Annotated in this window: 50 protein-coding genes and 2 riboswitches (2 of these 52 running past the window's edge); of the genes, 22 read left to right on the top strand and 28 right to left on the bottom strand. The window is 61.7% G+C overall.

Annotated features, from left to right (window positions below; translation table 11 throughout):
* The 3 genes in view from zapE to BLR69_RS04190 are tightly spaced (at most 52 nt apart) and all read right to left on the bottom strand, a layout consistent with a single transcriptional unit that may run on beyond the window.
* A protein-coding gene (gene zapE / locus BLR69_RS04200) for a cell division protein ZapE (RefSeq protein WP_071496032.1) crosses the window boundary here: on the bottom strand, positions 1 to 302 show its 5' end (the start). Its footprint begins 802 nt before the window's first position; only the first 302 of its 1,104 coding nucleotides appear in the window; the start codon lies at positions 300 to 302; its stop codon lies beyond the left edge, outside the window.
* Between the two features lie 15 nt (positions 303 to 317).
* Complete coding sequence (locus BLR69_RS04195; RefSeq protein WP_071496033.1) at positions 318 to 653, bottom strand: nuclear transport factor 2 family protein; 336 nt, start codon at positions 651 to 653, stop codon at positions 318 to 320.
* Positions 654 to 705: 52 nt separating this feature from the next.
* Positions 706 to 1,422, bottom strand: coding sequence for a helix-turn-helix transcriptional regulator (locus BLR69_RS04190; protein WP_071496034.1), 717 nt, complete (start codon positions 1,420 to 1,422; stop codon positions 706 to 708).
* A 161-nt stretch (positions 1,423 to 1,583) separates the two neighbouring features.
* On the opposite strand from BLR69_RS04190, the gene BLR69_RS04185 reads away from it, so the two are divergent.
* Positions 1,584 to 2,630, top strand: coding sequence for an aldo/keto reductase (locus BLR69_RS04185; protein ID WP_071496035.1), 1,047 nt, complete (start codon positions 1,584 to 1,586; stop codon positions 2,628 to 2,630).
* Positions 2,631 to 2,665: 35 nt separating this feature from the next.
* Here the strand turns inward: BLR69_RS04185 and BLR69_RS04180 are convergent, their stop codons facing one another.
* The 9 genes from BLR69_RS04180 to BLR69_RS04140 all read right to left on the bottom strand — a co-directional run bounded on the left by BLR69_RS04180 (position 2,666) and on the right by BLR69_RS04140 (position 12,765).
* Positions 2,666 to 4,108 (bottom strand): serralysin family metalloprotease, encoded by a 1,443-nt coding sequence (locus BLR69_RS04180; protein WP_071496048.1) that lies wholly within the window; start codon positions 4,106 to 4,108, stop codon positions 2,666 to 2,668.
* A gap of 189 nt (positions 4,109 to 4,297) precedes the next feature.
* The gene (pepN, locus tag BLR69_RS04175) at positions 4,298 to 6,955 is read right to left on the bottom strand and encodes an aminopeptidase N (protein WP_071496036.1); all 2,658 of its coding nucleotides are present in this window, start codon (positions 6,953 to 6,955) and stop codon (positions 4,298 to 4,300) included.
* Positions 6,956 to 6,968: 13 nt separating this feature from the next.
* Positions 6,969 to 7,799 carry a DUF2797 domain-containing protein gene (locus tag BLR69_RS04170; RefSeq protein WP_071496037.1) on the bottom strand — a complete coding sequence of 277 codons (831 nt, stop codon included), beginning with the start codon at positions 7,797 to 7,799 and terminating at the stop codon, positions 6,969 to 6,971.
* The gene (locus tag BLR69_RS04165; protein WP_017528545.1) at positions 7,796 to 8,056 is read right to left on the bottom strand and encodes a YeaC family protein; all 261 of its coding nucleotides are present in this window, start codon (positions 8,054 to 8,056) and stop codon (positions 7,796 to 7,798) included. Before BLR69_RS04165 ends, BLR69_RS04170 begins: the two co-directional genes overlap by 4 nt.
* A 51-nt stretch (positions 8,057 to 8,107) precedes the next feature.
* Positions 8,108 to 9,031, bottom strand: a complete 924-nt coding sequence (locus BLR69_RS04160; protein WP_071496038.1) for a tetratricopeptide repeat protein — start codon at positions 9,029 to 9,031, stop codon at positions 8,108 to 8,110.
* Positions 9,031 to 9,516 (bottom strand): hypothetical protein, encoded by a 486-nt coding sequence (locus tag BLR69_RS04155; protein WP_071496039.1) that lies wholly within the window; start codon positions 9,514 to 9,516, stop codon positions 9,031 to 9,033. Before BLR69_RS04155 ends, BLR69_RS04160 begins: the two co-directional genes overlap by 1 nt.
* Positions 9,516 to 10,865, bottom strand: a complete 1,350-nt coding sequence (locus tag BLR69_RS04150; RefSeq protein WP_071496040.1) for an ATP-binding protein — start codon at positions 10,863 to 10,865, stop codon at positions 9,516 to 9,518. The genes BLR69_RS04155 and BLR69_RS04150 overlap by 1 nt, the downstream gene beginning before the upstream one ends.
* 38 nt (positions 10,866 to 10,903) lie before the next feature.
* The gene (locus tag BLR69_RS04145; protein WP_166794339.1) at positions 10,904 to 11,878 is read right to left on the bottom strand and encodes a metallophosphoesterase; all 975 of its coding nucleotides are present in this window, start codon (positions 11,876 to 11,878) and stop codon (positions 10,904 to 10,906) included.
* On the bottom strand, positions 11,875 to 12,765 hold the full coding sequence (locus BLR69_RS04140) for an NAD(+) kinase (protein WP_038845279.1): 891 nt from the start codon (positions 12,763 to 12,765) through the stop codon (positions 11,875 to 11,877). The genes BLR69_RS04145 and BLR69_RS04140 overlap by 4 nt, the downstream gene beginning before the upstream one ends.
* Positions 12,766 to 12,910: 145 nt before the next feature.
* Here BLR69_RS04140 and BLR69_RS04135 point away from each other — a divergent pair, with 145 nt between their 5' ends.
* Positions 12,911 to 13,858, top strand: coding sequence for a DUF1853 family protein (locus BLR69_RS04135; RefSeq protein ID WP_071496042.1), 948 nt, complete (start codon positions 12,911 to 12,913; stop codon positions 13,856 to 13,858).
* A 106-nt stretch (positions 13,859 to 13,964) separates the two neighbouring features.
* Here the strand turns inward: BLR69_RS04135 and BLR69_RS04130 are convergent, their stop codons facing one another.
* Genes BLR69_RS04130 through cobW form a run of 4 tightly spaced genes read right to left on the bottom strand, consistent with a single transcriptional unit; the run spans position 13,965 to position 20,445 of the window.
* Complete coding sequence (locus BLR69_RS04130; RefSeq protein ID WP_172832126.1) at positions 13,965 to 14,696, bottom strand: vWA domain-containing protein; 732 nt, start codon at positions 14,694 to 14,696, stop codon at positions 13,965 to 13,967.
* Positions 14,621 to 15,619, bottom strand: a complete 999-nt coding sequence (locus tag BLR69_RS04125; RefSeq protein WP_071496043.1) for an ATP-binding protein — start codon at positions 15,617 to 15,619, stop codon at positions 14,621 to 14,623. Before BLR69_RS04125 ends, BLR69_RS04130 begins: the two co-directional genes overlap by 76 nt.
* Complete coding sequence (cobN, locus tag BLR69_RS04120; RefSeq protein ID WP_071496044.1) at positions 15,619 to 19,380, bottom strand: cobaltochelatase subunit CobN; 3,762 nt, start codon at positions 19,378 to 19,380, stop codon at positions 15,619 to 15,621. The genes BLR69_RS04125 and cobN overlap by 1 nt, the downstream gene beginning before the upstream one ends.
* A gap of 3 nt (positions 19,381 to 19,383) precedes the next feature.
* Positions 19,384 to 20,445: a cobalamin biosynthesis protein CobW gene (gene cobW, locus BLR69_RS04115; protein ID WP_071496045.1), complete on the bottom strand. Its 1,062-nt coding sequence runs from the start codon at positions 20,443 to 20,445 to the stop codon at positions 19,384 to 19,386.
* A gap of 93 nt (positions 20,446 to 20,538) precedes the next feature.
* Positions 20,539 to 20,738: riboswitch (cobalamin riboswitch) on the bottom strand.
* Between the two features lie 730 nt (positions 20,739 to 21,468).
* Positions 21,469 to 21,672, top strand: a riboswitch (cobalamin riboswitch).
* Positions 21,673 to 21,769: 97 nt separating this feature from the next.
* Between cobW and BLR69_RS04105 the strand changes: the two genes are divergently transcribed.
* The 4 genes from BLR69_RS04105 (at position 21,770) to cobM (ending at position 23,876) form a co-directional block, all read left to right on the top strand.
* On the top strand, positions 21,770 to 21,958 hold the full coding sequence (locus tag BLR69_RS04105) for a CbtB domain-containing protein (protein ID WP_071496050.1): 189 nt from the start codon (positions 21,770 to 21,772) through the stop codon (positions 21,956 to 21,958).
* A gap of 11 nt (positions 21,959 to 21,969) precedes the next feature.
* Positions 21,970 to 22,671 carry a CbtA family protein gene (locus tag BLR69_RS04100; RefSeq protein WP_071496051.1) on the top strand — a complete coding sequence of 234 codons (702 nt, stop codon included), beginning with the start codon at positions 21,970 to 21,972 and terminating at the stop codon, positions 22,669 to 22,671.
* Entirely contained in the window at positions 22,668 to 23,060 is a 393-nt protein-coding gene (locus tag BLR69_RS04095) for a cobalamin biosynthesis protein (protein WP_071496052.1), read from the top strand. Before BLR69_RS04100 ends, BLR69_RS04095 begins: the two co-directional genes overlap by 4 nt.
* A 69-nt stretch (positions 23,061 to 23,129) precedes the next feature.
* Positions 23,130 to 23,876, top strand: coding sequence for a precorrin-4 C(11)-methyltransferase (gene cobM, locus BLR69_RS04090; RefSeq protein ID WP_071496053.1), 747 nt, complete (start codon positions 23,130 to 23,132; stop codon positions 23,874 to 23,876).
* A 259-nt stretch (positions 23,877 to 24,135) separates the two neighbouring features.
* Here cobM and nfuA read toward each other — a convergent pair whose 3' ends face one another.
* Positions 24,136 to 24,720 (bottom strand): Fe-S biogenesis protein NfuA, encoded by a 585-nt coding sequence (gene nfuA / locus BLR69_RS04085; RefSeq protein ID WP_003173594.1) that lies wholly within the window; start codon positions 24,718 to 24,720, stop codon positions 24,136 to 24,138.
* Between the two features lie 675 nt (positions 24,721 to 25,395).
* Positions 25,396 to 27,687 carry a fatty acid cis/trans isomerase gene (locus BLR69_RS04075; RefSeq protein ID WP_071496054.1) on the bottom strand — a complete coding sequence of 764 codons (2,292 nt, stop codon included), beginning with the start codon at positions 27,685 to 27,687 and terminating at the stop codon, positions 25,396 to 25,398.
* Between the two features lie 165 nt (positions 27,688 to 27,852).
* On the opposite strand from BLR69_RS04075, the gene metH reads away from it, so the two are divergent.
* A complete protein-coding gene (metH, locus tag BLR69_RS04070) occupies positions 27,853 to 31,563 on the top strand; it encodes a methionine synthase (protein ID WP_071496055.1) in 3,711 nt (1,236 codons plus the stop codon).
* Between the two features lie 214 nt (positions 31,564 to 31,777).
* Positions 31,778 to 31,996: a DUF2970 domain-containing protein gene (locus tag BLR69_RS04065; RefSeq protein WP_058426282.1), complete on the top strand. Its 219-nt coding sequence runs from the start codon at positions 31,778 to 31,780 to the stop codon at positions 31,994 to 31,996.
* Here the strand turns inward: BLR69_RS04065 and BLR69_RS04060 are convergent.
* On the bottom strand, positions 31,993 to 33,054 hold the full coding sequence (locus tag BLR69_RS04060) for an ABC transporter substrate-binding protein (protein WP_071496056.1): 1,062 nt from the start codon (positions 33,052 to 33,054) through the stop codon (positions 31,993 to 31,995). The genes BLR69_RS04065 and BLR69_RS04060 overlap by 4 nt on opposite strands.
* A gap of 411 nt (positions 33,055 to 33,465) precedes the next feature.
* Here BLR69_RS04060 and BLR69_RS04055 point away from each other — a divergent pair, with 411 nt between their 5' ends.
* Entirely contained in the window at positions 33,466 to 35,124 is a 1,659-nt protein-coding gene (locus tag BLR69_RS04055; protein WP_071496057.1) for a nitrite/sulfite reductase, read from the top strand.
* Entirely contained in the window at positions 35,108 to 35,602 is a 495-nt protein-coding gene (locus BLR69_RS04050; RefSeq protein ID WP_048727764.1) for a DUF934 domain-containing protein, read from the top strand. The genes BLR69_RS04055 and BLR69_RS04050 overlap by 17 nt, the downstream gene beginning before the upstream one ends.
* Before the next feature lie 44 nt (positions 35,603 to 35,646).
* Here the strand turns inward: BLR69_RS04050 and BLR69_RS04045 are convergent, their stop codons facing one another.
* The gene (locus BLR69_RS04045; protein ID WP_071496058.1) at positions 35,647 to 36,060 is read right to left on the bottom strand and encodes a MerR family transcriptional regulator; all 414 of its coding nucleotides are present in this window, start codon (positions 36,058 to 36,060) and stop codon (positions 35,647 to 35,649) included.
* A gap of 71 nt (positions 36,061 to 36,131) precedes the next feature.
* On the opposite strand from BLR69_RS04045, the gene BLR69_RS04040 reads away from it, so the two are divergent.
* Together BLR69_RS04040 and poxB are read left to right on the top strand one after the other, a co-directional pair.
* Entirely contained in the window at positions 36,132 to 37,364 is a 1,233-nt protein-coding gene (locus BLR69_RS04040; protein WP_071496059.1) for an NADH:flavin oxidoreductase/NADH oxidase family protein, read from the top strand.
* 77 nt (positions 37,365 to 37,441) lie between these two features.
* Complete coding sequence (poxB, locus tag BLR69_RS04035) at positions 37,442 to 39,166, top strand: ubiquinone-dependent pyruvate dehydrogenase (RefSeq protein ID WP_071496060.1); 1,725 nt, start codon at positions 37,442 to 37,444, stop codon at positions 39,164 to 39,166.
* A 6-nt stretch (positions 39,167 to 39,172) separates the two neighbouring features.
* On the opposite strand, the gene BLR69_RS04030 is transcribed toward poxB, so the two are convergent.
* Positions 39,173 to 40,024 (bottom strand): LysR family transcriptional regulator, encoded by an 852-nt coding sequence (locus tag BLR69_RS04030; RefSeq protein WP_071496061.1) that lies wholly within the window; start codon positions 40,022 to 40,024, stop codon positions 39,173 to 39,175.
* A 95-nt stretch (positions 40,025 to 40,119) separates the two neighbouring features.
* Between BLR69_RS04030 and BLR69_RS04025 the strand changes: the two genes are divergently transcribed.
* On the top strand, positions 40,120 to 40,749 hold the full coding sequence (locus BLR69_RS04025) for an FMN-dependent NADH-azoreductase (protein WP_071496062.1): 630 nt from the start codon (positions 40,120 to 40,122) through the stop codon (positions 40,747 to 40,749).
* A gap of 42 nt (positions 40,750 to 40,791) precedes the next feature.
* Here the strand turns inward: BLR69_RS04025 and BLR69_RS04020 are convergent, their stop codons facing one another.
* Positions 40,792 to 41,349 (bottom strand): NADPH-dependent FMN reductase, encoded by a 558-nt coding sequence (locus BLR69_RS04020; RefSeq protein WP_071496063.1) that lies wholly within the window; start codon positions 41,347 to 41,349, stop codon positions 40,792 to 40,794.
* Positions 41,350 to 41,577: 228 nt separating this feature from the next.
* Between BLR69_RS04020 and BLR69_RS04015 the strand changes: the two genes are divergently transcribed.
* Complete coding sequence (locus tag BLR69_RS04015) at positions 41,578 to 41,814, top strand: hypothetical protein (protein ID WP_071496064.1); 237 nt, start codon at positions 41,578 to 41,580, stop codon at positions 41,812 to 41,814.
* 61 nt (positions 41,815 to 41,875) lie between these two features.
* On the opposite strand, the gene BLR69_RS04010 is transcribed toward BLR69_RS04015, so the two are convergent.
* Complete coding sequence (locus tag BLR69_RS04010; RefSeq protein ID WP_071496065.1) at positions 41,876 to 42,220, bottom strand: hypothetical protein; 345 nt, start codon at positions 42,218 to 42,220, stop codon at positions 41,876 to 41,878.
* A 109-nt stretch (positions 42,221 to 42,329) separates the two neighbouring features.
* Here BLR69_RS04010 and BLR69_RS04005 point away from each other — a divergent pair, with 109 nt between their 5' ends.
* Positions 42,330 to 43,223: a LysR substrate-binding domain-containing protein gene (locus BLR69_RS04005; RefSeq protein ID WP_071496066.1), complete on the top strand. Its 894-nt coding sequence runs from the start codon at positions 42,330 to 42,332 to the stop codon at positions 43,221 to 43,223.
* On the opposite strand, the gene BLR69_RS04000 is transcribed toward BLR69_RS04005, so the two are convergent.
* The 5 genes from BLR69_RS04000 to BLR69_RS03980 all read right to left on the bottom strand — a co-directional run bounded on the left by BLR69_RS04000 (position 43,220) and on the right by BLR69_RS03980 (position 48,260).
* A complete protein-coding gene (locus BLR69_RS04000; protein WP_076955310.1) occupies positions 43,220 to 43,801 on the bottom strand; it encodes a GNAT family N-acetyltransferase in 582 nt (193 codons plus the stop codon). The genes BLR69_RS04005 and BLR69_RS04000 overlap by 4 nt on opposite strands.
* 8 nt (positions 43,802 to 43,809) lie before the next feature.
* Positions 43,810 to 46,065, bottom strand: coding sequence for an Orn/Lys/Arg family decarboxylase (locus BLR69_RS03995; protein WP_071496068.1), 2,256 nt, complete (start codon positions 46,063 to 46,065; stop codon positions 43,810 to 43,812).
* Between the two features lie 142 nt (positions 46,066 to 46,207).
* A complete protein-coding gene (gene dnaQ / locus BLR69_RS03990; RefSeq protein WP_162946153.1) occupies positions 46,208 to 46,948 on the bottom strand; it encodes a DNA polymerase III subunit epsilon in 741 nt (246 codons plus the stop codon).
* Positions 46,949 to 47,018: 70 nt separating this feature from the next.
* Positions 47,019 to 47,471, bottom strand: a complete 453-nt coding sequence (gene rnhA / locus BLR69_RS03985; RefSeq protein ID WP_003173571.1) for a ribonuclease HI — start codon at positions 47,469 to 47,471, stop codon at positions 47,019 to 47,021.
* Between the two features lie 30 nt (positions 47,472 to 47,501).
* Complete coding sequence (locus BLR69_RS03980; RefSeq protein WP_058426296.1) at positions 47,502 to 48,260, bottom strand: class I SAM-dependent methyltransferase; 759 nt, start codon at positions 48,258 to 48,260, stop codon at positions 47,502 to 47,504.
* A 65-nt stretch (positions 48,261 to 48,325) separates the two neighbouring features.
* On the opposite strand from BLR69_RS03980, the gene gloB reads away from it, so the two are divergent.
* From gloB to BLR69_RS03945, 7 genes are all read left to right on the top strand, one after another.
* Complete coding sequence (gloB, locus tag BLR69_RS03975; protein ID WP_071496070.1) at positions 48,326 to 49,093, top strand: hydroxyacylglutathione hydrolase; 768 nt, start codon at positions 48,326 to 48,328, stop codon at positions 49,091 to 49,093.
* Between the two features lie 98 nt (positions 49,094 to 49,191).
* Entirely contained in the window at positions 49,192 to 50,607 is a 1,416-nt protein-coding gene (locus BLR69_RS03970; protein WP_071496071.1) for a lytic transglycosylase domain-containing protein, read from the top strand.
* A 279-nt stretch (positions 50,608 to 50,886) separates the two neighbouring features.
* Positions 50,887 to 52,716: an extracellular solute-binding protein gene (locus tag BLR69_RS03965; RefSeq protein ID WP_071496072.1), complete on the top strand. Its 1,830-nt coding sequence runs from the start codon at positions 50,887 to 50,889 to the stop codon at positions 52,714 to 52,716.
* On the top strand, positions 52,713 to 54,551 hold the full coding sequence (locus BLR69_RS03960; RefSeq protein WP_071496073.1) for an extracellular solute-binding protein: 1,839 nt from the start codon (positions 52,713 to 52,715) through the stop codon (positions 54,549 to 54,551). Before BLR69_RS03965 ends, BLR69_RS03960 begins: the two co-directional genes overlap by 4 nt.
* The gene (locus BLR69_RS03955) at positions 54,552 to 55,628 is read left to right on the top strand and encodes a microcin C ABC transporter permease YejB (protein WP_033902277.1); all 1,077 of its coding nucleotides are present in this window, start codon (positions 54,552 to 54,554) and stop codon (positions 55,626 to 55,628) included.
* A gap of 1 nt (position 55,629) precedes the next feature.
* Positions 55,630 to 56,649: an ABC transporter permease gene (locus BLR69_RS03950; protein WP_012723835.1), complete on the top strand. Its 1,020-nt coding sequence runs from the start codon at positions 55,630 to 55,632 to the stop codon at positions 56,647 to 56,649.
* Between the two features lies 1 nt (position 56,650).
* Positions 56,651 to 57,671, top strand: partial view of an ABC transporter ATP-binding protein gene (locus BLR69_RS03945; RefSeq protein WP_071496074.1) — the 5' portion only. 593 nt of this gene lie beyond the right edge of the window; only the first 1,021 of its 1,614 coding nucleotides appear in the window; its start codon is at positions 56,651 to 56,653; the stop codon falls past the right edge of the window.

The raw sequence follows: 57,671 nt of genomic DNA, 5'->3' as shown, positions 1-57,671 counted from the left end.
TGCAAGGGGTCGTGGGTGCCGGTGAGTTGGAACAGACGCTGATGCACCCACTGCATGAAGTGATGGAAGTGCTGACGCCGCGCTGGCACCTGCAGGCTTTGGTAGAACTGGTCCATCAGCCAGGTCTTGCCCCGACCCACCGGGCCCCACAGGTACACGCCGGCGATCGCCGTATGGCTGTGGTGCAGGGCTTCGTGGCAGGTCTGCAGGGCGTCCACCGCGCGGCGCTGAGCGGCGTCGGCGACGAAACCCGGTTGAGCAACGGCGTATTGGTAGGCAGCGAGGGGCGAGTCGAAAGTCATGCCCGCCAGTATGAACTACAGCGAAATATCCAGCCGCGAAATCTTGCCCTGCTCGTTCAAGCGAAAGGTGTAGCGCAGCTCCAATGGGCTGCCCGGGAAATTGCCGGACACGATATTGCTGACCAGCACCTTGCCAGTACGGTGTTGCACCTTGAGCACTTCGACCCGCGACTGATAACGACGCCCGGTGTCTTCCATCCAGCGCGCAATGGCGGCAGCGCCGACCTGGTGCTGGCCCTCATCGAACACATTGGCATCCTCGGCAAAACACTGGGCGATAGCCGAGGTGTCACGGGTATTGGCCGCCGCGATATAGGCCACGATGGCCGGTGCCAACTCAGGGATAGACATGACACAGCTCCTTTCTTGGTGATTTGTAGTGCCATGCTAAGCCAGGGTTGTGTCAGTTTTTGTCAGGAGTAAACGGTCCGGATTCATTCTGCTCCATCAACTTGCGCCAGGCCCGCAGCCAATCGCTGCGCCGCCCTGGGTAACGTTCGCCAAGCACCTGTGCACTCGCCACGCGGTCGGTGCGAAAGGTGCGATAGGCGCCGCGCAGTTCACACCAGGCCACGATCACCCGCACTTCATTCAGAAAGCCCAGAGCCAGGGGCCAGATCAGGCGTTGGCTCTGGGTCTGGCTGGCGTCGGCGTAATCGATATTCAACTTGGCCTGGTTGCGAATCGCCTCGCGAAACACATTGAGCGGCACCCGGTTTTCCGGGTAACCGAACCCTGGCGGGCCAGGCAGCAGCGTCGGGTTGCGCAAGGCTTCCTGGGCGGCAGGGTCGAGTACATCGGCGATCTTTGCCAGGGCATTGGCAGCCGCACGGCTGAGCACGTCATCGCCGCGCTGGTCCACATATCTCAAGCCGAGCACGATAGCTTCGGTTTCCTCGGCGTTCAGCATCAAGGGCGGCAGAAACAAGCCACTGCGCAACACATACCCTACCCCCGCCTCACCAAAAATCGGCGCGCCCAAGGCCGTCAATTCGGCGATATCGCGATACAGCGTGCGCTCGGACACCTCCAACTGCGCCGCCAGCACCGCAGCGGTCACTGGACGTTTCTTACCCCGCAGGGCCTGGAGCAAAGTCAGTAGACGAGTGGTACGCGACACAGGGTTTCCCGCCAGAAAATGGAAAAGTGCAGCAGCATAGCAAAGCCCCCTGTCAGAAATCGTCAGCAGTAAACAAGTCGCTTGACCCGATAAATTATGCAGATCATATTGAATACATGTTGCCAAACATGTAAGACAATCACTGCCTCTGGAGTCCTTGTATGCGTAATAAAATCTTTGGTCGCCGCAGCGGCCTGCAGGTATCTGAACTGGCCTTGGGCACCGGTAATTTCGGTACGGGCTGGGGCCATGGCGCCGAGCGCGACGAAGCCAAGGCGATCTTTGATGGTTACCTCGAAGCCGGGGGCAACTTCCTCGATACCGCCAACGGTTACCAGTTCGGCCAGGCCGAAAAGCTGCTGGGGGAATTTATTGCCTCGGAGCGTGACAACCTGGTGGTGGCCACCAAGTACACCCTGCGCACCGAGCCGTCCGATGAAGGCACGATCCGCGTCGGCAACAACCGCAAGAACCTGGTGCGCTCGGTGGAAGAAAGCCTCAAGCGCTTGAACACCGAGCGCATCGACCTGCTCTGGGCACATATGAGCGACAACGTCACGCCCATGGAAGAGATCCTGCGCGGCCTCGATGACCTGGTGCGCGCCGGCAAGATCCACTATGCCGGCCTGTCCAACTTCCCCGCCTGGCGTATTGCCCGCGCCGACCTGCTGGCCGACGTGCGCAGCTTCGCACCGATCATCGGCGTCCAGGTGGAATACAGCCTGGTGGAACGCAGCGCCGACCGCGAACTGCTGCCGATGGCCGAAGCGCTGGGGCTGGGCGCCACGCTATGGTCACCCCTGGGCGGCGGTTTCCTGACCGGCAAGTACCGCAACACCCAGGACGATAACCGCGCCAACAAACTCGGGATCCTAGTGCACGCCGAACACAGTGCGCGTGAAACCGCTGTGCTCGATACACTGCTGGCGGTTGCCGGTGAAATCGACGCCACACCGACCCACGTCGCCATCGCCTGGCTGCGGGAAAAGGCCCGGAGCTCGACCACCGCGCTGGTGCCGATCCTGGGTTCGCGCACCCGCGCCCAGCTGGACAGCACCTTAGGCGCGCTGAATGTGCACCTGTCGGCCGAGCAACTCACCCGCCTCGACAGCGCCAGCGCCATCCCGCTCGGCGTGCCGCACGGGATCATTGCAGAGCGTTTCCCCGTCGCCAAAGGTCCGGACCAACAGCGACCGCCGGTAATCTGAACACCTGGGCAGCCCCACAAGGGCAGCCCATTTCATCAGGCGACGATATCACTGCGCGTCACCTGCCCCTTGACCAGCACTTTGAAGTCTGGCTTTGCGTTGCCAGTGGTATCGATTTTCAGCGTACTAAAGCGTGTCTTGGCGTCGTAAGTCAGTATTGCTTCACCTGGCCGCCCCGTGAATACCTCGACATGCTTCAATTCAGGCTGGCCGCTGGCGAACCGAACGCTGGACACATCGATTTTGTCCTCGCCACTGCGAAAATCCATGATGCGATCCGGCGCATCGGGCGTTGAATGGCTTGCGTCAGAAAACAAAAATACGTCCTTGCCGCTGCCGCCCCACAGCTCGTCCTGCCCGGCCCCACCATCAATGACATCATCACCGGGGCCACCCTTCAGACTGTTGGCAGCCGAGTTGCCGAGCATCCAATCATTACCCACACCACCGACGGCATCCTCGATGACCACACCCGGCGCAATGGATAAGTTGCCTTTCATCCCCCCAACGTCCGAATACGAACCCGCATTGAGGTTGATTTTCTGATCATCGCGATAACCGCTCAGGTTCAACGTATCATGCCCGCCGCCATCCCAGATCGAAGCCACCAGTGGGTCGCTGGCCGATTTGACGGTGTAATAATCCCGGCCAGTGTTGGAACCAAAGCCATAGACGGTGTCGCCTTTGCGGGTTTGCGTATTAGGCCCGTAGAGCTGCTGGGCAGCAACGATATCGTCCATTTGCGGGGCCGACGCGTAATACTGTTTTCCTTTTTTACTGAAATCCTGCCCCGTGTGAGTCTCCTCCCAATAACTCATGACCGAATGCCCCTGAGTATCCTGGCCGTACTCGGCCGCCTTCTCATATCCGGCTCTTGATCCATTATATTTTCCAGGATGGAATAAGCCGATTTGATGCCCAGCCTCATGGGTAAACGTATTGCGGCCCCTACTGTTCACTTTAGGTGCGCGGTTAGCGTCATAGCCGCCCACTCGAAACCAGGCTTGCTGCTCATGCCCCTCCGGATCGTATTGGGTAACCGCCTTTCCATCCGGAGCTTTCACACCCTCGATTTCCTGAAAGTTGCCAAACCGCAGATGCCCATCGCCCGTTCCGTCATTTTCCTTCTCGGTAAACTTGACATTGGCGACGTCTGACCAGGATTGTAGGGACAGTCGCATCTGAGCCTTTTGCTCAGGATTGAACTCACTGAAACCGATGAGCTTCAGCTGATTGAAGGTTGCGCCAGGGCGCTTGGCGAACGAATAGGAAAAGGTTGCCTTGCCGTCGCCGTCGCGGTCCGGCCAACGCTCTCTGCCCTTGAGATTTATTTGCTCCCCCGCCTGATCATGGGTGAGAGATGGTTTGCCATTGACGTCTTGACCCGGCACGCGCTCATGGCGACGGCCGAATGCCTGCATCTGTTCGAACGCAGTACTGGGTGGAGTTGGGGCAGGAGCCGACTGGGTAATAGCCATATCAATATTCTTCTTTACAATCATTGTGGTGATTGAAAAATCATGACATTGGCCAACGAGGTGCACCGTAGGCACTTTCCTCAACATCAGTGGATGAGTAGAAGCAGACGCAAGAAGGTTTTCGGTATCGATGTAGGAAATGGACCGAAAAAGGCCTGCCACCCAGTGGACAGGCCTTTGGATCAACGCTTAAGCCAAGCTCTTGCTGACCACCTCGAACACATCACTCGACAACTCACCGGACGCCAGAATGCGCTCCAGCTCCGCCTTCATCAGCGCTTGGCGCGCGCTGTCGTATTTGCGCCAGCGGGTCAGCGGCGCCAATTGGCGCGAAGCGATCTGCGGGTTGAAGCCATTCAACTGGATCACCAGGTCCGCCAGGAAGCGATAGCCCGAACCGTCCGCCGCGTGGAAGTTGATCAGGTTCTGCCCGGCAAAGGCGCCAATCAACGCACGTACCTTGTTCGGGTTCTTCATGGTGAACGCCGGATGCTCCATCAACGCCTTCACGCGCTCCAGCCCGCCCGGCAGGGTGCTGCCAGCCTGCACGCTGAACCACTGGTCCATGACCAACGGGTTGTCCTTGAAGTTCTCGGCAAACACCACCAGCGCCTTGGCCTTCTCTGCCTCGAACGGTGAATTCACCAGCACCGCCAGCGCGGTCAGGCGCTCGGTCATGTTGTCGCTGGTGTCGAACTGGTCCAGCGTCGCCGCCAACACTTGCGGCTTGCCACTGAGCATCAGGTAGGACAGCGCGATGTTCTGCAACGCGCGACGGGCAAAGTGCTCGGCGGCCGCCACGTACGGCGTTTGCTTGGACAGCTCGCGATTGGCCTGGTAACGCAGCCACAGCGCTTCGTGCAGGTTGTCCGCCAGTTGCTTGCGCGCAAACTCACGGGCGGCGTGGATGGCATCCACATCCGCCACGTCGCTGATTTCAGTCAGGTAGGCTTCACCCGGCAACGACAGCATTTCCGCGACCATCGCCTGGTCCAGGTTTTCGTCGCTCAACACGCTGCGCAGCGCAGTGATCAAGCGTTGATCCATCTTCAAGGCCTGGCCTTGCTGATGCTGTTCAATCAGCTCCTGCAGCACCTGCACCGACAACTGCTGGCCGGCATCCCAACGGTTAAAACCGTCGCTGTCATGCTGCATCAGGAACATCAACTGGTCGCGGCTGTACGGGAAGCTCAGCTTCACCGGCGCCGAGAACCCGCGCAGCAGCGAAGGCAACGGCTGTTCGGCGATATCAACGAAGGTAAACGTCTGCTCGGCCTCGGTCACCGAAATCACCCGCGACGTGCCACCCGCAGCCGCCTCACCGGCCAGGCGCAAGGCAACGCCAGCGCCCTGCCCGTCCAGCAAGCCCAGCTCCACCGGAATCACGAACGGCAGTTTTTCCACCTTGTCCGGGGTTTCCGGGCAGCTCTGGCGGAAGGTGAGGGTGTAGGTTTTCGCCGCAGCGTCGTAGGACTCGCTCACCGCAAGACGCGGCGTACCGGCCTGGCTGTACCAGCGTTTGAATTGCGTCAAATCGGCGCCGTTGGCGTCTTCCATGGCCTTGATGAAGTCGTCGCAGGTGACGGCCTGGCCGTCATGGCGTTCGAAGTACAGGTCGCTGCCTTTGCGGAAACCTTCGGCGCCGAGCAAGGTGTGGATCATGCCAACCACTTCCGAGCCCTTTTCGTACACGGTCAGGGTGTAGAAGTTGGAGATCTCGATAAAGCTGTCCGGACGCACCGCGTGGGCCATCGGGCCGGCGTCTTCGGCGAACTGGTGGGTACGCAGGTACGCCACGTCCTGGATGCGCTTGACCGTGGCCGAGTTCATGTCGGCGGAGAATTGCGAGTCACGGTAAACGGTGAAACCTTCCTTGAGCGACAGCTGGAACCAGTCGCGGCAGGTCACGCGGTTGCCCGACCAGTTGTGGAAGTATTCGTGGGCAACAATCGCCTCGACCCGCTGGTGCGCGGCATCGGTGGCGGTTTCGGCACGGGCCAGCACGGCGCTGGAGTTGAAGATGTTCAGGCCCTTGTTTTCCATGGCGCCCATGTTGAAGTCGTTCACCGCGACGATCATGAAGATGTCGAGGTCATACTCGCGACCATAGGTTTCTTCGTCCCAGCGCATGGATTTTTTCAGGCTGGTCATGGCGTGCTGGCACTTGTCGATGTTTTCCGGCTCGACGTAGATGCGCAGCGCCACGGTGCGGTCGGTCATGGTGGTGAAGGTATCTTCGACACACCACAGGTCACCGGCCACCAGGGCAAACAGGTACGCCGGCTTCTTGAACGGGTCTTCCCAGGTTGCCCAATGACGGCCATCTTCACCGGGGCCGCTGGCAATCGGGTTGCCGTTGGACAGCAGGATCGGGTAGCGGTGTTGCTCGGCGATCACCGTGGTGGTGAAGGTGCTCATCACATCTGGGCGGTCAAGGTAATAGGTGATCTTGCGAAAGCCTTCGGCCTCGCACTGGGTGCAGAACATGCTGCCGGACTTGTACAGGCCTTCCAGCGCAGTGTTGGTTTCCGGATGGATCTTTACCGTGGTGTCCAGGGTAAACATCGCGCTGTTCGGATGCACCGTCAGGTGGCTGTCGGTCAGTTGATAGTCATCAGCGGTCAGTGCCTGATCGGCCAGGTTTACGCTCAGCAGCTCAAGCTGCTGGCCGTCCAGCACCAGCGGCGGCAAACCTGCGCCACGCTCAGGATTGCGGCGCATCACCAGTTGCGCGTGGACCAGGCTGTGGTCCTCGAACAACTCGAAGGTCAGGTGGGTCTCTTCGATCAGGTAGTCCGGCGCCTGATAGTCCTTGAGGTAAATCATCTTCGGTTGTTCGGTGCGCATGGGTGGCATCCTTCTACTGATGCACGGCGAGCTGGTAGGCCGTGTACTTACGAATATTGATAACGCCGGTATCGAAGATCAGGTACTGGCCCTTGATCCCCAGCAGCGTGCCTTCGGCAATCGGGTTCTTGTCCAGGTTGAAGCTGACGATCTTGGCCGGATACTGCTCCACCGGGTAGCGGATTTCGAGCGGTTCGATGTCGGTCACCGGTTGGATGGCCTGCAGGCCAAAGCGTTCCTGCAAACCCAGCAGGCCGTCGGCGCAGGCGGCGAACAGTTCGTCACGCACCTGCTTGAGGTCGACGGACTGGGCGTCGCCCTTGACCAGCGCACGCCAGTTGGTCTTGTCGGCCACCTGGCTGCGGAACAGGTCTTCGACAAAACCGGACTGCTGGCGGGTCGCCACGCGCATGATCGGCAGCGCCTGGCTAGCGCCCTGGTCGAGCCAGCGCGTCGGCAGCTGGGTGGCGCGGGTGATGCCGACCTTGATCCCCGACGAGTTCGCCAGGTACACCACATGGTCGGTCATGCAGAATTTTTCGCCCCAGCCTGGATCGCGGCAGGTGCCGGCGTCGTAATGGCAACGCTCGGGGCTCATGATGCACAGGTCACACTGGGCCAGCTTGGTCATGCACGGGTAGCAATACCCCTGGCTGAAGCTGGTCTTGGTCTTGCGGCCGCAATGGCTGCAATGGATGGCACCGAGGTACTCCAGGCGCACGTGGGTGCCGATCAACGGGTTGACCGGCACCTCGGCGTCGCCTAGGCGAAACGCGTATTGAACGGTCGGCTCACCGAGTTGCGCCGACATCTTGCTGACTGCACCGCGACCAATTTCAATCAATGGATCGCATCCGACTTGAACAGGATGTTCGGCACGGTGGTCGATTTCGACTGGCATTCCTGCGGGCCCATGTAGCCGGTGCGCTGGTCTTCCGGCAGGTTCTGGATTTCCCAGGCGATCACCGCCTGCAACGACAGCTCGCGCTGCTCGGCGGTGAGCTTGCGGCCATCGGACCACTTGCCGATTTCCACGGCGAGCTTGAGGCTCTCGTAGATGTCCGGGGTGATGTTTTCGATCATTTCAGCAAAAGACGACATGTGAACAGCCTCTGAGGTTCAGCGAGTACGTGGGTGACGGGTCATGGCCCGTCAGAATTCCTTGGAGAGCTTGACCTGTACAAGCTCCTTGTCCAGCAGGCGCCGGAAAATCTGCGGCGCCGCGAAGGTGTAGGCGGCAAACGCCAGCCACAGCCAATTGACCAGCTCGGCCACTTGCGGATAGCCGTGGGCAGTCAACGTGATCACCACCACACGGTAGACCACAAACATGCACAGCAGCAGGATAATGGCGCGGGTGGCGCTGCGTTCGTTCATCCAACTATTGAAGCGCCACCAGGTGCCGAGGAACACATTGCTGCGGGCCTTGACCGCCGTGAGCAGGTGCAGTGCCGCAACGTTCGTGGCGTTCTCCTGCAAGGCCCAGATCGCATGGTCACGGGCGCCGTTGATATCGCCTTCGCGCAACAACAGGTGGCCGAGCACCACCACTGCCGCCGCATTCGACGGATCAGCCTGCAACGCCTGGCGCGCGAACTGATACGCCTGGTCCCACTGGCTGCTGGCGCGGTGGAACTGCGCCATGGCTACCAGGTTGGCGGGATCATCGGGGCCCAGCTGCAAGGCTTTTTCCAACGGTTCACGGCTTTGCGCCAGGCGACCGGTGAGCTGGTACAACTCGGCCTGGCAACGGTAGTACGCCGGGTTCAGCGGCTCCATGTCCAACAGTTGAGTAACATGTTCCTGGGCCAGCTTGAACTTGCGCAGGGCAATCGCCACCTGCGCGGCGGCGTAGTGGGACAGCGGCAACTGCGCATCGGCGGCAAGCGCCAACTGCACCTCGCGCTTGGCAGCATGCACGCGGCGCATGTTCATCAAGCAGATCGCCAGCAAGGCATGCGCCTCGGCCGACTGCGGGTCGCTGGCCAGCAACTGGCGCAATGCGTCGATGGCACCATCATTGTGGTCAGCCTGTAGGCGTTGGTAAGCCAGTTGCAGCAGATAGTCGGTATTCATCAGCTCACCACCAGGTACCACAGCGTGTACGGCAGCCATTTGACGACCATGCCTTTGAGCACGAAGCCACCAATCAACGCCAAGGGAAAACCAAAGCGGCTCAACTCGCCGCCGTAGTACTGGTAAATCTCAATGGTCGCGTTCTGCTGCATATACAGCAGGTAGCCCAGGGTGAGTTTCCACACCACCAACACCAACAAGGCGTACTGGATTTGCGCCTGGGTCTGCAAATACCCCGCGCCGACCAGTTGCAGCAACACGAAGCCGATGACGATGCTGCCCACCAGCGCCACGCCGGCCAGCACCCATTCGCGCACCCGCGTCGGGCTGCCGACGGCAATGGAGTTGAACACGAACCACGGCAAACCCAGCCAGGCACCACCGAGCATCAGGCCGAGCAGCGGCCAGAATGGCGAAACCGCCCACTTGGCCAGAGCGCCCGGGCGCGGTTCGTCTTCGATGCGATAACCACCGTACTGCGCCATCAGCGACCCTTCCCGTGCTTGTCGAGGAAGGCCAGCACTTCGTCGTACTGGTTGCCTTCATTGGCATACCGCGCGTAATTGCGTGCCGTGGTCAGCCATTCCAGGGTGGTCGCGCGCACCTCTTTCAAGGCTTGCTTGAAATGCCGGTCGCAAATCGACTGCTCGGCGCCACTGTCGATGGACGCTTCAATGGCTTCATCGGCGGCGGTTTCCACCAACTCGCTGAGGTCGGCACCGGAGAAGCCCGAGGTGTTCTTGGCCAGGAAGGCGAAGTCGATGTCGTCGGCCATCGGGCGGCCTTTCATCATCGCCTTGAGCATCGCCTCACGCGCCGGGCGATCCGGTGGCGGTACAAACAGCACGCGGTCAAAGCGGCCGGGGCGGCGGAACGCCGAGTCGACCGACCAGGGCACGTTGGTCGCGGCGAGGATCAGCACGCCGTGGTTGTCATTGGTAAAACCGTCCATCTCGGAGAGGAACTGGCTCACCAGCTTGGACGAGGTCGACTCGCGGGTATTCGCACGTTTGCCGCCCAGCGCCTCGACTTCATCGAAAAACATCACCGCCGGCGCCTGGGCCCGCGCCTGCTCGAACAGCGCGTGCAACTTGCGCTCGGATTCGCCGATGTACATGTCCAGCACATCGGAAATCGCCACGTTAAAGAAGGTGGCCTTGCACTCCCCGGCGGTGGCGCGGGCGAGCATGGTCTTGCCGCAACCCGGTGGGCCGTACAGCAGCACACCGCCGCCGACCTTCTTGCGAAAACGCTGGAACAGGCCCGGTTTCTGGTACGGCAGGATGATCTTTTTGTGGATGGTCTTTTTCAACTCATCCAGGCCGCCGATATCATCGAAGGTCAGGGTTTCGTTTTCCGGCACCAGCAGGCGCACGACTTCGCTCTTGTCGGTGTCGTCATTGGAGATCACACGCAGGCGCGGGCGGCCTTCGGCGCCAGGGAAGTCCACCACCGACACATTCAGGCGGCGCCACAGCGCCATGTCTTCCAGCGCCGGGTTGGCGTCCACCGCCGCACGGTATTCCACCTGGGCTTCCTTGAGACGCTCGAGTGCAGCCAGGGCACGGGCCTTGAGCAGGCGCGCCGTCGGGTCTTCACCCTCGATCAACAACAACGCCTTCTGCGCCTGGCCGTCGGCCAGCAGCAATTGCGCCGCCGCCAGCTTCAGCGCCGAAGCCTCTGGCCATTGCTCAAGGTCGGCGGGCAGCAGCTTCAGCCCACGCGCGTGTTCGCCACGCTCAAGGCTGGCACCCAGCAATACGGTCAGCAGTGCGACGTTACCGGGAGCCGCCGCCAGGGCAGCCTCCAGTTGGTCGAACGTCGAATCATCCATGGAGGTTCCTCAAGAGTGCATGTGCAGCGCGCAGGGGCTCATGTGAGCACCTCCGGCCGCTCGACATCGACCCACACGAACTTGCGCGGGTCGAGGCGGGTTTCCTGGTCCAGACGGTACGCCACCAGCTTGCCGTACAGCACCGCGCTGTAGTCCAGGCAGGCCAGGTTCGGGCGGATCGGCGCCGGTTTGCCGCTGCGCCAGTAATGCCCGACGAACAACAGCGGTTCGTCGACGCCGTAGCGCAGCAGGGAATTCTTTTCGGTGGACGACAACGGTGTACGCGCCACCGGCTCGGGCAGTGCATCGGGCTGGAACACGATGTCGCCGTAGGTCTTGGGGTCGTCTTCCCAGAACTTGGTGCGGAAGAACGAGCGCGTCAGGCCATCGCCACCGGTCAACGTGAGGCCGTCCGGCAAACGCATATCGGTGCCGCGCAGCAGGCGGTCGAACGCGTTGCAGGCAAAACTGCCCGGCACGGCGGCCGCCTGCAGGAAGTGCTGGTCAATGCAGCCGTCCGGGAAGGTGGCGCGCAGCGGCTGGATAAAGCCGTCATCCCAGCACGCATGCACCACGCGAAAGCGCCCGGCGTCGACAAACAGCGGCATGTCGTAGAACCAGCCGAGGAAGTCGTGCCAGTCGGCCGGGTGGTGTTCGAATTGGGTCAGAGTCTCGTGGATCAACCGCGCATGCCGTGGGTTGTGCTCGCGCACGAACTGCTTGCCACTGCCCGGCGGTGCCGGTGTGGTCCAGCCCAGGGCGTTGAACTCGTGGTTGCCCATGATGCACAGCGCCTGGCCGGCCTCGCTCATATCGTGGACGATATGCAGCGCCTCGCGGATGCGCGGGCCACGGTCGATGATATCGCCGAGGAACACCGCCATACGCGTGGGATGGCGCCAGGTGCCGCCCTGCTTGTGGTAGCCCAACAGGTCGAGCAAGTGCTCGAGGGTATGGGCGCAACCGTGCACGTCACCAATCAGGTCGTAGCTACGCGCGGGATCGAGCATCAGTCGCCTCCACCCCCCAAGCGGCTGCCCCAGCCCAGCTTGGTGCGGCACACTTCGTAGTAGTTGTGGTCCAGCGGGTGGATCAACCGCAACTTCTGTGCCTTCTTGCTCACGGTGATGGTGTCACCGGGGGCGCAGGTGAAATGGTTCTGCCCGTCACACGACACCTGCGGGTAGATCTGCATGTCTTTGGACACCACGATTTTCAGCTCACTGTTGCCGTCGACCACAATCGGCCGGCTCGACAACATATGGGGGTACATCGGCACGATCACAATGGCATCCAGCTTGGGATGCATGATCGGGCCACCCGCCGACAGCGCGTAGGCGGTGGAACCGGTAGGCGTGGCGACGATCAGGCCGTCGGCCTTCTGGCTGCACACGAACTGGCCGTCGATATACAGCTCGAACTCGATCATTCGCGTGGATTTGCCAGGGTGCAGCACCACGTCATTGAGCGCATCGCCCTGGCCGATGGCTTCGCCGTGGCGGCGCACTTCGGCTTGCAGCAGGAAGCGGTTCTCCACCAGGTAATGGCCGTCGAGCACCTTGGCCACTTCGACTTCCAGCTCATCCGGGCGGATATCAGTGAGGAACCCCAGGCTGCCCCGGTTGATCCCCAGCACCGGCACGTTATGCCGCGCCAGAGCCCGGGCCGCGCCGAGCAGGCTGCCGTCGCCGCCGACCACGATGACCATGTCGCAGACTTCGCCGAGCATCTTGCGCGACGAGGTCTGCAGGCCGTGGCCCGGCAGGATTTCAGCGATGGTGTCTTCGAGGATCACATGCAGGTGGCGGTCCAGCAGGAATTTTTTCAGCCGGCGGACGGTGTCCAACACCTGGGTACTGCCCAGGCGACCGATAATGCCGATATTGCGAAATTGCTCCATGGGGCTCCTGCGGGATGTGGAGTGTTGCAAAAAAGAACGATTATGGGCGAAAGGCCGTCTCAGGCAAAATCCTTTGTCGTCGTGAAGCCTTGATGACAACGGTTCTCAGCCACCTTCAGCGCAGTTAAAAGGCTATGCTCGGACCATGACTGTGTTCCCCGATCTGCACAACCTGCCCCGCCAGCTGCGCCACCCCGAGGTGCGCGACCTGGCGTGGGTGATGCTCGCCCCGCCGATGCTCGCGCAGACGCCCTGGCCGCAGCGCCACCCGCTGGCCGGCAGCGACTGGGTGCAGGCGCCGCATCTGCTGGAACACTGGCTGAGCGAACTGGACCGGAACAGCAGCACCTTGCAGCAGTGGCTGAGCCTGTCACGTACACGCCGCCTGGGCCTGTATTACGAACGCCTGTGGCAGTTTGCGGTGCAGCATGCGCCGGGCGTGGAGTTGCTGGCCGCCAACCTGCCGATCCGCCGTGCCGGGCATACCCTCGGCGAGCTGGACATGTTGCTGCGCGACCGCGATGGCGTGCACCACCTGGAACTGGCGATCAAGCTGTATCTGGGGCCGCAGGACGGTGATGGTCAGGACACGGCGCAATGGCTCGGCCCGGGCTGTCATGACCGACTGGACCGCAAGCTGGCGCATCTGGCCCAGCATCAGCTGCCGATATCGGCGCGGGAGGAAAGCCGTGAAGTGCTGGCCGCGTTGGATATCCAGCAGTTCGATGCGCATTTATGGTTGGGGGGCTACCTGCTCTACCCCTGGCCCGGCGAAGCCGAGGCCCCCAGTGGTGCCCATCCGCAGCATTTGCGTGGGCGCTGGTTGCATCAGCGTGATTGGCAAGCGTTTGTCAGCCGCAGCCAACCGGGCCGTTGGCAGCCCCTGCCACGGCATGCCTGGCTGGCGCCGGCGCATTACCCCGCGAATGAGGTGTGGAGCGAAGAGCAGATGCGCGGCTGGTTGGCCGACCTTGACCCGATGGCACCGGCGCAGTTGCTGGTGCGGCTGGTGCAGGTGGGGGAGGATTGGGAGGAAGCCGAGCGCTTGTTTCTGGTGGCGGATCTTTGGCCGAATGTGCCCGGGGCTGGCTGAGGTTTTGTCGTGAGCTTCAGGGCCTCATCGGGGGCAAGCCCCCTCCCACAGGGGAATGCATTCCAAATGTGGGAGGGCGCTTGCCCCGATAGCGGTTGCCCAGGCACTACAGCTGATCGATATGCCGATACTCCAACTGCAACCCTGCCGCCAGCTGCTGCGCGCGACCCAACCTGATCGGCCCACGCTCGATATCGACCAGCAAGCCCGGGCACTCCAACTGCGGTAGCCCATTAACTTCCTTGAGTCGCCCGTCAGTGATCACCAGTAACCGCTGCTGTTCAGCCGGGTAGCGCTTGCGCCGCAATGCCAGCCAGTTCCCGGCCTCGACAAGCGCCGCCAGCAATGGCGTACCGCCGCCCGCGCCCAACTGTTCCAGCCAACCCGCCAAGCCCTTGGCCGCTTTCAACCCTTGCACCTGCCACTTCGGCACTTGCCCGCTGGCCGTCAACAGCGCCATGCGCGCCCGCTGGCGATAGGCATCGTCAAACAACTGCGCCAACAAGCCCTTGGCGTCGGTGAGCGCTCGATGCCGTCGGGTGGATGCCGACGCATCGACAATCACCAACCACAGTTCATGGGCCGCACGACTGCGCAGGTGAAACAGCAAGTCCTCTCGTATTTGTGGCCGACCACCGAGCAAGGTGCCCGGCCAGTTGATCGCGCCCTGCCTCGCGCTGCGTGCCTTGCCTTGCCTGCCGTTGCCTAGTCGCCCTGCCTTGGGTCGCGCATCCGCCCCCGCGTCAGGTCGAGGGCGAATGCCTAGGGCTTTTTTGGCCAGGTGGGCACATCCCGGCGTGCACCCGTGGGCAGCGCCGGTGCGGGCATATCGCCCCATTGGCCTTGACCGGGCGAGGCGTCGGAGGATTTCGGCGACTGCCCTTCGCTCGGTGGGCTGGCCGGTGGGGACTGTTCATGACGGCGATGGCGCAGGGCGAATTCGGCAACCGCTTGAATATCTTCCTCGGCGATGGCGCTGGCTCCCCGCCACGCGGCATGGGCCCTGGCACCGCGCAACCAGACAAGGTCCGCACGCAGGCCATCAACCCCCGCCGCAAAGCAGCGCTCGGTGATCTGCGCCAGTGCCTGGTCATCCAGTGCAATGCTGTCGAGCTGCGCCCGTGCCTGGGTGCAACGCTCGCGCAATGCCGCTTGTGGCACGTCCCACTGCGCACAGAACGCCGCAGGGTCGCTGTCGAAATCCAGACGACGCCGGATGATCTGCCCACGTTCGGCCGGCAAGGTCTGCCCGCTCAAGGCCACGTTGAAACCGAAGCGGTCGAGCAACTGCGGACGCAACTCGCCCTCCTCCGGGTTCATGGTGCCGATCAGCACGAAGCGCGCCGAATGGCGATGGGAAATGCCATCGCGCTCGATCAGGTTGGTGCCGCTGGCGGCCACGTCCAGCAGCAAGTCCACCAGGTGATCGGGCAGCAAGTTGACTTCATCGACATACAAAACGCCGCCGTCAGCGTTGGCCAACACGCCGGGTGAAAATTGCGCACGCCCCTCGCCCAACGCGGCGTCCAGGTCCAACGTGCCGACAAGACGCTCTTCGGTAGCGCCCAACGGTAAGGTCACGAACTGACCACTGGCCAGCAGGTCGGCCAAACCCCGCGCCAGGGTGGACTTGGCCATGCCGCGCGGGCCTTCGATCAGCACACCGCCGATCTTCGGGTCGATGGCGGTCAGGCACAGCGCGAGCTTGAGGTCATCGGCGCCGACCACGGCGGACAGCGGGAAATGGGGAATATCAGTCATCAGCTGTCTTCTTCTATATCCAGCAACAGGTTTTCCAACGCCTCGCGGTACGCCCCCGGTTCCTGCCACAGGCCACGCTGCTGGGCTTCCAGCATGCGCTCGGTCATGTCGCGCAGTGCATCGGGGTTGTGCTGTTGCACAAATGCCCGGGTGTCGGGGTCGAGCAAGTAGGCGTCGGCCAACAGTGCGTATTGGTGATCGTCAATCAGTGCGGTGGTGGCGTCGAAGGCGAACAGGTTGTCCACCGTCGCGGCCATTTCAAACGCACCTTTATAGCCATGGCGCTTCACGCCTTCGATCCACTTGGGGTTGGCCGCACGGGAACGGATCACCCGGTTCAGCTCTTCCTTCAACGTGCGGATCTTCGGCAAGTCCGGCTGACTATGGTCGCCATGGTAGCTGGCGGCCTTGTCGCCGCTCAGGGTTTCCACGGCGGCGAGCATGCCGCCCTGGAATTGGTAGTAGTCATTGGAATCGAGCAAGTCGTGCTCACGGTTGTCCTGATTCTGCAACACCGCCTGCACCTGGCTCAGGCGCTGGGCGAACTGCGCGCGGGCGGCGGTGCCTTCGTCGGAACCGCCATAGGCGTAGCCGCCCCAGTTCAGGTAAACCTCGGCCAGGTCTTCGCGGCTTTGCCACAGGCGCCCGTCGATTGCGCCCTGCACACCGGCACCATACGCGCCGGGCTTGGCACCGAAGATGCGCCAGCCGGCCTGTTTTGCTGCTGCCTCTGCGTCCAGGCCATACGCCAGCAACGCCTCGCGCTCGCTGCGCGCCTTGGCGGCCAGGGGGTTCAGATCGTCCGGTTCGTCCAGCGCAGCCACCGCCTGCACCGCCGCATCGAACAGGCGGATCAGGTTGGCAAAGGCATCACGGAAGAAGCCGGATACACGCAACGTCACATCAACCCGTGGGCGGTCGAGCAGGCTGATCGGCAGGATTTCAAAGTCATCCACCCGCTGGCTGCCCGTCGCCCACACCGGACGCACGCCCATCAGCGCCATCGCCTGGGCGATGTCATCGCCGCCGGTGCGCATGGTCGCGGTGCCCCATACCGACAGGCCGAGTTGGCGCAGGTGATCGCCATGGTCTTGCAGGTGCCGCTCCAGAATCAGGTTGGCCGACTGGAAGCCGATGCGCCAGGCCGTGGTGGTGGGCAGGTTGCGCACATCCACGGTGAAAAAGTTACGCCCGGTGGGCAGCACATCCAAACGCCCGCGACTCGGCGCACCACTGGGGCCAGCAGGTACAAAACGGCCGCCCAGGGCATCCAGCAATCCGCGCATTTCCGCCGGGCCACAGGCATCCAGCCGAGGCGCCACAACAATACGCAGGCTTTCAATCACGGCTTTCACATCTTCCCAGCCGGGTTCCTCCAGCTGTTCAAGCGGCCCTTCCAGGGCTTGCTCGATCAAACGTGCGGCGTACAGCTCCAGGCGCTCGCGGGTATCGCCGGCGGTACGCCACAACTGCCCATCTATCTTTTGCAGCACCAGCGGCCGGCGTCCGGTCCAGGGTTCGGCCAGGGCGCAGTCCAGCGGGTCGAAACCCAGCTCGAAGGCCTTGGCCAACACGCGCAGCAAGCTCGACTGCGGGCCACGGCCATCGCCACGCGGGATGCGCAGCAGCGCCAACAAAGTGTCGATACGCAGGCGACCCTCGGGTGACTCGCCAAAAATATGCAGGCCGTCGCGGATCTGCGACTCTTTCAAGTCACACAGGTAAGTGTCCAGGCGTGGCAGCCACACGGCAGCATCGGCGTCGCTCTCCAGCTCAAGTTCCTGGTCGATGCGGGTTTCGCGCACCAGCTTGAGGATGTCCTTTTGCAGTTCCAAAGCACGACGTGGATCAAGCAACTGCGCTTCGTAATACTCGTCCGCGAGCAGTTCCAGGTTACGCAGCGGGCCGTAAGTTTCGGCACGGGTCAGCGGCGGCATCAGATGATCGATGATCACCGCCTGGGTGCGCCGCTTGGCCTGGGCGCCCTCGCCCGGGTCGTTGACGATAAACGGGTAGATATTCGGCAGCGGCCCCAGCAACGCGTCGGGCCAGCAGTTTTCCGACAGGCCGACGCCCTTGCCCGGCAGCCACTCCAGGTTGCCGTGCTTGCCCACGTGGATCACGCCGTGGGCGCCGTAGGTGTGGCGTAGCCAGAAGTAGAACGCCAGGTAAGCGTGGGGCGGCACCAGGTCCGGGTCGTGGTACACCGCGCTGGCGTCCACCTGATAACCCCGCGCCGGCTGGATGCCGATAAACGTCAGGCCCAGGCGCAGGCCGGCGATCATCAGGCGGCCGTCGCGGCACATCGGATCGTTCTGCGGCGTGCCCCAGCGTTCCAGCACCGCCTGGCGATTGGCTTCGGGCAGGCGCTGGAACATCGTCTCGTACTCGTCCAGGCCCAGGCTTTGATGGCAAGGGCGCAGGTCGAGGCTGTCCAGGTCGTTGGTGACGCCGCCGAGCAAATCATGGATCAGCGCCGTGCCGCTGTCCGGCAATACGTCCGGCAGCGGATAGCCTTCGGTTTGCAAGGCGCGCAGGATATTCAGCGCCGCCGCCGGCGTATCCAGGCCCACACCGTTACCGATGCGACCGTCGCGGGTCGGGTAGTTGGCGAGGATCAGCGCAATGCGTTTATCTGCATTCGGCACCCGCGCCAACTCGACCCAACGCCGCGCCAGCTCGGCGACAAAATCCATGCGTTCGGGCGCGGCGCGGTAGCACACCACGTCCGATTGGCTGCGCTCGCTGCGCCAGGCCAGGTCCTTGAAACTGATCGGCCGGCTGATGATGCGTCCGTCCAGCTCCGGCAACGCAATGTGCATCGCCAGGTCGCGGGGGCCGAGTCCCTGCTCGCTGGCCTCCCAGCCGGGCTGGTTATCCTGGGCACAAATGGCCTGGATCACCGGGATGTTGCGGCGAAACGGGCGCAAATGCGGCGCTTCGGGGCTGGATTGGGCGAAGCCAGTGGTGTTGAGGATCACCGCCACGCCCACCTCATCCAGCAAGTCCTCGACCACCGCCAGGCAGCCGGGCTCTTTCAAGCTGGCCACTGCCATCGGCAACGGGTTGAGCCCCGCCGCCTGCAAGCGCTGGCAGAACACATCGATAAAACCGGTGTTGGCTGCCTGCAAGTGGGAGCGGTAGAACAGCACCGTCGCCACCGGCCAGTCGGCGTTCCAGTCTGTCTGCCAATCGTTCAGGCGGGCGTTGGCATGCTGCGGATGATAGATCGCCGTGCGCGGCAGGGTTTGCGGCTCGCCCCAGGCATAGTCGCGACCCAGGTAAGCGCTGGCCAGGCAGCGATAGAAATCCAGGGCATTGCCCAGGCCGCCCTGACGCAGGAAGTGCCACAGCCGATCACGTTCTTCTGCACCGACGGTGCTCAGCCCGCTGAGTTCCGGGTCCGGGCGATCATCCCCCGGCACCAGGATCAGTTGCACACCACGTTCGGCCAGTTCCACCAGGCGCTCGATGCCGTAGCGCCAGTAACCGATGCCACCATGCAGCGAGATCAGGATGACCTTGGCGTGGCGCAGCACTTCATCGACGTACAGGTCGACCGAGGCATGGTTCTGCACCTGCATCGGGTTGGCCAGGCGCAAGCTCGGGTAGTCGTCGGGCAACTGCTGGGCCGCTTCGGCCAGCAGTGCCAGGCTGGAATCGCCGCTGCACAGGATCACCAGGTCAGCGGGGCTTTGGCCAAGGTCGGCAATATTGTCGTCCGAGACGAAACCACCGGGCTGGGTCCTGAGCAGGTGCATGGGTCAGACGCTGAGGGCGGCGCGCAGTTGCGCTTCGAGGCCCGCCGCGTCCAGTTCCTGGCCGATCAGCACCAGGCGCGTGGTGCGCGCTTCGTCGGCGCCCCAGGCACGGTCGAAATGCTTGTCGAACCGCGTGCCCACACCCTGGATCAACAGGCGCATCGGCTTGTTCGGGATGGCGGCGAAACCTTTGACGCGCAGGATGCCGTGTTGCACCACCAGCTGCGTCAAGGCGTCGAGCAGCAGCGCTTCGTCGGCTTGCGGCAGGTCGATGGAGATCGAGTCGAACGCATCGTGGTCGTGGTCGTCTTCACCTTCGTGGTGATGATCGTGGTGGCTGTGGCGGCCGTCGATATGCTCCTCGGAACCGGCGCCCAGGCCGATCAGTACATCCAGGGGCAAGCGACCGCTGCTGGCTTCGACGATCTTCACCGCCGGCGGCAACTCTTCGGCGACTTCCAGGCGCACGCGGGCCAGGTCTTCGGCGCTGATCAGGTCGGTCTTGTTGAGGATCACCAGGTCGGCACTGGCCAGTTGGTCGGCGAACAGCTCGTGCAGTGGCGATTCGTGGTCCAGGTTGGGGTCGAGCTTGCGCTGGGCGTCCACTTGGTCCGGGAATGCGGCGAAGGTGCCGGCGGCCACAGCCGGGCTGTCGACCACGGTGATCACCGCGTCAACGGTGCAGGCGCTGCGGATTTCCGGCCACTGGAAGGCTTGCACCAACGGCTTGGGCAATGCCAGGCCGGAAGTTTCAATGAGGATATGGTCGAGATCGCCGCGACGGGCGACCAATTCGCGCATCACCGGGAAGAACTCTTCCTGCACGGTGCAGCACAGGCAGCCGTTGGCCAGTTCGTAGACGCGGCCGTTGGCCTCTTCTTCCGTGCAACCGATGGAGCACTGCTTGAGGATTTCACCGTCAATGCCCAGCTCGCCGAATTCATTGACGATCACCGCGATGCGACGGCCCTGGGCGTTGTCGAGCATGTGGCGCAGCAAGGTGGTCTTGCCCGAGCCGAGGAAGCCGGTAACGATGGTGACGGGGAGTTTGGCCAGTGTTTTCATCGGATGCCCTTGGGGGCGGGCAGATGGGACGATAGGCCCTGCGACGGCGCGCAGCAGCGGATTTCGTCACCGGATCACCCCGCCCGGTTGAAGTAGAAAATCGGTTGCGAGGCAGGTCTCCTGGCTTGGGGCTTGCCGGTCTTGCGACCGGCGCTGGCTGCGCCTTCCCGCCTTGTCGGCAGTGGCGTGGCAGTCAGCTGAACCCTTTACAGTTGCGGGGGCAGCCGCGGCTTGGACCGCGTTCCCTTCTTAGCTTCGGCCTGGGCCGAAGAACCTCGAGGGTGCAAGGCTACGCAGTGCTTGGGGGATGGTCAATGATGGGGTTGGGTTGGGTTGGGTTGGCTTGTGTACATATCCGTTGCTGCGGTAACGGCTGATATTGGTTCCGCCCTTACGGCGGGTCACTTTTGGAAAAGAGCCCCAAAAGTAACCAAAAGGGCTCTTGCCCCAACACTCGGCACCTCGCCTAGGCTCGGTGTGCCCGTAATCCGACAGGGATTTGGGGGGCCGCCGCCACGCGCCATCCATGGCGCGGGGCGGCTAAACCGGCATCCCTGCCGGTTTACCCCCCAAATCCCTGCCGAATTCCGGCCAGCGTGTTTGACGGGGCGCCTAAGATCAAAATCAAAAACAGATCTAAAGCCAGAGCCAGAGCCAGAGCCAGAGCCAGAGCCAGAGCCAGAGCAAACCACCCTTCAACTGATACATGAAGATCAAACTGTGGGAGGGGGCTTGCCCCCGATGGCGGTATGTCAGCCAACTCATCAGTGACTGACCCACTGCCATCGGGGGCAAGCCCCCTCCCACACTTTGACCGAGTACCGGCCATACAATCCGGTCGGCTCTAAGGCCGCCGCGCTCTTGCTTTTGATCTGGGATCGCCCCGTCAAACACGCTGGCCGAACGCAGGCTTGAATACGTGGGCCGCCGTAAGGGCGGAGCCCTAAGCCGCCGTTACCGCAGCAACGGATATGCCCCCAGAAAGCACATCCCCAATTGACTCCCCTCCCACCCCCATGCTCTCCTACACATCTTGTTTCGGGTGCCCTGCAAAGGGTGAAACGGGAAACCGGTGACTCATGCACACGCATGACAGTCCGGTGCTGCCCCCGCAACGGTAAGCGAGCGAAACGTCATATCCACTGTGCCAGGCGGTATGGGAAGGCGACGTTTTCAGGCATTGAGCCCCTCGCAAGCCCGGAGACCGGCCCGAAAAAATCAGATAACAAACCCGCGGTGGGCGGGCGCTGTTCAAAGCCCTGCGTGCCCGGCTCGCGGGGTTTTCATGCGCTCGTTTCACCCTGACACCTGAAAGGGACGCGCCATGTCGATCATCAGCAGCACTTCGCACGCCACCAGCAGCACCTCTACCCTGAGCCAACGCCTGACCGCCGCCATCGGTGCGTCGATCCTCGGTGCGTGCCTGGTGTACTTCGCCGGTTTCTCGCACATCGAGGCAGTACACAACGCTGCCCACGATACCCGCCACAGCGCCGCGTTCCCGTGCCACTGAGACCTGCCGACATGATCAAGCGTATTGCGCAAACCGCAGGTTTCACCGGCCTTCTGGCTGCCCTGCTGCTGACCCTGCTGCAAAGCTTCTGGGTCGCCCCGCTGATTCTGCAGGCGGAAACCTTTGAAAAAGCCCCGGCAGCGACCGAGTTGCACGAGCACGCCGAAGGTGCGGCTGCTCACACCCACGACGCCGAAGCCTGGGAGCCGGAAGACGGCTGGCAGCGCGTGCTGTCCACCACAGGCGGCAACCTGGTGGTCGCCGTTGGCTTCGCGTTGATGCTGGCCGGCCTGTACACCCTGCGTGCACCGACCCGTACCGCTCAAGGCTTGCTCTGGGGACTGGCGGGTTATGCGACCTTTGTATTGGCGCCGACCCTGGGCCTGCCGCCCGAACTTCCGGGCACCGCCGCCGCTGACCTGGCACAACGGCAGATCTGGTGGATCGGTACCGCCGCGTCTACCGCTGCCGGTATCGCACTGATCGTGTTCGGTCGCAACTGGCTGCTCAAGGCACTGGGCGCGGCGATCCTGGCAGTGCCACATGTGATCGGCGCGCCGCAGCCGGAAGTGCATTCGATGCTGGCCCCGGAAGCACTGGAAGCGCAGTTCAAGATTGCTTCGCAGCTGACCAACGTGGCGTTCTGGCTGGCCTTGGGCCTGATCAGCGCCTGGCTGTTCCGCCGCAACCGTGACGATCAATACTCGGCGTGAAACTGGTAGTAGGCATGGGCTGCCAGCGGGGTTGTGATGTTCACACCCTGCTGGCCCTGTTTGATGCTGCCCTCATCGAGGGCGGTATCGAGCGCCACCGCGTCAGCGCGCTGGCCAGCATCGATCACAAACAGGAAGAACCCGGGCTGCTGGCCTTGGCCGCGCTGCTGAATCTGCCGTTGCAGTGCTTCAACGCTGAACAACTGGCGATTTATGCAGACCGCTTGAGCCATCAATCGGACGTGGCTTTTGCCCACACCGGCTGTTACGGCATCGCCGAAAGCGCCGCCCTGGCCCTGGCCGAAGACCTCGCCAACGCCCCTGCGCGCCTGCTGATCACCCGCCAGAAAACCGCCCAGGCCACCTTTGCATTGGCGTGCGCTGGCTGAAAACCCGATAATCGCCGCTTTCGATCATGAGCAGATTTCATGCTCGCCCGTTTTTCATCAGGATTCCCCATGACCGTTTACTTCATCGGCGCAGGCCCCGGCGACCCGGAATTGATCACCGTCAAGGGCCAGCGGCTGATCCGCAGTTGCCCAGTGATCATCTATGCCGGCTCGCTGGTGCCGGCGGCGGTACTGGAAGGTCATCAGGCAGAAACGCTGGTCAACAGTGCGCAACTGCACTTGGAACAGATCATCGACCTGATCAAGGCCGCCCATGCCAAGGGCCAGGATGTGGCGCGCGTGCATTCCGGCGACCCCAGCCTGTATGGCGCGATTGGCGAACAGATCCGCCATTTGCGCGAATTGGGTATCCCATTCCAGATCATTCCTGGCGTCACGGCGGTGGCCGCTTGCGCGGCGTTGCTGGAAACCGAGCTGACCCTGCCCGACATCGCCCAAAGCGTGATCCTGACCCGCTACGCGGATAAAACCAGCATGCCGGCCGGTGAGGACTTCGACAGCCTGGCACGACATGGCACCACCATGGCGATTCACCTGGGGGTCAACCACCTGGACAAGATCGTCGCCGAACTGCTGCCGCACTATGGGGCGGACTGTCCGATTGCCGTGGTGCACCGGGCGACGTGGCCGGATCAGGATTGGGCGGTCGGCACTCTCAGTGACATTGTCGGGAAAGTGGTCGCCAAAGGGTTCCGGCGCACGGCGCTGATTGTGGTGGGTCGAGTGTTGGCGAGTGACAGTTTCAGTGAGTCATCGTTGTATCGAGCGGGGCATGCGCACCTTTATCGACCTTGATAATAAACTTCACAAAAAGCCAATAAGACGATGATTTAATTCAATAAATACATTCTGTAGAAGCTGGCTTGCCAGCGAAGGTCGTCAACGATGACGCGAGAAACCAGAAAAACCGCGGCGCGCTCACGCTTTTCGCTGGCAAGCCAGCTCCTACAGTTAATCTTCAGCGTTAAATAAATATCATAAACTTATAATTTTTAAGCAAAAAAAAACGGCGCTCACGGGGCGCCGTTTTTTCTGTCCGCAGTGAACGCCTTACTCAGTAGTAGGCGTTTTCTTTCTGCGTGTGGTCGGTCACGTCACGTACGCCCTTGAGCTCCGGGATACGCTCGAGCAGGGTGCGCTCGATACCTTCACGCAAGGTTACGTCCGCCTGGCCACAACCCTGGCAGCCGCCGCCGAACTTGAGCACGGCAATGCCATCTTCAACCACGTCGATCAGGCTGACCTGGCCGCCGTGGCTGGCCAGACCCGGGTTGATCTCGGTCTGCAGGTAATAGTTGATACGCTCGTTGACCGGGCTGTCGGCATTGACGTTCGGCACCTTGGCGTTAGGCGCCTTGATGGTCAACTGGCCGCCCATGCGATCGGTGGCGTAGTCGACCACGGCATCGTCAAGGAACGCTTCGCTGAAGGCGTCGATGTACGCGGTGAAGCTTTTCAGCCCCAGGGCGGTGTCTTCAGGCTTCTCTTCGCCGGGCTTGCAGTAGGCAATGCACGTCTCGGCGTATTGGGTGCCGGGCTGGGTGATAAAGACGCGGATACCGATACCCGGGGTGTTCTGCTTGGACAGCAGGTCGGCCAGGTAATCGTGGGCGGCGTCGGTAATGGTTATGGCAGTCATGGAAACTCCTCACAGGCTTGCCGGCAGTTTACGCCAAAATATTACGTAGGTACAAAGTCCTAGTGTTTTTGTCGGGATAGGTTTTTTTGCGGGGACGGTGTACATATCCGTTATTTGGGTAACGGCGGCTATTGGTTCCGCCCTTACGGCGGCTCACTTTCGAAAAGCCGGAATGCCGGCCCAGTCGAAAGTAACCAAAGCGCTCTTGCCCCAACACTCGGTACCTCGCCTAGGCTCGGCATGCCCGTAATCCGACAGTGATTTGGGGGGCCGCCTTAGATCAAAATCAAAAGCCAGAGCCAGAGCCAGAGCCAGAGCCAGAGCCAGAGCCAGAGCCAGAGCAAACCACCCTTCAACTGATACATGAAGATCAAACTGTGGGAGGGGGCTTGCCCCCGATGGCGGTGTGTCAGCCAACTCATCAGTGACTGACCCACTGCCATCGGGGGGCAAGCCCCCTCCCACACTTTGACCCAGTACCGGCCATACAATCCGGTCGGCTCTAAGGCCGCCGCGCTCTTGCTTTTGATCTGGGATCGCCCCGTCAAACACGCTGGCCGAACGCAGGCTTGAATCCGTGGGTAACCCGGCAGGACGCCGGGTTAGCCGCCGTAAGGGCGGAACCATAAGCCGCCGTTACCCAAACAACGGATATGCCCACCCCAACAAAAAACCTCACAAATTCTCATACCGATTCATGTCCAACACCCCTTCCTCCACCGGCGTAGTCTCACGAATGTACTGCGACAAATCATGGAAATACTGCCAGAACAGCGGATGACTGCGCCGCACCCCCCACCGATCCACAATCTTCTCGAAACCCTTGGCATCCTTGGCCTGCTCCATTTCCGCCACGAACTCAGGCACTTGCTGGGCCGGAATATTGAACATGAAATTCGGGTAGCTGCTCAGCACGCCCGGATAAATCGTCAGCGTATCCAGCCCCGGCTGGTAGCGATAAGCCTCCCCCAGCAAAAACGCAACATTACTGTGGGCACGATTGCGCAGCAGGCTATAGACCACACGCTTGCCGCTGGCAGTTTCCACCCGCAGCATCGTCGCTTCAGGCAATTGATCAATCACCTTGAGCCCCGCAGCCGGGCGTGAGGTCAAGCGGCTCAGTGCCTGCTCCGCATCCTGCAAGGCCGGGTCGATCCCATCGCGGGAGCAATAGGCGCCGCTGCAACGGTTGATCGGGTCCGGGCTGGCATTCAAATCGCCGTAACGGGTGAGCAACTGGTTGGCAAAGTCGCGCTTCGGATCCTTTTCGTTCAGGTGCAGGCCGGTGGGTTTGTCGTCATCAATGGCCTCGTAATCCAGCCACAGCTTGAGTTTGCCGCTGTTCTGGTACCAATCGTCGAGGAAATCATCGCGCGAATCGGCTGGCATCAGACGCAGGAAGTTCTGCTCGGCACCATTGCGAATCAGGTCGAAGTACAGCCGGGTCTGGGCCTGGTGCGACACATTGCCGAACACGTCGAAATTCACCGCCAGTTGGTAATAGGTGCGCTCCAGCAGTGGATAATCGAACAGCCACATCGTCTGCGGCACTTCACCGATCAGGCCTTTGCTGACCGATGCGCTGTCGAAGTGACGGAAGATGCTCAGCAAGGCATTGTCATTGCCCGCCCACAGGCTCGACCAGCTTGGCGGCGGCAGGTCAGCGTAGCTGTCACGGCGCAGGGCTTCGTATTCGTTGCGTTTATCGCGGTAGGCCAGCCACAGGCTGAGCACGCTGCCCACGTCATCGTTCTGCCCCGGCATGGCCAGCAGCGGCGTGGCCTGGCCGCGATAACGTGCATCGGTGATGTACAGGTCGTGGTCCGGGTCCTGGAACAGCGTCCAGAAATTGTCGCGGATCACATCCGTGGCGATCTGCCCACGGCACACCGGCCCACGGATAAAGGTACGTACGAAGTACTCGGCGTTATCCAGCATGAACTGGTAACGCGCCTTGGCCGGGATGGCCTCGAAGGTTTCAAAAGGGTTGGCACGGCGGCCCGGACCATAGCCCGGCAATGCGTTGACCTGCCAGTTGCCGGCGTAGAACAGCTCTTTGATGCGTGCCATCTTCTCGGCACTGAACGGGTACGTGATGTGGGTTTTATGCACGATCACGCCCTGCACCGGCCACAGGCGGTAATACACACGGGTGCCGGGGTCATCATTGGGGCGGCGCGTGGCGATCAGGTCAATCGGCTGGCCACTCGGCGTGCGCGAACGCACCCACTGGAAGAAATGCCCCGACTCGCCATTCTCGAAATAGATGTGGGCAAGGAACAAATGCTCGAACAACCAGCGCGCCACCAGGCTTTCGCGGGCGCCGGGCTGGTTGAACAGGTTTTCCCACTGCTGCACTTGCAGGGCTTCTTTCGCGCTGGGCGCCAGGCCTTGTTCATCAATCGGCGCGCCGGAGGCGAGCCAGCGTTGCAGGGTCTGGTATTGCTGGTCGGTAAGGCCGGTGACCGCCAGCGGCATGCCTTCCTTGGGGTGCGCACCGGCGTAGGCATTGAACTCGCCGGGCATGGCGCACATGTTTTCGCGGTTCAGGCCCAGCACGATGTCCTCGGGCAGCTTGGCGTTGGGTTGCAGCGGCGCGTTATGGCCCAGCTCCAACATGCGCGCCATCAGCGCGGCCTGGCTGCCCTGGGCGTCCAGCACTGAATAGAAGCCCTTCTGCTGCCAGGCCTGTTTGCCAAAGGCGTCATAGAACAAGCGGGTGGTCGGCGTGGCCTGGCTGCGCTCGCCATCGTAGACCGGTACTTTGCTGGCACCGCGTGCCGCGCCCTCGGCACTGCCCAAGTTGAGCTGGCAGGCGGAGTCGTAGCAGGCGTGGCAGGCCACACATTTCTCGGTGAAGATCGGTTGGATATCGCGCGTGTAGGAAATCGCTGGGGCGACTCCGTCGGCCTGGGCGATACAGGCAACCAGTGCCAGGACGGCGCTGGTGATGAGGCGAAGTGACATGTATCCGGTCCCGATTCAATGCGTGCGCTGGAAATTGTCGGTGATTCTACCGGGCCATACGCCCCTGCAACATGAGCGATATTCATCTAAAAGCCGGGCATGCTGCAAAACCACGCAGGTTTGTTATGATCCACGCCCTCCGTAATGCCTGACCAGAGTAGTCCCATGTCCGATCGTAGCGTTCGTCTGCAAGCCCTTCATCAAGCCCTCAAGGAACGTATCCTGATCCTCGACGGCGGTATGGGCACGATGATCCAGAGCTACAAACTCGAAGAAGAAGACTACCGTGGCAAACGCTTCGCCGACTGGCCAAGCGACGTCAAGGGTAACAACGACCTGCTGGTAATCACGCGCCCGGACGTGATCGGCGGTATTGAAAAAGCCTACCTGGATGCCGGTGCCGACATCCTCGAAACCAACACCTTCAACGCCACCCGCATCTCCATGGCCGACTACGGCATGGAAGAACTGGCCTACGAGCTGAACGTAGAAGGCGCACGCCTGGCGCGCAAGATCGCCGACGCCAAGACCGCCGAGAACCCGGCCAAGCCGCGCTTCGTCGCCGGCGTGCTCGGCCCGACCAGCCGTACCTGCTCGTTGTCGCCGGACGTGAACAACCCCGGCTACCGCAACGTGACCTTCGATGAACTGGTGGAAAACTACACCGAGGCCACCAAGGGCTTGATCGAAGGCGGCGCCGACCTGATCCTGATCGAAACCATCTTCGACACCCTCAACGCCAAGGCCGCGATTTTCGCCGTGCAAGGTGTGTTCGAGGAGCTCAATACCGAACTGCCGATCATGATCTCCGGCACCATCACCGACGCCTCCGGTCGCACCCTGTCGGGCCAGACCACCGAAGCGTTCTGGAACTCGGTCGCCCACGCCAAGCCGATTTCAGTGGGCCTGAACTGCGCCCTGGGCGCCAGCGAACTGCGTCCGTACCTGGAAGAGTTGTCGAACAAGGCCAACACCCACGTGTCCGCGCACCCCAACGCCGGCCTACCCAACGAATTCGGCGAGTACGACGAACTGCCGTCGGAAACCGCCAAGGTCATCGAAGAGTTCGCCCAGAGCGGCTTCCTCAATATTGTCGGCGGCTGCTGCGGCACCACGCCAGGCCATATCGAGGCCATCGCCAAAGCCGTGGCCGGTTACGCGCCACGCGTGATCCCGGACATCCCCAAGGCGTGCCGCCTGTCGGGCCTGGAGCCGTTCACGATTGATCGCAGTTCGCTGTTCGTCAACGTCGGCGAGCGCACCAACATCACCGGCTCCGCCAAATTTGCCCGGCTGATCCGTGAAGACAACTACACCGAAGCCCTCGAAGTCGCCCTGCAGCAGGTGGAAGCCGGCGCCCAGGTGATCGACATCAACATGGACGAGGGCATGCTCGATTCGAAGAAGGCCATGGTGACCTTCCTCAATCTGATCGCCGGCGAGCCGGACATCTCCCGCGTGCCGATCATGATCGACTCCTCCAAGTGGGACGTGATCGAGGCTGGCCTCAAGTGCATCCAGGGCAAGGGCATCGTCAACTCCATCAGCATGAAGGAAGGCGTCGAGCAGTTCATCCACCACGCCAAGCTGTGCAAGCGCTACGGCGCGGCCGTGGTGGTGATGGCCTTCGACGAAGCCGGCCAGGCCGACACCGAAGCGCGCAAGAAAGAGATCTGCAAACGTTCCTACGACATCCTGGTGAATGAAGTCGGCTTCCCGCCGGAAGACATCATTTTCGACCCGAACATCTTCGCGGTCGCCACCGGTATCGAAGAGCACAACAACTACGCCGTCGACTTCATCAATGCCTGTGCCTACATCCGTGACGAGCTGCCGTATGCGCTGACCTCCGGCGGCGTGTCCAACGTGTCGTTCTCGTTCCGGGGCAACAACCCGGTGCGCGAGGCGATCCACTCGGTGTTCCTGCTGTATGCGATCCGCAATGGCCTGACCATGGGCATCGTCAACGCCGGCCAATTGGAGATCTACGACCAGATCCCGGCGGAGTTGCGCGACGCCGTGGAAGACGTGGTGCTCAACCGCACCCCGGAGGGAACCGACGCCCTCCTCGCCATTGCCGACAAATACAAGGGCGACGGTAGCGTCAAGGAAGCCGAGACCGAGGAATGGCGTGGCTGGGATGTGAACAAGCGCCTGGAGCACGCACTGGTCAAGGGCATCACCACGCATATCGTTGAAGACACCGAAGAGTCCCGGCTGTCGTTCGCGCGCCCGATCGAAGTGATCGAAGGCCCGCTGATGTCCGGTATGAACATCGTTGGCGACCTGTTCGGCGCCGGCAAAATGTTCCTGCCCCAGGTGGTGAAGTCCGCCCGGGTGATGAAACAGGCCGTGGCCCATTTGATCCCGTTCATCGAGCTGGAAAAAGGCGACAAGCCGGAAGCCAAGGGCAAGATCCTGATGGCCACGGTGAAGGGCGACGTGCACGACATCGGCAAGAACATCGTCGGCGTGGTGCTGGGTTGCAACGGCTATGACATCGTCGACCTCGGCGTGATGGTGCCGGCGGAGAAGATCCTGCAGGTGGCCAAGGAGCAGAAGTGCGACATTATCGGGCTGTCCGGCCTGATCACCCCGTCCCTGGACGAGATGGTGCACGTCGCCCGCGAAATGCAGCGCCAGGACTTCCACCTGCCGCTGATGATCGGCGGTGCGACCACCTCCAAAGCGCACACGGCGGTGAAGATCGAGCCCAAGTACAGCAATGATGCGGTGGTGTACGTGACCGACGCTTCGCGTGCGGTGGGCGTGGCCACGCAGCTGCTGTCCAAGGAACTCAAGGCCGGTTTTGTCGAGCGTACCCGCGAGGAGTACGTGGAAGTGCGTGAGCGCACCTCCAACCGCAGCGCCCGCACCGAACGCCTGAGCTACCCGGCCGCCATCGCCAAGAAGCCGCAGTTCGACTGGAGCAGCTACACGCCAGTGGTGCCGACCTTTACCGGCGCCAAGGTGCTGGACAATATCGACCTCAAGGTGCTGGCCGAGTACATCGACTGGACGCCGTTCTTTATCTCCTGGGACCTGGCCGGCAAGTTCCCGCGCATCCTCGACGATGAAGTGGTCGGCGAGGCCGCCACTGCGCTGTACGCCGATGCCCAGGAAATGCTCAAGAAGCTGATCGATGAAAAACTCATCAGCGCCCGTGCGGTGTTCGGCTTCTGGCCGACCAACCAGGTGCAGGACGATGACCTGGAAGTCTATGGCGATGACGGCCAGCCGATTGCCCGGTTGCACCACCTGCGCCAGCAGATCATCAAGACCGACGGCAAGCCGAACTTCTCCCTGGCCGACTTCGTGGCGCCCAAGGACAGCGGCGTGACCGACTACATCGGTGGCTTCATCACCACCGCCGGCATCGGCGCCGAAGAAGTCGCCAAGGCGTATCAGGACGCGGGCGACGATTACAACTCGATCATGGTCAAGGCCCTGGCCGACCGCCTGGCCGAGGCCTGCGCCGAATGGTTGCACCAGCAGGTGCGTAAAGAGCACTGGGGGTATGCCAAGGACGAGCAACTGGACAACGAGGCGCTGATCAAGGAGCAATACAGCGGCATCCGCCCTGCCCCCGGCTACCCGGCGTGCCCGGATCACACCGAAAAGGCCCAGTTGTTCCAACTGCTCGACCCCGAGGCCCGCGAGATGCAAGCTGGTCGCAGCGGTGTGTTCCTCACCGAGCACTACGCGATGTTCCCCGCGGCAGCGGTCAGCGGCTGGTACTTCGCCCATCCGCAGGCGCAGTACTTTGCCGTGGGCAAGGTCGACAAGGACCAGGTGACCAGCTACACGGCGCGTAAAGGCCAGGACCTGAGCGTGACCGAGCGTTGGCTGGCGCCGAACCTGGGTTACGACAACTGATCGGCCCATCTGCGGGCGTTGGCTTATGTGGTGAGCGGGCTTGCCCCGCGCTGGGTGGCGTAGCCGCCCCAATAAACAACGCCGCATTCTGTCAGGCAGAATGCGGCAGCTGATTTGGGGCGGCTTCGCCACCCAGCGCGGGGCAAGCCCGCTCACTACAGATTGAAAAATCGTCGGCTATGCTCTCCCTCACACACCTTGTGTCGAGGGATGTATGGACGATCCAGTCAACAACAAGCCCCCTACCTTCTGGCAGATGCTGCACAGCGTGGTGGCGGCCGCATTTGGCGTGCAGAGCGGCAAGAACCGCGCCCGCGACTTCACCCACGGCAAGCCCAGCCATTTTGTGGTGCTGGGCATTCTGTTCACGGCAGTGTTTGCGTTGACGCTGTTCGGCATCGTCAAGCTGGTGCTGCACCTGGCGGGCGTCTAGCGCAGCAGCAGTTGCAGGCTGAAGGGGTATCGGTAGGACGCCGGCTTGCCGACGGCTGACAGTGCGCGGAAATCCACCGGCGCCATGGGGCCGAGCAGGCGTTGCGCCTGGGTCGTATCGATCAGTTGGAATAACGCCTCCTGCCGGTCACGCCCACCATGGGCGTCGATATCCACGCCTTTGGCATCATCGTTGATCAGTACCATCGCCCAACCGCCCAGGGTGAAATGCCCCGCGACCAGCGTACTCAAGCGACCGTCAAGCCGTGCCCGCAGGATATCCGGCGAGCTGTTCGCCGCACCGAACAACGCATCCTTGCCCGGCACACGCCCGCTGTCCTGCAATGCCTGCATGGCCCCCAGCGCCATCTCATCGTTGGCCGACCACACCAACGCAGCCTGCGGGTAGCGTTTGAACAGCAGCGTGGCTTGTTCGTAGGCGCGCTGGCGGCTCCATTCGCCATAGACCAACTGGCGCAGGCGCACCTCGGGGTGTTCGGCCAAGGCCCGGCGCAGGCCCTGTTCACGCAACTGCGCAGCCGGGGTGGTCTTGGTGCCGGAGAACGCCAGCAGGTCGATGAATGCACCCGGGGCTACCGGGCCATGCTGGCGCAGCAAGTCGCTGAGCATCAGGTAGCCGGCCTGCTCGTCGTTGGCCACCAGGCTGCCAAGCCAGTCAACACCCTTGCCCAGCAACTGCACCTGGTCGGCGGTCAGCGCGTTGTTCACCATCAGCAGCTTCACGCCGCTGCCCTGGGCCATGCGCAGGATCTGCGGCGCGACGTATTGCTCGTTCACCAGTACCAGGTAATCCGGCCGCTCGCTGCCATGCAGCGCCTCACGAGCCTGCCTCAGCGTGTTATCGGCGTCGCGCTCTGAATAGCGCACACGCAGATGCAGCCCGAGGTCCTTGGCCCCGGCCTGCATGAATTGCGCGTAGCTGACCCAGAAGGTTTCCGTCGACATGCCCGGGTTGAGAAACACCACCGACGTGGCATGGGCGAATGCCCCGTACGCCGAGCCCAGCAACCACACACACGTAATCAGCACCTTCGACATGGTTATTCAAGCCTGGAATAGTGACCGCCATGATAGTGGCAACACGACAGTCAATCGAGGCTCTTTACTGGTGGCTCACCCAGAATACGGCGGTTCCCACCACCAGGATGATCAGGAACAGAATGGCCCAGGCGTCCACGGTACTGTCGGGCTTACGGGCTTTTGTCGGATTGCTCATCGCATCGCCTCTTGTCGGTTTTATAGGAGATAACGCTTAAACACGCTCACAGTAAAGTTGACGATTGCCCGCATGACAAATGTGGGTATGGCGATAACGGTTCTCATTAGTCAATTTGGTTATTTGCATATACTCAAACATCACTTTTGCGCATAAACGCAAACTGGTATCGTGCGCCGGCTCCGTTGGGAGTGCGCGGCCGTGCGCGCAGATTTGCCGAGAACAGGACCTATATGTACGTATACGACGAATACGATCAGCGCATCATCGAGGACCGCGTCAAGCAGTTCCGTGATCAGACCCGACGCTATCTGGCAGGTGAACTGAGCGAAGAAGAGTTCCGCCCTCTGCGCCTGCAAAATGGCCTTTATGTTCAGCGCTTTGCGCCGATGCTGCGGGTGGCCGTGCCCTACGGCCAGCTGACATCGCGCCAGACGCGCATGATGGCCAAGATTGCCCGTGACTTCGACAAAGGCTACGCCCACATCAGTACCCGCCAGAACGTGCAGTTCAACTGGCCGGCGCTGGAAGACGTGCCGGACATCCTGGCTGAACTGGCCACCGTGCAGATGCACGCCATTCAGACCAGCGGGAACTGCCTGCGCAACGTGACCACCGACCAATTCGCCGGGGTGGCCGCCGACGAGCTGATCGACCCACGCCCGTGGTGTGAAATCGTCCGTCAGTGGACCACCTTCCACCCCGAATTCGCCTACCTGCCGCGCAAGTTCAAGATCGCCATCAATGGCTCGACCTCGGACCGCGCTGCCATCGAAGTGCACGATATCGGCCTGGAGCCGGTGCACAACGCGGCCGGCGAGCTTGGCTTCCGTGTCCTGGTGGGGGGCGGCCTGGGCCGTACACCGGTGGTCGGCGCCTTTATCAATGAGTTCCTGCCGTGGCAGGACCTGTTGAGCTACCTCGACGCGATCCTGCGGGTCTACAACCGCTACGGCCGGCGCGACAACAAGTACAAGGCCCGGATCAAGATCCTGGTCAAGGCCCTGACCCCTGAGGTCTTCGCCCAGAAAGTCGATGCCGAGATGGAACACCTGCGCGGCGGCCAGACCACCCTGACCGAAGCCGAAGTGCACCGCGTCGCCAAACACTTCGTCGACCCCGAGTACAAGACCCTGAGCAATCAGGACGCCGAACTCGCAGCGCTGGACAAAGAACACCCAGGCTTTGCCCGCTGGCGTGTGCGCAATACCCTGGCGCACAAGAAGCCGGGCTATGTGGCGGTGACCCTGTCGTTGAAACCTACCGGCGTCGCGCCGGGCGATATCACCGACAAGCAGCTGGACGCCGTCGCCGACCTGGCCGAGCGCTACAGCTTCGGCCAACTGCGCACCTCCCACGAGCAGAACATCATTCTCGCGGACGTTGAGCAGAGCCAACTGTTCACCCTGTGGGGCGAGTTGCGCGAAGGCGGTTTCGCCACGCCGAACATCGGCCTGCTGACCGACATCATCTGCTGCCCGGGCGGCGATTTCTGCTCCCTGGCCAACGCCAAGTCGATCCCGATCGCCGAATCGATCCAGCGCCGTTTCGACGACCTGGACTACCTGTTCGACATCGGCGAGCTGGACCTGAACATCTCCGGCTGCATGAACGCCTGTGGTCACCACCACGTCGGCCACATCGGCATCCTGGGCGTGGACAAGAAAGGCGAAGAATTCTACCAAGTGTCCCTGGGTGGCAGCGCCAGCCGCGATGCGAGCCTGGGCAAGATCCTTGGCCCATCCTTCGCCCAGGAAGCCATGCCCGAGGTGATCGGCAAGCTGATCGACGTCTACATCGAACAGCGCACCGAAGATGAGCGTTTCATCGACACCTACCAGCGCATCGGCATCGACCTGTTCAAGGAGCGCGTCTATGCAGCGAATCATTAAGAACAACGAAGTCCTCGACGAAACCTGGCACCTGCTGCCCAAGGACGCGAGCTTCGACGGCATCTCCAACTGCGACGACCTGATCGTGCCGTTGGCCCTGTGGCGCGAACACGGCCATGCCCTCAAGGCCCGCGACGGCGGCCTGGGCGTGTGGCTGGACGCCGATGAAGAAGCCGAGGAAATCGGTGATGACGTGGAGCACTTCCAGGTCATCGCCCTGAACTTCCCGGCCTTCACCGACGGTCGCAACTACTCCAACGCGCGCCTGCTGCGTGACCGCTACGGTTACAAGGGTGAGTTGCGTGCGATTGGCGACGTGCTGCGCGACCAGCTGTTCTACCTGCGCCGCTGCGGGTTCGATGCCTTCGCCCTGCGCGCCGACAAAGACCCGTACGAAGCACTGGAAAGCCTCAAGGACTTCTCGGTGACGTACCAGGCGGCAACGGATGAGCCGCTGCCGTTGTTCCGCCGGCGCTGAGCCTCAAATGTGGGAGGGGGGCAAGCCCCCTCCCACATTGGCATCTACTTGCTCTGTAGATCGGTCTTGATCGACGCCAGCACCTGCTTCTGCCCCATCGAACACGGCACCCCTTCCGGCTGCGCACGCACTGCCTCGAGCACACCCCGTAGTTGCGCCTTGCTGTGGGCCAGTTGCGCCTGCATTTCTTCGATCTGCATCACCTTGCGTTCCAGTGCTTCGATCAGCTCCTCACGCTTGTGCTCCCCTGGCGCGGGCATCAACGCCTTGAGCTCCTGCAAGGTGAACCCGGCCTGCTGCGCGCTCTGGATCAGTTGCAGGGTCTGCAGTGCTTCCGGTGCATAGCGTCGATAACCGTTGGCCTGGCGCCCGACCTGACTGATCAGGCCTTGCGACTCATAGAACCGGATACGCGACGCCGCCAGCCCACTCTGTTTTGCCAGTTCGCCAATATTCATCGAAATGCCTGCTTGACCTTAAAGTTACCTTTAAGCTTAGCCTGGGGCCTCCCCTGCTCAGGAGTCAACCCATGTCACCCTTTGAAGCCCTGCAACTGCCCAATAGCCAAGTCCTTTCCAACCGTATCGCCAAGGCGGCGATGGAAGAGAACATGGCGGATGCCCGCCAAGCGCCCTCCCCTGAGTTGAAACAGCTCTACGCGGCCTGGGCCGACGGCGAGCCGGGCCTGTTGATCAGCGGCAACGTGATGGTCGACCGCCGTGCCATGACCGGCCCCGGCGGCGTCGCCCTTGAAGACGAGCAACAACTGCAGCGCTTTCGCGAATGGGCAGACGTGGCGCGGCGCAAGAACGTGCACTTCTGGTTGCAACTCAGCCACCCAGGACGCCAGACACCCGCCAATCTGCGCCAGCAGGCCGTTGCACCGTCCGCCGTGGCGCTCGACCTGGGCGGTTTCTCAAAGATGTTTGCCACCCCCAAGGCCATGACCGAGGCCGACATCCAGGACGTGATCCAGCGCTTCGCCACCAGCGCACGCCTGGCCGAAAAAGCCGGCTTCACCGGCGTGCAGATCCACGGTGCGCATGGCTACTTGCTTAGCCAGTTCCTGTCGCCATTGAGCAACCAACGTACGGATCGCTGGGGCGGTTCACTGGAGAACCGTGCACGCCTGCTACTGGACGTGATCCGTGCGGTGCGTGCCTGTGTCAGCCCGTCGTTTTGTGTGTCGGTCAAACTCAACTCCGCTGATTTCCAGCGTGGTGGGTTCGAAGAAGCGGATGCACGCGCCGTGGTCGAGATGCTCAACCCGCTGTCCATCGACCTGCTGGAATTGTCCGGCGGCAGCTATGAAGCACCGGCCATGCAAGGCGAAGCGCGGGACGGCCGGACCCTGGCCCGTGAGGCGTATTTTCTTGAATTCGCCAGCGAAGTCGCGGCCATTGCCCAGATGCCAGTAATGGTCACCGGCGGCATCCGTCGCCTGCCCATCGTGCAACAAGTGCTTGACAGCGGCATCGCCATGGCCGGCATCGCCACCGCCCTGACGCTGGAGCCGCAACTGATCCAGCACTGGCGCGAAGGCCGCGACCCCAACCCGCAACTCAAACCCATCGACTGGAAACGCAAGCCCCTGGCATCCCTGGCCATTCTCGCCGTGGTGCGCTACCAGATGCGCCGCCTCAGCCGCGGCCATTTGCCCAAGGCCAACGTCGCGCCCTGCATGGCGCTGGTGCGTGACCAATGGTTTCTGGCCCGGCGCACCCGACAATACCGTGCGGCCATGACGCAATCTTCACATTAAAGGCGGAGCATTCGCCGTGATCGAACTGTCCCCTATTGATCAGCAGTTTTTAACCTCACTGACGATTGGAGTTCTTCATGGCGAAAATCAACCTGGCCCAGCAACTGGCGACCACCCTTGAACAGGCGGGCATCAAGCGCATCTGGGGCCTGACCGGCGACAGCCTCAACGGTCTCACCGACGCGCTGCGCACCATGGACAGCATCGAATGGATGCACGTGCGTCACGAGGAAGTGGCGGCCTTTGCTGCCGGTGCCGAAGCGGCGGCTACTGGCGAGCTGACGGTGTGCGCCGGCAGTTGCGGGCCGGGCAACCTGCATTTGATCAACGGGCTGTTCGATTGCCATCGCAACCATGTGCCAGTGCTGGCGATTGCCGCACAAATTCCATCCTCAGAGATTGGCCTGAACTACTTCCAGGAAACCCATCCGCAAGAACTGTTCAAGGAGTGCAGCCACTTTATCGAACTGGTCACCAACCCCGAGCAGATGCCCCAGGTGCTGCATCGCGCCATGCGCTCAGCGATCCTCAATCGCGGCGTGGCGGTGGTGGTAATACCGGGCGATGTATCGCTGCTGGAGGTCGAGGACAAACTCAAGCCGTGGCCCGCCCTGCATGCACCGCGTACGCTGCCGGCGGAACAGGACCTGCAACGCCTCACCGATATCCTGGAAAGCAGCCGCAAGGTTACCCTGCTGTGCGGCAGCGGGTGCGCCGGTGCCCATGATCAAGTGGTCGCCCTCGCCGACGCACTGGGCGCTCCCGTGGTGCACGCCCTGCGTGGCAAGGAGCATGTGGAGTGGGATAACCCGTTCGATGTGGGCATGACCGGCCTGATCGGTTTCAGCTCCGGCTACCACGCCATGCTCGACTGCGACACGCTGATCATGCTCGGCACTGATTTCCCTTACCGTCAGTTCTACCCCACCGACGCCAAGATCATCCAGGTCGACCGCAACCCGCAGGCGCTCGGTCGCCGTGCCACGCTGGACCTGGGCATCGCCGCCGACGTCAGCGAAACCATCGTTGCGCTGCTGCCACGCTTGAACCGCAAGACTGATCGCAGCTTTCTCGACACGTCCCTTAAGCATTATGAAAAAGCCCGCCAAGGGCTGGATGACTTGGCTCAACCGTCGAAAGCCAATCGGCCGATTCACCCACAGTACGTGGCGCGCCTGCTCAGTGAGTTGGCGGATGACGATGCGATCTTCACCGCGGACGTCGGTTCACCCACCGTGTGGGCAGCGCGCTATTTGAAGATGAACGGCAAGCGCCGCCTGATCGGTTCGTTCAACCATGGCTCGATGGCCAATGCCATGCCCCAGGCCATCGGCGCGCAGGCTGCGTTCCCAGGTCGCCAGGTGATCTCGATGTCGGGTGACGGTGGTTTCGCCATGCTGATGGGCGACTTCATCTCGCTGGCGCAACTGAACCTGCCAGTCAAAGTCATCGTGTTCGATAACTCGTCCCTGGGCTTTGTCGCCATGGAAATGAAGGCAGCGGGCTACCTGGACGCCGGCACCGAGCTGAAAAACCCGGACTTCGCCGCCATGTCCAACGCCATGGGCATCCTCGGCATCCGCGTGGAGCAATCCGAGGACCTGGAACCGGCTCTGCGCCGCGCCCTGGCCCATGACGGCCCGGTGCTGGTGGATGTGGTCACCGCCACTCAGGAACTGGTGATGCCGCCGACCATCAAGCTGGAACAGGCCAAGGGCTTCAGCCTGTACATGCTCAAGGCGGTGATGAGCGGCCGCGGTGATGAAGTCATCGAACTGGCCCGCACCAACTGGCTGCGCTGAGCCGCGCTAGCGCAAGGAAGCGCCGTAGCGGACCACCACCTGGGTGATCACCTCGACCAGGCGAGGGTCGGCGTCCGGCGTACTGAACAGGCGGAATTCGGCATCGGGCAGCGTGGGTAACCCGTGTTCGGCGCCGAGCACCGTCAAGCCCGGCACCAGTTGGCTACGGGCGATGGGGGCGATGGCAAACCCGGCCAATGCAGCGGCATGCAGCGCGGCGTAGCTCGTACAGAGCATGGCGGTGCGCTGGGCGATGCCGGCCTGGGCCAGGCGTGACAGCGCCGCCTCGCGGTAAGGGCATGGTTCGGGAAACAACGCCAGGGGCAAGGGCGCAGGCAATGTCGTCATCGGCTGCGCGGACCAGGCCCACACCAGCGGTTCCTGCCACAACGCCAGGCCGGGCTCGCTGGATTCACACAACGACCCCACCACCACATCCAACTCGCCCTGCTTCATCAACACCAGTAGCGAACCGGGAATGCCAACTTGCACGGTGATTTGCAGACCGGGGTATTGCGCAGCGACCTCCTGCAACTCACGCAACAGGCGTGCATCCGCAAACTCTTCCGACACGCCTACGCGCAGGTTTCCCTGGAACGCCGAGCGCGTCAGCTCGGCCCAGGCATTGCGATTCAGCGCCAGGATACCCCGCGCATACGCCATCAAGCGTTCGCCGTCTGGTGTCAGCTGTTGAGAACGCGTGGTGCGCGTGAGCAATGGCTTGCCCACTTGTTCCTCCAGGCGCCGCAAGTGCCCGCTGACCGCTGATTGCGTGAGGTGTAAACGCTCGGCGGCGCGACTGAAGCCGCCCTCGTCCACGACGCAGACGAAGGTTTTAAGCAATACGCTATCGAACATATTCTGATATGAGCTTAATCGGCCAATAAAACACGATTTATATTTCAAAGAGCGTTATGTTGCAATGCTCGGGTCATCTTTATCCGAGGCCTGCCATGACTACGCTCTTGCACATCGAATGCTCACCGCGCAAACAACGCTCCGCATCATTGGAAATCGCTCGGCAGTTTATTGCCCGCTATCAACAAAACGCGCCGGACACTCAAGTGAATACGCTGGACCTGTGGGCACTGGAGCTGCCCGAATTCGACGGCCCGGTGATGGACGCCAAGTACGCCGGGCTCAGCGGTACGCCGTTGACTGAGGAACAAGCCATCGCCTGGTCCGCACTTAAAACACTTGCCGCCCAGCTGCATCAGGCTGACGTGCTGGTGTTCTCGGTGCCGCTGTGGAATTTCGCGGTGCCTTACAAGCTCAAGCACTTTATCGATGTGGTGTCGCAGAAAGATGTGTTGTTCGAGTTCAGCCCGGAGCATGGCCTGCGCGGGTTATTGCGCAACAAGACAGCGGTGAATGTGTACGCGCGGGGTATGGATTTTTCGGCGCCGGACGCCCAGGCGATGGATTTCCAGAAGCCCTATATGGACGCCTGGCTGGGCTTTATCGGGGTGAAGGACGTGCATTCGTTGTACGTGGAAAAGACCATCCTGGGGCCGAAGGTCGATCAGGCATCGCGCCTGAACAGCACGGCGCTCGCTCTGTTGTTGGCAGATCAGCTGGCCTGACCCGCAAAAAAGCCCGGCTATTGCGGCCAGGCTTCCTTGTAATCAACCGTGCTGTTTGGCCACCCACTTGCCATAGGCGTCAATGAAGGCCTGCAGGAACGGCTTGGTCTTCTCGGACACCTTGCCCGCTTCATCGAACGCACTGCCTGCGCCGCCCAGGTAGGCCTCCGGCTGCTGCATGCAGGGCACATCGAGGAACACCAGGGACTGGCGCAGATGATGATTGGCGCCGAACCCGCCAATCGCACCCGGCGACACGCTGATGATCGCGCCCGGCTTGCCACTCCAGGCGCTCTGCCCGTATGGCCGGGAACCGACGTCGATGGCATTCTTCAACGGGGCCGGGACGGAGCGATTGTATTCCGGGGTCACGAACAACACCGCGTCGGATGAGCTCACCTGTTTGCGGAAAGTACTGTAGGCTGCCGGCGGTGATGCAGCGTCGATGTCTTCGTTGTAGAGCGGCAAATCGCCAATTTCCACAATGTTCAACTTCAGGTTGGCAGGGGCCAGTTCGGCCAATGCGAGCGCAACCTTGCGGTTGATCGAGTCTTTTCTCAAGCTGCCGACCACGACGGCGACGGTGTAGACCTTGCTCATTGGGGTTTCCCGACGTCTGACTAAAGGAGCTTGTAGTTATAGAGTCTTCGCGACGGGTTCACCAGAAGGTTTTCGATAATCCTGCAGCCGTTTGCATTGCCTAACGTTACGTAGGACGCATCTGAAAACATCAGCGAATAGTATTTTTATTTCGTAAGTAAACTACCCCGCTCCATGACGGTCTACAGAACCGCAAATCGAGTGTTTATCTCCAGAGGTTCTAAACAGATGGCAGCAGTACTAGTCGGACAGTTTCATGCCAGAGACGCGGAAGGACGCGTGTATTCGGTGCATGAGTTCCAGGAATCCAACCCGGCGCAAGGCGACCTGGCTGGCTCGGCACCTACCATTACCTACAAGCTGGCCATTGGCGACCGTGTAGAGAAACTGGAAGGCGACGAATTCAAGCTGATCCAATCGGGCACCATTCTCGTGCGCGAATCGCAACCCCCCCTCGCGTCATAAGATCCCGCCTTATCCACCTGCTCAGTCCTGGCCATTGACGGCGTTGACTGGGCTGGGGTGATCACGGGCGGCGTATCTCCGTCACTTCAATGCCCTGCTCGCCTTCGATCTTCTTTACGGTCACCACCAATCGCCCCCGCTCCCCCTCCACCGCGAACATGGAACGCTGGTAGCCCGCCGTGTTGTAGCCTGGGTGCGCCACTACCTGCCTGACCAGTTCAATACCCAGCACCGCCCCCACCTGTTCGACGACCTGTTCCTGGGAACGGATAAACGCTTCAAGTGCCAGGTTTTCCGGCGCGGTTTCGTTTTGACTGTTGAAGAAGTAAGCAGCCACGCACCCTACGGTCACCAGGACCAACAGTTGCTTGGCCGTTACCCCGAGAAATATCGAGGGTAGAGGCATGTGAGACCAGACCTGTTTTTGTTGTTAATGCCGGCAGCCGGCTTTGGTCGTTGATGATCAGCGCAGCCATTCTATTGAATACCCGGCCCGCTGCACATAGACTCCGGCGATGCGTTTACGTCATATCGAAGTGATTCAGGCCATCTTGCAGACCGGACACCTCGGCGCGGCCGCCGAATGGTTGCAACTTTCCGTGGGCGAGGTGGACGCGGCGCTCAAGGACGCCGAGCAGCAATTGGGCTTCATGCTGTTCGCCAGCGTACGCGGGCGCTTGCAGGCCACCCGGGAAACCCTGGAACTGCAGGCGGAAATTGCCCATGTGTATGAGGCCCTGGAGCCGGTGCAACGCCTGGCCAGCCGCCTGAAAAACCATCACGCCCCTACCCTGCGCGCGCTCTGCACACCGCCCCTGGCCAATCAGCTGTTGCCGCAGAGCATTGCGGTGTTGCGCCGCCGCTTCCAGGACACGCCCTGCAACCTGTCGAGCCAACCCACCCGCGAGATCGTCAGGAGCCTGCTGCTGCACGAAGCCGATGTGGGCTTGAGCCTGCATGACCCGGAACACCCGCAGGTCCAGTGCACCGTACTCGCCCAGGGCAAGCTGCAACTGCTGGCGCCCCATGGCTGGCTGAAACCAAAGCAGAAGTACATTGCGCTGCAGGACCTCGCCGGGCAGTCGATGATCGGCCTGGAGGGCCAGGACCCGCTCAGCCGCCTGCTGGACGCCAAGCTGCAAGCCTTGCGCCCGCTGCCGGTGGTGCAGACGCGGGTGCAGACCTACCAAATGATGCGCAGCATGGTGGAAGCAGGCGAAGGTCTGGCAGTGGTCGACCCGTTCACCGCGTTCGGCGCACGCGAGGCCGGGCTGGATGCGTGCCCGGTGTCGCCGCCGATCATGGTCAGCCTGTATGCGCTGACGCTCAAGGATGGCCCGACCTCCCCGGCACTGAATGCGCTGCTGGAGATCGTGACGCAGAAGGCCGAGGGTTTGCTGGCGGGTTAAGCGTTGTCGGCTTCGCTCTTGAACAACCGATACCAGAATATCGCCACTTCGCGGGTCTGCGGGTCGATACCGCGATAGCGCAGGTGGTCGATGCCGCCCATCACATAACCGCAACGCTCATACAAACGGCAGGCACCGAGGTTGTTGTTCTGGGTTTCGAGCATCATGCCGGGCAGGCTTTTCTTGCGGCTCCAGAACTGCGCCACATCCAGCAGTGCCTTGGCCACCCCATGGCGTCGCGCAGGCAGGGCCACCGCCAACTCGTCGACATGGGCAAAGCCGTTCCAATTGGTGCTGACCACGATGTGCCCCACCGCACGGTCGTCCAGGTAAGCCATGAAGATCGCACTGTCGGGCGCGTCACGGAAACTGGCGAACTCCTCAGGGTCAATGCCGTAGCACTTGCGGTACGGCAAGATACGCTCCACGGGCCACTGGTCGACCCGCCTGCCCATTTGCGGCTCACCGTAGGCGCTGACTTCAAAGCTGAAGTCATTACCCCACACGTAGGCATCAAAGCCCTCGTCGGCGACCCGTACACTGAGCCCCGGATACTTCGGGTTCATTACAGCTTGCATAACCATCCTCAACCCTTGATGCAATCGACGGTGTAACAACGACCACTGCCGTCATCTTCGTGTTGCAACCCATGAACATCGGCGACAAAACCGGGGAAACTGCTATCGAACGTCCGGGCAAACGCCAGGTAGTCGATGATCGAGCGCGTCGACTCGGTAAAGCGCTCGCCCGGCATGATCAATGGAATGCCGGGCGGATAAGGCACCAGCATCACGGCTGCGATGCGTCCTGGCAAGGCGTCGATGGAAACCGCCTCCACTTCGCCCCTCACCAATTGGTCGTAGGCATCGGCAGGCTTCATCGCGATTTCCGGCAATACGGTGTACATGCGCTTCAGATGCTTGGCCGTGGCGTTGCTGCGATAACAGCCATGCAATTGGTCACACAGGTCGCGCAGGCCCAGGCCTTGATAGCGCGTCGGCCCTTGAGCAAACACCGATGGCAAACAACTGGCCAGGCTGATATTGGCGTCGTAACTACGCTTGAATTCCAGCAGCTCGGTGAGCAAGGTACTCCATTTACCTTTGGTAATGCCCATGGAGAACAGCACAAGGAAGGAATACAGCCCGGTCTTCTCCACCACCAGGCCACGCTCCCAGAGGAATTTGCTCACCACCGCCGCCGGGATCCCGCAATCGCTCAAGGCACCACCGGCATTGAGACCGGGCATCACCAGCGTCACCTTGATCGGGTCCAGCAGCACGTAGTCTTCGGCTACATCACCGAAGCCATGCCAGTCATCCTGGGGATGCAATAACCAATCAGCGGTGACGACCTTGTCGATCCCCGCAACCGAAGGTGGCTGCCAGATGGAAAACCACCAGTCCTCGGCGGCGATATGCTGGCGCAGGTTGGCCAGGGCGCGACGAAAGCTCAGGGCTTCGTCGAACATTTCCTGCAACAGTGAACGCCCGGCCGGGCCTTCCATCATCGCCGATGCCACGTCCAGGGAGGCAATGATGCTGTATTGAGGCGACGTGGAGATATGCATCATGAAGGCTTCGTTGAAACGGTCACGGTCGAGCTGGCGTGCGCCACCGTCCTGCACATGGATCATCGAAGCCTGGCTGAAGGCTGCCAGCAGTTTATGGGTCGAGTGAGTGGTGAACACCAGTGGGCTGTCCGGCGTGCGCGAGGTGCCCATGCCGTAGCGCCCGGCGAAGAACTCATGAAACGCCGCGTAGGCATACCACGCTTCGTCAAAATGCAGCACCTCGACACTGTTGCCCAATTGCTGCTTGATCAACTCGGCGTTGTAGCACAGGCCGTCATAGGTGGAATTGGTGACCACCGCCATCTTCACATTCGGCGGACGGCCACGGGTCAAGGGGCTGGCGTCGATCTTGGCGCGGATCGACTCGGGACTGAACTCGCTCAGGGGAATCGGGCCGATGATCCCCAGTTCGTTGCGCTCCGGGCACAAGTACAGCGGGATGGCGCCGGTCATGATGATCGAATGCAGCACCGACTTGTGACAATTACGGTCCACCAGCACCAGGTCATCGCGCCCAACCATGGAATGCCAGACGATCTTGTTGGCGGTGGAGGTGCCATTGATCACGAAGAAGGTGTGGTCGGCGCCAAAGTTGCGCGCGGCACGGGCTTCAGCTTCGGCCAGCGGCCCGGTGTGATCCAGCAGCGAACCCAGCTCGGGCACCGAGACCGACAAGTCCGAGCGCAGGGTATTTTCCCCGAAGAACTGATGAAACGCCTGCCCCACTGGGCTCTTGCGATAGGCCACGCCGCCGCCATGGCCTGGCGTGTGCCAGGAATAGTTCGAATCCGCCGTGTGCTGCACCAGCGCCTTGAAGAACGGCGGCAACAGTCCGTCCAAATAAGTTCGGGCCGCACGGGCGACTTGCCTGGCAAGAAAAGGCACGGTGTCTTCGAACAGATACAGGATGCCGCGCAACTGGTTGAGTTCGCTCATGGCGTCGGCGGGCGCGTTTTCCAAGGTGACTTGCTCACCCAGGGCGAAGATCGGCAGGTTAGGCGCCCGCAGCCGCGCCAGGCGGATCAGCTCGACCATGTTCTGCAGCAGGTGGGTGTTTTCGCCAGCGCCTTCGGCGGCGATCAACATGCACGCCAGGCCATGATGGGTCGACGCCACCAGTCGTCCTTCGGCGTAGTCCACTGCAGAGAAAATACTGAAGCCCTCTTGCTCCAACTCCCGGGCGATGCCTCGGACCCGGTCACCAGCAACGGTGTCGGCCTTGATGTCGCGGTGCACGATCAGGACGGGGAACTTCAGGTCTTTGTACATGGGTGCTTGTCGTCCTGAGGGCTATGCACTCAAGGGTAGAAGCTGGGGGACCATGACGCGAATGAAGATTTACAGGCAATTGAAATCAGTTGTGGGAGGGGGCAAGCCCCCTCCCACATTTTTAATCGAGTTCAGCCAGGGGTTATTGCTGGGTCAGTTGGGTCCACAATGCCGGGGCACCCGCCGACTTGGCGATCGCTTCCAGCCGGGCCGCGTGTTCCGCGAGATCCTGTTCGCTGGCGCGGATGATCGTCGTGGGTTTGCGATCAGCCGGCAAACGGCGGATTTCCGAAGGACGGTTGCCCGAGCCTTCCGCCGAACCGCTGCCATCGGAGGCGTTGCCCGCCAGGGACAGGCTGGTCTGCCCGCCGGTCATGGTCAGGTAGACGTCGGCGAGAATCTCGGAGTCGAGCAAGGCGCCGTGGAGTTCACGGCCGGAGTTGTCCACGCCGTAGCGCTTGCACAAGGCATCAAGGCTGTTGCGCTGACCCGGGTGGCGCTCACGGGCCATCATCAAGGTATCGAGGATCGAGCAGTGCTGGGAAATGTCCGCGCGATCAGTCTGCCCCATCAGGGCAAACTCGTTATTGATGAAGCCAACGTCAAACGCTGCGTTATGGATGATCAGCTGGGCGCCGTTGATGAATTCGAAGAACTCATCGGCGACTTCGGCAAAACGCGGCTTGCCCTTGAGGAATTCGTCAGTGATACCGTGGACGCCGATCGCGCCCTCGTCACTGTCACGATCCGGTTGCAGGTAGACGTGGAAGTGACGACCCGTCAGGCGACGCCCCATCAATTCGACACAGCCGATTTCAATGATCCGGTGGCCGTCGGTCACCGGCATGCCGGTGGTTTCGGTATCGAGTACAACAGATCGGATGGCCATCAGGGTTCAGCTCTCAACGGTGTGGTGTGAATCAAAGGGCGCGATGTTAACACGTGAGTCAGCATCAGCTCTGCTTGTAGCCCCGCACTTCGTCCACGCCACGGTTGGCCAACTGGTCGGCACGTTCGTTGCCGGGGTGGCCGATGTGGCCGCGTACCCATTTCCAGGTGATGTCATGGCGATTGCATTGCTCATCGAGCAGTTGCCACAGGTCGGCGTTTTTCACCGGTTCCTTGGCGGCGGTTTTCCACCCGCGCTTCTTCCAGTTGACCATCCACTCGTTGATGCCCTTCATCACGTATTGCGAGTCGGTCACCAGCAGCACATTGCAGCGGCGCTTGAGTTCTTCCAGGCCACGAATGGCGCCCATCAGCTCCATGCGGTTGTTGGTGGTGTTGGCCTCACCGCCCCACAACTCCTTCTCCACGCCTTTGCACACCAGCAACGCGCCCCAGCCGCCAGGGCCCGGGTTGCCCTTGCAGGCGCCATCGGTGAAGAGTTCTACGCTATCGGTCATCGGTTGCTCGGTATCAATTCAAAAAGAGGGTTACGCATCGCTTTGCTTGCGGTTGACCTTGGCCATCGGCATCGGCACCAGCTTGCCCATCGGCTCACGCCGCACCTGTTGCACGGGGCGCAGCCCGACCACGATCTTGCGCGCCACCAGCAGATAAAAGCCGCCACCGGACAACTGCCAGGCACCTGCGCGGCGCTCCCAGCCGGCCAGGCGGCCCTGCCACTTGGTCGACGCAAGCGGCGGACGATAGCACCCGAAGCGGCGTTTCTCCAGCGCGAAGCCCAGCAGGTTCAGCCAGTCGCCCACTCGTTGCGGCGAGATGCAGCGCGCCTGGCGCAGGCCGTCATGGGCAAACACATGGCGCAGGCCCCAACTGCTCCAGGGGTTGATTCCCACGATCAGCAAATGGCCGCCGGGCCGTACGCTGCTCGCCGCCTCGCGCAGCAAGCCATGGGGCGACAGGCAGAAATCCAGCCCGTGCTGCAACACCACCACATCGGCAGCATGTTCGCTCAACGGCCAGGCCTGTTCCTCGCACACAATCTCCACGCCAGGCAACGGTGCCCCCAGGCGAACATTACGTTGCACCTGGGGCGCACACGGCGGCGTCTCGGCCGAAGGGCCGTAGTGCACCAGATAGCCACCGAAGAACCGGCCCAGCTCGTCTTCAAGCATGCGCCGTTCTTCGTCCAGCAGAAATTGCCCGATGGGGCCGGACAGCCACTCGCGGGCTGCGCCGATCAGGGCCAGCCACTCAGGATCGGCCTGGGCGAACGCTTTATCAGTCATTGCATTCTCCAACTCGCCTAGACGTTCTAAGATGCACCAATGTGTTCAGCTTGGCGAATCGAAGAATGATACAGATCAGTGCCCTGCCCGCCTTTACCGATAACTACATCTGGTTGTTACAGGACCCTCGCACCCAACGCTGCGCCGTAGTCGACCCCGGCGATGCCGCGCCGGTGCTGGCCTGGCTCGAGCAGAACCCTGGCTGGAGCCTCAGCGACATCCTGATCACCCACCATCACCACGATCACGTCGGCGGTGTCGAACAACTCAAGCGTGAGACCGACGCCAAGGTCTACGGCCCGGCCAACGAGAAGATCCCGGCGCGTGACGTGGCGCTGCACGATAACGACCGCATCACGGTACTCGGCTGGGACTTCGACATCTATGGCGTGCCCGGCCATACCCTGGGCCATATCGCCTTTTATCACCCGGGCGTGCTGTTGTGTGGCGACACCCTGTTCGCCGCCGGTTGCGGGCGTCTGTTCGAAGGCACGCCGGAACAGATGTACACCTCCCTCGAGCGTTTGGCCGCCCTGCCTGCCGATACCCTGGTGTACTGCACCCACGAATACACACAAAGCAACCTCAAGTTCGCCCAGGCTGTGGAACCGGATAACACAGAGATAGCCGAACGAGTGGAAAACGTACGCCAACTGCGGGCCCGTGGCGAGATCACGCTGCCTTCCAACCTGGCCCTGGAAAAGCTGACCAACCCCTTTCTGCGTACCTCTGAAACATCCGTTAAACAAAAAGCAGACGAACGGAATGGCCGCGACAACCGCTCTGGGGCCGAGGTGTTTGCTAGCTTGAGGGCCTGGAAAGATAAGTTCTAACGGGAAGCAATCTGATACCTAATTTCTGAATGGTTGACCGGAACCCAGCGGGTTTCTAGAATCGCCCGACATTTTTGCCCGGAACTTACTTCCAGCCAATGTCGTCATCTATTCGTAAATCCAACCATTCAGACGCATTGACCCGCCTGGCTCAAGCTGTGGCGGTGGCTGTGTCCGCCACGCTGGCGGGCTGCCAATCAAGCAATTTCACCGCACAATCCACCGTGCAACCCAAGCCAAACCTTACCGCCAAAATCAAACAGAAACCCGTCATCTGGCTTTCAGAAAAACCGACTCCCGATGTGCCCCAGGATGTTTGGGAACGCATGCGCCGGGGCTTTCAGCTGCAGGACGGGTTAGGCGTCAACCCGCGTATCGAGCAACAGCGCCTGTGGTTCGCCAGCAACCCGTCCTTCCTGGAGAACGCCGGAGAACGCGGCAGCCTCTACATTCACTACATCGTCGAACGTCTTGAAGAACGCAACATGCCCCTGGAGCTGGCGCTGCTGCCAGTGATTGAAAGTGCCTACAACCCGATGGCCTATTCGCGCAGTGATGCGGTCGGCCTGTGGCAATTCATCCCCTCCACCGGGCGCTACTTCAACCTGCGCCAGACCCGCGCCTACGATGGCCGTCGCGACATCACCGCTTCCACTACCGCCGCCCTCGACTACCTGACCCGCCTGCATGACATGTTCAACGGCGACTGGCTGCTGGCCCTGGCCGCCTATAACGCCGGCGAAGGCACAGTGAGCCGGGCCATCGAGCGCAACGAGAAGCTCGGCCTGCCGACCGACTACTGGAACCTGCCGCTGCCCCAGGAAACCAAGGACTACGTGCCCAAGTTCCTGGCGCTGTCCCAAGTGGTGCTCGCGCCTGAGGCCTACGGTGTCAACCTGAACCCGATTGCCAACACGCCGTACTTTGAAGTAGTTGAAGTCAAACAAAGCATGGACCTGTCCCGGGTTGCTGCGCTGGCCGAGATCGACGAAGACGAACTGTTCCAACTCAACCCGGCGCTGAAACAACGCACCACCCTGGATGGGCCGCAGCATTTACTGGTGCCCAGTTCCAAGGCGCAACTGCTGACCAGCACCCTTTCGACGATGAAGCCTGAAGAATTGCTGGCGATGCGCCCGAAAAAGCAGGTGTTCGACGAAGTCGAAAACGCGCGTGTGGCCGGGCGTACCCGCAGCTACAAAGTGCGCAGTGGCGACAACCTCACGCTGATCGCCAAGGCCAACAAGGTCGATGTGCATGACCTGCAGCGCTGGAACAAACTCAACGGCCAGGCGCTCAAGGTCGGCCAGACCCTGGTGATGCAGGACACGCGCAAGCTGGTGGCCAAGGCTGATAGCAAGAAGCCGGTGCAATACAAGGTCAAGAAAGGCGACTCGCTGTACATCGTCGCCAAGCGCTTCAACGTTGAGATGCAACATCTCAAGCGCTGGAACCCGCGTACTGGTCAGGCGCTCAAGCCTGGGCAGATGCTGGTGGTTTCCGGGCCACGCTGACTGACAAACAAAGCTTGTTTGTGTGAGCGGGCTTGCTGTGGTGAGCGGGCTTGCCCCGCGCTGGGCTGCGCAGCAGCCCTAAAACCATGCAATGCATTTTGTCTGGAACAATGCGTATAGCCAACTGGGGCTGCTGCGCAGCCCAGCGCGGGGCAAGCCCGCTCACCACGCAAGCCAGCGCCACATGGAATCTCCGTCAGCCGACTGGCTTTTTCCAACCGGAACAAGCTGTTACTGTACCGATCATAAAGCCCAAGCCGCCTGGATCGGATCTCTGACTTGAAGCGTCCCCTCCTTCTACTAATAACTCTGGCCTTGAGCTTTGCAGCGAACGCGACGATTACCGAGAGCCACGGTTATGCGCAGTTCGGCAGCCTCAAGTACCCGGCCAAATTCACCCACTTCGATTGGGTAAACCCTGCAGCGCCGAAAGGCGGGACTTTGCGGGTCATGGCCTTTGGCACTTTCGACACCCTCAACCCCTATACTTTCAAGGGCTCCAGCCCGGTTTCCACGCCGAACTTCCTGCAATATGGCGTCAATGAGCTGAATGAGCCGTTGATGGTCGGCACCGGCCTGTATGCGCCCTCCGGCGATGAACCCACCTCCAGCTATGGGTTGATCGCCCAGTCGGTGGAGTACAGCGAGGACCGCAGCTGGGTAGTGTTCAACCTGCGCCCGGAAGCGCGCTTCCACGATGGCAAGCCGATCACCGCGTATGACGTGGCGTTTTCCTATCGCACCTTGCTGACCGAAGGCCACCCGCAATACCGCACCAACCTGCAGGAAGTGGCGCGGGTGGATGTGCTCAACCGACACCGCATCCGCTTTGTGTTCAAGCGTGCCGGCAACCCCTTGCTGATCCTGCGCCTGGGCGAATTGCCGGTATTGCCCCAGCACTACTGGAAAAACCGCGACTTCAAGGCCACCACCTTCGAACCGCCCCTGGGCAGCGGCCCCTACCGCATCAGCAAGGTCACGCCCGGGCGGCAACTGGTGTTCGAACGGGTCAAGGATTACTGGGGCAAGGACCTGCCGGTGAACCAGGGCTTCTATAACTACGACAAGGTCGAGGTGGAGTTCTACCGCGACAGCGATGTGGCCTTCGAAGCCTTCAAGGCCGGCGAGTTCGATATCTACATCGAGCACCAGGCCAAGAACTGGGCCAACGGCTACAACTTCCCGGCGGTGAACCGGGGTGACGTGATCAAGGCGCAGATCGCCCACCAGATCCCGACCCAGAGCCAGGGCCTGTTCATGAACACTCGGCGGCCCACCTTCAGCCAGACCAGAGTGCGTGAAGCCCTCGGGCTGATGTTCGACTTCGAGTGGACCAACCGCACCCTGTTCAGCAGTGCGTACAAGCGCACCTTGAGCTACTACCCCAACAGCGAATTCGCCGCCACCGGCGTGCCCACCGGCCATGAATGGCTGATGCTTTCGCCGTACCGCGAGCAACTGCCGGCCAACCTGTTCACGCAAGCCTTCAGCCTACCCCAGACCGACGGGCGCGGCATCCCCCGCGAAACCATGCGCCGCGCGCTGGCCCTGCTCGGCGACGCCGGCTGGAAGCTGTCCGGGCAGCGCCTGGTGAACAAGGATGGCCAGCCGCTGCGCTTCGAGATCCTGCTGGTCAACCCGAACCTGGAGCGCATCCTGCAGCCCTATGTCGAGAACCTGATCAGCATCGGCATCGACGCGCGCCTGCGCACCGTCGACCGCGCCCAGTACAAGCAGCGCCTGGATCAGTTCGACTTCGACATGATCCTGATCACCCTCAACCAGACCTTGAGCCCGGGCCTTGAGCAGTGGCAGTACTTCCACTCCAGCCAGGCGGCGATCAAGGGCAGCAAGAACTACGCAGGCATCAATAATCCGATTATCGATCACCTGCTGGAACAACTGCTGGCCGCCAAGACCCGCGAAGAGCAACTGGCCGCTGGCCGTGCCCTCGACCGGGTGTTGCTATGGCAGCACTACAGCATTCCCAACTGGTACCTCAACTATCATCGCCTGGCGTACCGCAACCGGTTCGCCTTTGTCACCACGCCGCCCTACAGCCTGGGCCTGAGCGCGTGGTGGCTGAAAGCTTCGGAGAAAGCCCAATGATATCTTTGCGTACAGTCCTGCTCGGCAGCCTGCTGCTGTGCACTGCGGCCCAAGCCGCCCCGCAACATGCGTTGACGCTGTACAACGAACCGCCGAAATACCCCGCCGACTTCAAGCACTTCGACTACGTCAACCCAGACGCGCCCAAGGGCGGCACGTTCCGCGAGTCGGCCATGGGCGGCTTCGACAGCCTCAACCCCTACATCAGCAAGGGTGTACCAGCCGACAACCTGGGCCTGATCTACGACACCCTGGCCATGCAAAGCCTGGACGAGCCCATCACCGAATACGGCCTGGTGGCCGGCAAGATCGAAAAAGCCCCGGACAACAGCTGGGTCCGCTTCTACCTGCGCCCGGAAGCGCGCTTCCATGATGGCCACCCGATCCGCGCCGAGGACGTGGTGTTTACTTTCCAGGAACTGATCAAGGAAGGCTCGCCGATCTACCGCACCTATTACGCCGACGTCGACGAAGTGATCGCCGAAGACCCACTCAAGGTTCTGTTCAAGTTCAAGCGCACCAACAACCGTGAATTGCCGCTGATCCTCGGGCAACTGCCGGTATTGCCCAAGCACTGGTGGGCCACCCGCGACTTTGCCAAGGGCAATCTGGAAGTACCGCTGGGCAGCGGTCCGTACAAGGTCGCCGAGGTCAAGGCCGGGCGCATGATCCGCTACGAGCGGGTCAAGGATTACTGGGCCAAGGACCTGCCCATCACTAAGGGTTTCTACAACTTCGACAACCGCATCACCGATTACTACCGCGACAGCACCGTGTCCCTGGAAGCCTTGAAGGCCGGGCAGTTCGACTACTGGCTGGAGTTCAGCGCGAAGAACTGGGCCAATGCCTACAACATTCCCGCCGTTGCCCAGGGCCGGCTGATCAAGGAAGAAATCCCCAACGGCAACCCCACCGGGATGCAGGGCTTTGTGTTCAACATGCGCAAACCGATGTTCCAGGATGTGCGCGTGCGCAAGGCCATCAGCCTGTTGCTGGATTTCGAATGGAGCAACAAACAGCTGTTCAACGGTGCTTATACCCGTACGCGCAGTTATTTCGAAAACTCGGAAATGGCCGCCACCGGCCTGCCCGGCCCGGATGAGCTGGCGATTCTCGAGCCCCTGCGCGACAAGATCCCGCCCGAAGTCTTCACCCAGGCCTTCGAACCCTCCAGGACCGACGGCAGCGGCATGATCCGCGCCCAGCAGCGCGAGGCCTACCAACTGCTGCAGGAAGCCGGCTGGCGCATCGTCGATGACAAGATGGTCGACACCACCGGCAAACCGGTGACCATCGAATTCCTGCTGGCCCAGACCGAGTTCGAACGCATCCTGCTGCCGTTCAAGCGCAACCTGGCCGACCTGGGCATCAACCTGGTGATCCGCCGGGTCGACGTGTCGCAGTTTATCAACCGTATCCGCTCGCGGGACTTCGACATGCTGGTGGGCAGCTTCCCGCAGTCCACTTCACCGGGCAACGAACAACGGGAATTCTGGAAGTCTTCCAGCGCCGACAAACCCGGCAGCCGCAACTACATGGGCCTCAAGGACCCGGCCATCGACCAGTTGGTGGAAGAGTTGATCGACGCCGATTCGCGCAAAAGCCTGGTGGCCCACGCCAAGGCCCTGGACCGCGTGTTGCAGTTCGGCTACTACGTAATCCCCAACTGGCACATCAAGACCTTCCGCGTGGCGTACTGGGATCACCTGGGCCACCCGAAGGTCCCACCGCGCTACGACGTCGGCACCGCCACCTGGTGGGCCAAGCCCGACGTCAAACCGGCCGTCATCCCAGACACCAACACCAGCGCCGATCCGGCGAGTGGAGGCGATTAAATGCTGGCCTATATCTTTCGCCGCCTGTTGCTGATCATCCCCACGCTGTTCGGGATCCTGCTGATCAACTTCGTCATCATCCAGGCCGCCCCCGGTGGCCCGGTAGAGCAGATGATCGCCAAACTGGAGGGTTTTGAAGGAGCCACCAGCCGCATTGCTGGCGGCGGTGCCGAGGTGTCGGTGGCCGGTTCCAGCAGCTACCGTGGCGCCCAGGGCCTGGACCCGGCGCTGATCAAGGAAATCGAGAAGATGTACGGCTTCGACAAGTCGGCGCCGGAACGCCTGTGGATCATGGTCAAGAACTACGCCCAGCTGGATTTTGGCGACAGTTTCTTCCGCGACGCCAAGGTCATCGACCTGATCAAGGAAAAGATGCCGGTGTCCATCTCCCTCGGGTTATGGAGCACGCTGATCATGTACCTGGTGTCGATCCCCCTGGGGATTGCCAAGGCCACGCGGCACGGCAGCCATTTCGACGTGTGGACCAGCTCGGCGATCATCGTCGGCTACGCGATCCCGGCGTTCCTGTTCGCGATCCTGCTGATCGTGGTGTTTGCCGGCGGCAGTTACCTGGACTGGTTCCCCTTGCGTGGGCTCACCTCCAACAACTTCGATGAGCTGAGCTGGGGCGGCAAGATCCTCGATTACTTCTGGCACCTCGCGCTGCCCATCACGGCCCTGGTGATCGGCAACTTCGCCACCATGACTCTGCTGACCAAGAACAGCTTCCTTGACGAGATCAACAAACAGTATGTGGTCACCGCAAAAGCCAAGGGCCTGACCAACCACCGCGTGCTCTACGGCCATGTGTTCCGCAACGCGATGCTGCTGGTGATCGCCGGTTTCCCCTCGGCCTTCATCGGGATCTTCTTCACCGGTTCGTTGCTGGTGGAGGTGATCTTCTCCCTCGACGGCCTGGGCCTGATGAGCTTTGAAGCGGCGATCAACCGCGACTACCCGGTGGTGTTCGGCACGCTGTTCATCTTCACCTTGCTCGGGCTGATCGTGAAACTGATCGGCGACCTCACCTACACCCTGGTCGATCCGCGTATCGACTTTGCCAGCCGGGAGCATTGAGATGAACCTGTCCCCCCTCAATCGCCGCCGGTTCGAACGCTTCAAGGCCAACAAGCGTGGCTGGTGGTCGCTGTGGCTGTTCCTGATCCTGTTCGTGCTGAGCCTGGGCGCCGAGCTGATCGCCAACGACAAACCGCTGGCCGTGCACTACGACGGCGGCTGGTACTTCCCAGCGCTCAAGCGCTACCCAGAGACCACATTCGGCGGCGAATTCCCGCTGGAGGCCAACTACAAGAGCCCGTATATCCAGGAGCTGCTCAAGGCCAAGGACGCCTGGACCTTGTGGGCGCCGATCCCGTTCAGCTACCAGAGCATCAACTACGACCTCAAGGTGCCGGCCCCGGCGCCGCCTTCGAGCGTCAACCTGCTGGGCACCGATGACCAGGGCCGCGATGTGCTGGCGCGGGTCATCTACGGCTTCCGCGTGTCGGTGCTGTTTGCGCTGACCCTCACCGTGCTCAGTTCGATCATCGGCGTGATCGCCGGGGCGTTGCAGGGTTTCTACGGTGGCTGGGTGGACCTGGCCGGGCAGCGCTTCCTGGAGATCTGGTCCGGGTTGCCGGTGCTGTACCTGCTGATCATCCTCGCCAGTTTCGTGCAGCCCAACTTCTGGTGGCTGCTGGGGATCATGCTGCTGTTCTCGTGGATGAGCCTGGTGGACGTGGTGCGCGCCGAGTTTCTGCGCGGGCGCAACCTGGAGTACGTACGGGCGGCGCGGGCCCTGGGCATGCAGAACGGCGCGATCATGTTCCGCCACATTTTGCCCAACGCGATGGTGTCGACCATGACCTTCATGCCGTTCATCCTCACCGGCGCTATCGGTACGCTGACCGCCCTGGACTTCCTCGGCTTCGGTTTGCCCGCCGGTTCGCCGTCGCTGGGTGAACTGGTGGCCCAGGGCAAATCCAATCTGCAAGCGCCGTGGCTGGGCATGAGTGCCTTTGCCGTGCTGGCGATCATGTTGAGTTTGCTGGTGTTTATCGGCGAGTCCGCTCGCGATGCCTTCGACCCGAGGAAATGAGATGAATCAGGACAATCTGATCGAAATCCGCGACCTCTCCGTCGAGTTCGTCACGGGCGAACACCACCACCGCGTGGTGAAAAATGTCAGCTTCGATATCAAGCGCGGTGAAACCATCGCGCTGGTGGGCGAAAGCGGTTCGGGCAAATCGGTGACCGCTCACTCGATCCTGCGCCTGCTGCCCTACCCGCTGGCACGTCACCCCTCTGGCACCATCGAGTATGCCGGGCAGGACCTGCTGACCCTCAAAGAAAAAACCATCCGCCACATACGCGGCAACCGCATTGCGATGATCTTCCAGGAGCCGATGACCTCCTTGAACCCGCTGCACACCATCGAGAAGCAGATCAACGAAGTGCTGGGCCTGCACAAGGGGCTGCAAGGCAAGGTCGCCACCCAGCGCACCCTGGAGCTGCTGGACCTGGTGGGTATTCCCGAGCCGCACAAGCGCCTCAAGGCCCTGCCCCATGAACTGTCCGGCGGCCAGCGCCAGCGGGTGATGATTGCCATGGCCTTGGCCAATGAGCCGGAGTTGCTGATCGCCGATGAGCCGACCACGGCGCTCGACGTGACGGTGCAATTGAAGATCCTGGAATTGCTCAAGGAATTACAGGCACGCCTGGGCATGGCGCTGTTGCTGATCAGCCATGACCTTAACCTGGTGCGCCGGATTGCCCACCGTGTGTGCGTGATGCAACAGGGTTGCATCGTCGAGCAGGCGGAGTGCGAGACGCTGTTCCAGTCGCCCCAGCACCCGTACACCCAGGAGTTGTTGGCGGCCGAACCCAGCGGCGGCCCGGCGACCAACGCGGTTGGCCCACCGTTGCTGGAGGTCGATGACCTGAAAGTGTGGTTCCCGATCAAGAAAGGCTTTTTGCGCAATACGGTTGACTACGTCAAGGCGGTGGACGGTATCAACTTCAGCCTGCCCCAGGGGCAGACCCTGGGCATCGTCGGTGAAAGCGGCTCGGGCAAGTCCACCCTGGGCCTGGCGATCCTGCGGTTGATCGCCAGCAAGGGCG

Source organism: Pseudomonas azotoformans (genome assembly GCF_900103345.1).
Classification (GTDB): domain Bacteria; phylum Pseudomonadota; class Gammaproteobacteria; order Pseudomonadales; family Pseudomonadaceae; genus Aquipseudomonas; species Aquipseudomonas azotoformans.
Note: the sequence above shows the minus strand (reverse complement) of the source record. Positions and strands in the feature narration are given on the sequence as shown.

Bases quoted from the DNA above. Each gene is read 5' to 3' on its own strand.
- BLR69_RS03995 (WP_071496068.1), bottom strand. From the start codon at position 46,065: ATGTACAAAGACCTGAAGTTCCCCGTCCTGATCGTGCACCGCGACATC.
- BLR69_RS04185 (WP_071496035.1), top strand. From the start codon at position 1,584: ATGCGTAATAAAATCTTTGGTCGCCGCAGCGGCCTGCAGGTATCTGAA.
- BLR69_RS04040 (WP_071496059.1), top strand. From the start codon at position 36,132: ATGTCACCCTTTGAAGCCCTGCAACTGCCCAATAGCCAAGTCCTTTCC.
- BLR69_RS04010 (WP_071496065.1), bottom strand. From the start codon at position 42,220: ATGCCTCTACCCTCGATATTTCTCGGGGTAACGGCCAAGCAACTGTTG.
- BLR69_RS04005 (WP_071496066.1), top strand. From the start codon at position 42,330: ATGCGTTTACGTCATATCGAAGTGATTCAGGCCATCTTGCAGACCGGA.
- cobN (WP_071496044.1), bottom strand. From the start codon at position 19,380: ATGCACCTGCTCAGGACCCAGCCCGGTGGTTTCGTCTCGGACGACAAT.
- BLR69_RS04135 (WP_071496042.1), top strand. From the start codon at position 12,911: ATGACTGTGTTCCCCGATCTGCACAACCTGCCCCGCCAGCTGCGCCAC.
- pepN (WP_071496036.1), bottom strand. From the start codon at position 6,955: ATGCGCACCGAACAACCGAAGATGATTTACCTCAAGGACTATCAGGCG.
- BLR69_RS04105 (WP_071496050.1), top strand. From the start codon at position 21,770: ATGTCGATCATCAGCAGCACTTCGCACGCCACCAGCAGCACCTCTACC.
- BLR69_RS04140 (WP_038845279.1), bottom strand. From the start codon at position 12,765: ATGGAGCAATTTCGCAATATCGGCATTATCGGTCGCCTGGGCAGTACC.
- BLR69_RS04015 (WP_071496064.1), top strand. From the start codon at position 41,578: ATGGCAGCAGTACTAGTCGGACAGTTTCATGCCAGAGACGCGGAAGGA.
- BLR69_RS04020 (WP_071496063.1), bottom strand. From the start codon at position 41,349: ATGAGCAAGGTCTACACCGTCGCCGTCGTGGTCGGCAGCTTGAGAAAA.
- BLR69_RS03955 (WP_033902277.1), top strand. From the start codon at position 54,552: ATGCTGGCCTATATCTTTCGCCGCCTGTTGCTGATCATCCCCACGCTG.
- BLR69_RS03970 (WP_071496071.1), top strand. From the start codon at position 49,192: ATGTCGTCATCTATTCGTAAATCCAACCATTCAGACGCATTGACCCGC.
- BLR69_RS04130 (WP_172832126.1), bottom strand. From the start codon at position 14,696: ATGGGGCGATATGCCCGCACCGGCGCTGCCCACGGGTGCACGCCGGGA.
- metH (WP_071496055.1), top strand. From the start codon at position 27,853: ATGTCCGATCGTAGCGTTCGTCTGCAAGCCCTTCATCAAGCCCTCAAG.
- BLR69_RS04195 (WP_071496033.1), bottom strand. From the start codon at position 653: ATGTCTATCCCTGAGTTGGCACCGGCCATCGTGGCCTATATCGCGGCG.
- BLR69_RS04125 (WP_071496043.1), bottom strand. From the start codon at position 15,619: ATGACTGATATTCCCCATTTCCCGCTGTCCGCCGTGGTCGGCGCCGAT.
- BLR69_RS04055 (WP_071496057.1), top strand. From the start codon at position 33,466: ATGTACGTATACGACGAATACGATCAGCGCATCATCGAGGACCGCGTC.
- BLR69_RS04060 (WP_071496056.1), bottom strand. From the start codon at position 33,054: ATGTCGAAGGTGCTGATTACGTGTGTGTGGTTGCTGGGCTCGGCGTAC.
- poxB (WP_071496060.1), top strand. From the start codon at position 37,442: ATGGCGAAAATCAACCTGGCCCAGCAACTGGCGACCACCCTTGAACAG.
- BLR69_RS04025 (WP_071496062.1), top strand. From the start codon at position 40,120: ATGACTACGCTCTTGCACATCGAATGCTCACCGCGCAAACAACGCTCC.
- gloB (WP_071496070.1), top strand. From the start codon at position 48,326: ATGATACAGATCAGTGCCCTGCCCGCCTTTACCGATAACTACATCTGG.
- BLR69_RS03980 (WP_058426296.1), bottom strand. From the start codon at position 48,260: ATGACTGATAAAGCGTTCGCCCAGGCCGATCCTGAGTGGCTGGCCCTG.
- cobM (WP_071496053.1), top strand. From the start codon at position 23,130: ATGACCGTTTACTTCATCGGCGCAGGCCCCGGCGACCCGGAATTGATC.
- BLR69_RS04075 (WP_071496054.1), bottom strand. From the start codon at position 27,687: ATGTCACTTCGCCTCATCACCAGCGCCGTCCTGGCACTGGTTGCCTGT.
- BLR69_RS04030 (WP_071496061.1), bottom strand. From the start codon at position 40,024: ATGTTCGATAGCGTATTGCTTAAAACCTTCGTCTGCGTCGTGGACGAG.
- BLR69_RS04150 (WP_071496040.1), bottom strand. From the start codon at position 10,865: ATGGATGATTCGACGTTCGACCAACTGGAGGCTGCCCTGGCGGCGGCT.
- nfuA (WP_003173594.1), bottom strand. From the start codon at position 24,720: ATGACTGCCATAACCATTACCGACGCCGCCCACGATTACCTGGCCGAC.
- BLR69_RS04050 (WP_048727764.1), top strand. From the start codon at position 35,108: ATGCAGCGAATCATTAAGAACAACGAAGTCCTCGACGAAACCTGGCAC.
- cobW (WP_071496045.1), bottom strand. From the start codon at position 20,445: ATGAAAACACTGGCCAAACTCCCCGTCACCATCGTTACCGGCTTCCTC.
- BLR69_RS04160 (WP_071496038.1), bottom strand. From the start codon at position 9,031: ATGAATACCGACTATCTGCTGCAACTGGCTTACCAACGCCTACAGGCT.
- BLR69_RS03960 (WP_071496073.1), top strand. From the start codon at position 52,713: ATGATATCTTTGCGTACAGTCCTGCTCGGCAGCCTGCTGCTGTGCACT.
- BLR69_RS04045 (WP_071496058.1), bottom strand. From the start codon at position 36,060: ATGAATATTGGCGAACTGGCAAAACAGAGTGGGCTGGCGGCGTCGCGT.
- BLR69_RS04165 (WP_017528545.1), bottom strand. From the start codon at position 8,056: ATGTCGTCTTTTGCTGAAATGATCGAAAACATCACCCCGGACATCTAC.
- rnhA (WP_003173571.1), bottom strand. From the start codon at position 47,471: ATGACCGATAGCGTAGAACTCTTCACCGATGGCGCCTGCAAGGGCAAC.
- BLR69_RS04100 (WP_071496051.1), top strand. From the start codon at position 21,970: ATGATCAAGCGTATTGCGCAAACCGCAGGTTTCACCGGCCTTCTGGCT.
- BLR69_RS04155 (WP_071496039.1), bottom strand. From the start codon at position 9,516: ATGGCGCAGTACGGTGGTTATCGCATCGAAGACGAACCGCGCCCGGGC.
- BLR69_RS04065 (WP_058426282.1), top strand. From the start codon at position 31,778: ATGGACGATCCAGTCAACAACAAGCCCCCTACCTTCTGGCAGATGCTG.
- BLR69_RS04000 (WP_076955310.1), bottom strand. From the start codon at position 43,801: ATGCAAGCTGTAATGAACCCGAAGTATCCGGGGCTCAGTGTACGGGTC.
- BLR69_RS04180 (WP_071496048.1), bottom strand. From the start codon at position 4,108: ATGGCTATTACCCAGTCGGCTCCTGCCCCAACTCCACCCAGTACTGCG.
- BLR69_RS03950 (WP_012723835.1), top strand. From the start codon at position 55,630: ATGAACCTGTCCCCCCTCAATCGCCGCCGGTTCGAACGCTTCAAGGCC.